The 57671-nt window shown below is 58.0% G+C and carries 50 protein-coding genes and 2 riboswitches (2 of these 52 cut by a window edge); of the genes, 20 read left to right on the plus strand and 30 right to left on the minus strand.

Annotated elements, in window-relative coordinates; all coding sequences use genetic code 11:
- Positions 1–100, minus strand: partial view of a LacI family DNA-binding transcriptional regulator gene (locus FB593_RS21525; RefSeq protein ID WP_145166934.1) — the start only. Its footprint begins 914 nt before the window's first position; only the first 100 of its 1014 coding nucleotides appear in the window; it begins with the start codon at positions 98–100; its stop codon lies beyond the left edge, outside the window.
- A 189-nt stretch (positions 101–289) separates the two neighbouring features.
- Here FB593_RS21525 and FB593_RS21530 point away from each other — a divergent pair, with 189 nt between their 5' ends.
- The 3 genes from FB593_RS21530 to FB593_RS21540 all read left to right on the plus strand — a co-directional run bounded on the left by FB593_RS21530 (position 290) and on the right by FB593_RS21540 (position 3361).
- A complete protein-coding gene (locus tag FB593_RS21530) occupies positions 290–1135 on the plus strand; it encodes a sugar phosphate isomerase/epimerase family protein (RefSeq protein WP_321186300.1) in 846 nt (281 codons plus the stop codon).
- 20 nt (positions 1136–1155) lie between these two features.
- Positions 1156–2328, plus strand: a complete 1173-nt coding sequence (locus FB593_RS21535; protein ID WP_145166936.1) for a Gfo/Idh/MocA family protein — start codon at positions 1156–1158, stop codon at positions 2326–2328.
- 133 nt (positions 2329–2461) lie between these two features.
- Positions 2462–3361 carry a sugar phosphate isomerase/epimerase family protein gene (locus FB593_RS21540; protein WP_145166937.1) on the plus strand — a complete coding sequence of 300 codons (900 nt, stop codon included), beginning with the start codon at positions 2462–2464 and terminating at the stop codon, positions 3359–3361.
- Positions 3362–3644: 283 nt separating this feature from the next.
- On the opposite strand, the gene FB593_RS21545 is transcribed toward FB593_RS21540, so the two are convergent.
- The 8 genes from FB593_RS21545 to FB593_RS21580 all read right to left on the minus strand — a co-directional run bounded on the left by FB593_RS21545 (position 3645) and on the right by FB593_RS21580 (position 14219).
- Complete coding sequence (locus tag FB593_RS21545) at positions 3645–3875, minus strand: BrnA antitoxin family protein (protein WP_013637508.1); 231 nt, start codon at positions 3873–3875, stop codon at positions 3645–3647.
- Positions 3876–4170: 295 nt separating this feature from the next.
- Positions 4171–5928 carry a gamma-glutamyltransferase gene (gene ggt, locus FB593_RS21550; protein ID WP_145166938.1) on the minus strand — a complete coding sequence of 586 codons (1758 nt, stop codon included), beginning with the start codon at positions 5926–5928 and terminating at the stop codon, positions 4171–4173.
- A gap of 522 nt (positions 5929–6450) precedes the next feature.
- Entirely contained in the window at positions 6451–7176 is a 726-nt protein-coding gene (locus FB593_RS21555; protein WP_111802827.1) for an ATP-binding cassette domain-containing protein, read from the minus strand.
- 112 nt (positions 7177–7288) lie between these two features.
- On the minus strand, positions 7289–9268 hold the full coding sequence (fhuB, locus tag FB593_RS21560; RefSeq protein WP_145166987.1) for a Fe(3+)-hydroxamate ABC transporter permease FhuB: 1980 nt from the start codon (positions 9266–9268) through the stop codon (positions 7289–7291).
- Positions 9265–10152 carry an ABC transporter substrate-binding protein gene (locus FB593_RS21565; RefSeq protein WP_321186293.1) on the minus strand — a complete coding sequence of 296 codons (888 nt, stop codon included), beginning with the start codon at positions 10150–10152 and terminating at the stop codon, positions 9265–9267. Before FB593_RS21565 ends, fhuB begins: the two co-directional genes overlap by 4 nt.
- A gap of 4 nt (positions 10153–10156) precedes the next feature.
- On the minus strand, positions 10157–12631 hold the full coding sequence (locus FB593_RS21570) for a TonB-dependent siderophore receptor (RefSeq protein ID WP_321186294.1): 2475 nt from the start codon (positions 12629–12631) through the stop codon (positions 10157–10159).
- Between the two features lie 101 nt (positions 12632–12732).
- The gene (locus FB593_RS21575; RefSeq protein ID WP_145166939.1) at positions 12733–13674 is read right to left on the minus strand and encodes a FecR family protein; all 942 of its coding nucleotides are present in this window, start codon (positions 13672–13674) and stop codon (positions 12733–12735) included.
- 32 nt (positions 13675–13706) lie between these two features.
- The gene (locus tag FB593_RS21580; protein ID WP_003517117.1) at positions 13707–14219 is read right to left on the minus strand and encodes an RNA polymerase sigma factor; all 513 of its coding nucleotides are present in this window, start codon (positions 14217–14219) and stop codon (positions 13707–13709) included.
- Positions 14220–14833: 614 nt separating this feature from the next.
- Here FB593_RS21580 and FB593_RS21585 point away from each other — a divergent pair.
- From FB593_RS21585 to FB593_RS21615, 6 genes are all read left to right on the plus strand, one after another.
- Complete coding sequence (locus FB593_RS21585; protein WP_145166940.1) at positions 14834–16288, plus strand: HlyD family secretion protein; 1455 nt, start codon at positions 14834–14836, stop codon at positions 16286–16288.
- A gap of 138 nt (positions 16289–16426) precedes the next feature.
- On the plus strand, positions 16427–18394 hold the full coding sequence (locus tag FB593_RS21590) for a glycosyltransferase family 2 protein (RefSeq protein ID WP_065662763.1): 1968 nt from the start codon (positions 16427–16429) through the stop codon (positions 18392–18394).
- A gap of 92 nt (positions 18395–18486) precedes the next feature.
- Positions 18487–19767 (plus strand): hypothetical protein, encoded by a 1281-nt coding sequence (locus FB593_RS21595; protein ID WP_145166941.1) that lies wholly within the window; start codon positions 18487–18489, stop codon positions 19765–19767.
- Between the two features lie 221 nt (positions 19768–19988).
- Positions 19989–20202, plus strand: a riboswitch (cobalamin riboswitch).
- A 102-nt stretch (positions 20203–20304) separates the two neighbouring features.
- Positions 20305–21282: a DUF1852 domain-containing protein gene (locus FB593_RS21600; RefSeq protein WP_003517106.1), complete on the plus strand. Its 978-nt coding sequence runs from the start codon at positions 20305–20307 to the stop codon at positions 21280–21282.
- 24 nt (positions 21283–21306) lie between these two features.
- Positions 21307–22335 carry a methionine synthase gene (locus FB593_RS21605; protein ID WP_145166942.1) on the plus strand — a complete coding sequence of 343 codons (1029 nt, stop codon included), beginning with the start codon at positions 21307–21309 and terminating at the stop codon, positions 22333–22335.
- A 663-nt stretch (positions 22336–22998) separates the two neighbouring features.
- The gene (locus FB593_RS21615; RefSeq protein WP_060642970.1) at positions 22999–23553 is read left to right on the plus strand and encodes a peroxiredoxin; all 555 of its coding nucleotides are present in this window, start codon (positions 22999–23001) and stop codon (positions 23551–23553) included.
- Here the strand turns inward: FB593_RS21615 and FB593_RS21620 are convergent.
- The 5 genes from FB593_RS21620 to FB593_RS21640 all read right to left on the minus strand — a co-directional run bounded on the left by FB593_RS21620 (position 23543) and on the right by FB593_RS21640 (position 28682).
- Positions 23543–24328 carry an SDR family oxidoreductase gene (locus FB593_RS21620; RefSeq protein WP_145166943.1) on the minus strand — a complete coding sequence of 262 codons (786 nt, stop codon included), beginning with the start codon at positions 24326–24328 and terminating at the stop codon, positions 23543–23545. The two genes, FB593_RS21615 and FB593_RS21620, sit on opposite strands and share 11 nt — an antisense overlap.
- Before the next feature lie 29 nt (positions 24329–24357).
- The gene (locus FB593_RS21625) at positions 24358–25311 is read right to left on the minus strand and encodes a sugar-binding transcriptional regulator (RefSeq protein ID WP_019565848.1); all 954 of its coding nucleotides are present in this window, start codon (positions 25309–25311) and stop codon (positions 24358–24360) included.
- 20 nt (positions 25312–25331) lie between these two features.
- Positions 25332–26801, minus strand: coding sequence for an FGGY family carbohydrate kinase (locus FB593_RS21630; RefSeq protein WP_145166944.1), 1470 nt, complete (start codon positions 26799–26801; stop codon positions 25332–25334).
- A gap of 115 nt (positions 26802–26916) precedes the next feature.
- A complete protein-coding gene (locus FB593_RS21635; protein WP_003517089.1) occupies positions 26917–27873 on the minus strand; it encodes a transketolase family protein in 957 nt (318 codons plus the stop codon).
- Entirely contained in the window at positions 27873–28682 is an 810-nt protein-coding gene (locus FB593_RS21640) for a transketolase (RefSeq protein WP_145166945.1), read from the minus strand. Before FB593_RS21640 ends, FB593_RS21635 begins: the two co-directional genes overlap by 1 nt.
- Before the next feature lie 437 nt (positions 28683–29119).
- On the opposite strand from FB593_RS21640, the gene FB593_RS21645 reads away from it, so the two are divergent.
- From FB593_RS21645 to FB593_RS21660, 4 genes are all read left to right on the plus strand, one after another.
- Positions 29120–30100 (plus strand): ABC transporter permease, encoded by a 981-nt coding sequence (locus tag FB593_RS21645; protein ID WP_003517084.1) that lies wholly within the window; start codon positions 29120–29122, stop codon positions 30098–30100.
- A 132-nt stretch (positions 30101–30232) separates the two neighbouring features.
- Positions 30233–31162 (plus strand): sugar ABC transporter substrate-binding protein, encoded by a 930-nt coding sequence (locus FB593_RS21650; RefSeq protein WP_003517083.1) that lies wholly within the window; start codon positions 30233–30235, stop codon positions 31160–31162.
- A 120-nt stretch (positions 31163–31282) separates the two neighbouring features.
- Positions 31283–32761, plus strand: coding sequence for a sugar ABC transporter ATP-binding protein (locus FB593_RS21655; protein ID WP_065704005.1), 1479 nt, complete (start codon positions 31283–31285; stop codon positions 32759–32761).
- A gap of 15 nt (positions 32762–32776) precedes the next feature.
- The gene (locus FB593_RS21660; RefSeq protein ID WP_145166946.1) at positions 32777–33565 is read left to right on the plus strand and encodes an SDR family oxidoreductase; all 789 of its coding nucleotides are present in this window, start codon (positions 32777–32779) and stop codon (positions 33563–33565) included.
- A gap of 121 nt (positions 33566–33686) precedes the next feature.
- Here the strand turns inward: FB593_RS21660 and ribB are convergent, their stop codons facing one another.
- The 5 genes from ribB to FB593_RS21685 form a co-directional block, all read right to left on the minus strand.
- Positions 33687–34328: a 3,4-dihydroxy-2-butanone-4-phosphate synthase gene (gene ribB / locus FB593_RS21665; protein WP_145166947.1), complete on the minus strand. Its 642-nt coding sequence runs from the start codon at positions 34326–34328 to the stop codon at positions 33687–33689.
- Between the two features lie 119 nt (positions 34329–34447).
- Positions 34448–34597, minus strand: a riboswitch (FMN riboswitch).
- A 148-nt stretch (positions 34598–34745) separates the two neighbouring features.
- The gene (locus FB593_RS21670) at positions 34746–36851 is read right to left on the minus strand and encodes a hybrid sensor histidine kinase/response regulator (protein WP_321186295.1); all 2106 of its coding nucleotides are present in this window, start codon (positions 36849–36851) and stop codon (positions 34746–34748) included.
- Positions 36793–38301, minus strand: coding sequence for an ATPase domain-containing protein (locus tag FB593_RS21675; protein ID WP_145166948.1), 1509 nt, complete (start codon positions 38299–38301; stop codon positions 36793–36795). The genes FB593_RS21670 and FB593_RS21675 overlap by 59 nt, the downstream gene beginning before the upstream one ends.
- A 589-nt stretch (positions 38302–38890) precedes the next feature.
- A complete protein-coding gene (locus tag FB593_RS21680) occupies positions 38891–39640 on the minus strand; it encodes a pirin family protein (protein ID WP_145166949.1) in 750 nt (249 codons plus the stop codon).
- A 67-nt stretch (positions 39641–39707) separates the two neighbouring features.
- A complete protein-coding gene (locus FB593_RS21685; RefSeq protein WP_003526149.1) occupies positions 39708–40283 on the minus strand; it encodes an isochorismatase family protein in 576 nt (191 codons plus the stop codon).
- A 138-nt stretch (positions 40284–40421) separates the two neighbouring features.
- On the opposite strand from FB593_RS21685, the gene FB593_RS21690 reads away from it, so the two are divergent.
- Entirely contained in the window at positions 40422–41303 is an 882-nt protein-coding gene (locus FB593_RS21690; protein ID WP_065662786.1) for a LysR family transcriptional regulator, read from the plus strand.
- A gap of 13 nt (positions 41304–41316) precedes the next feature.
- Here the strand turns inward: FB593_RS21690 and FB593_RS21695 are convergent, their stop codons facing one another.
- A complete protein-coding gene (locus FB593_RS21695) occupies positions 41317–41646 on the minus strand; it encodes a winged helix-turn-helix transcriptional regulator (RefSeq protein WP_003517048.1) in 330 nt (109 codons plus the stop codon).
- A 108-nt stretch (positions 41647–41754) separates the two neighbouring features.
- On the opposite strand from FB593_RS21695, the gene FB593_RS21700 reads away from it, so the two are divergent.
- Positions 41755–42741, plus strand: coding sequence for an NADPH:quinone reductase (locus FB593_RS21700; RefSeq protein ID WP_121557757.1), 987 nt, complete (start codon positions 41755–41757; stop codon positions 42739–42741).
- Between the two features lie 19 nt (positions 42742–42760).
- Here FB593_RS21700 and FB593_RS21705 read toward each other — a convergent pair whose 3' ends face one another.
- The 7 genes from FB593_RS21705 to FB593_RS21735 all read right to left on the minus strand — a co-directional run bounded on the left by FB593_RS21705 (position 42761) and on the right by FB593_RS21735 (position 49608).
- Complete coding sequence (locus FB593_RS21705; protein WP_003517041.1) at positions 42761–43651, minus strand: LysR family transcriptional regulator; 891 nt, start codon at positions 43649–43651, stop codon at positions 42761–42763.
- 77 nt (positions 43652–43728) lie between these two features.
- The gene (locus tag FB593_RS21710) at positions 43729–44004 is read right to left on the minus strand and encodes a hypothetical protein (RefSeq protein WP_003517039.1); all 276 of its coding nucleotides are present in this window, start codon (positions 44002–44004) and stop codon (positions 43729–43731) included.
- 61 nt (positions 44005–44065) lie between these two features.
- Entirely contained in the window at positions 44066–44530 is a 465-nt protein-coding gene (locus FB593_RS21715; protein ID WP_003517037.1) for a DUF1348 family protein, read from the minus strand.
- 68 nt (positions 44531–44598) lie between these two features.
- Positions 44599–45147 (minus strand): carboxymuconolactone decarboxylase family protein, encoded by a 549-nt coding sequence (locus FB593_RS21720; protein WP_003517035.1) that lies wholly within the window; start codon positions 45145–45147, stop codon positions 44599–44601.
- A 123-nt stretch (positions 45148–45270) separates the two neighbouring features.
- Positions 45271–47331, minus strand: a complete 2061-nt coding sequence (locus tag FB593_RS21725) for a pyridoxamine 5'-phosphate oxidase family protein (RefSeq protein WP_145166950.1) — start codon at positions 47329–47331, stop codon at positions 45271–45273.
- A gap of 54 nt (positions 47332–47385) precedes the next feature.
- Entirely contained in the window at positions 47386–47997 is a 612-nt protein-coding gene (locus tag FB593_RS21730) for a glutathione S-transferase family protein (protein WP_003517029.1), read from the minus strand.
- A gap of 195 nt (positions 47998–48192) precedes the next feature.
- Positions 48193–49608 carry an aldehyde dehydrogenase family protein gene (locus FB593_RS21735; protein ID WP_003517028.1) on the minus strand — a complete coding sequence of 472 codons (1416 nt, stop codon included), beginning with the start codon at positions 49606–49608 and terminating at the stop codon, positions 48193–48195.
- 98 nt (positions 49609–49706) lie between these two features.
- Between FB593_RS21735 and FB593_RS21740 the strand changes: the two genes are divergently transcribed.
- The 3 genes from FB593_RS21740 (at position 49707) to FB593_RS21750 (ending at position 53277) form a co-directional block, all read left to right on the plus strand.
- Complete coding sequence (locus tag FB593_RS21740; RefSeq protein ID WP_003517025.1) at positions 49707–50606, plus strand: LysR family transcriptional regulator; 900 nt, start codon at positions 49707–49709, stop codon at positions 50604–50606.
- Between the two features lie 349 nt (positions 50607–50955).
- On the plus strand, positions 50956–52335 hold the full coding sequence (locus FB593_RS21745) for an enoyl ACP reductase FabMG family protein (protein ID WP_145166951.1): 1380 nt from the start codon (positions 50956–50958) through the stop codon (positions 52333–52335).
- A 318-nt stretch (positions 52336–52653) separates the two neighbouring features.
- Positions 52654–53277 (plus strand): pyridoxamine 5'-phosphate oxidase family protein, encoded by a 624-nt coding sequence (locus FB593_RS21750; RefSeq protein WP_003517021.1) that lies wholly within the window; start codon positions 52654–52656, stop codon positions 53275–53277.
- Between the two features lie 394 nt (positions 53278–53671).
- Here the strand turns inward: FB593_RS21750 and FB593_RS21755 are convergent, their stop codons facing one another.
- The 3 genes from FB593_RS21755 to FB593_RS21765 form a co-directional block, all read right to left on the minus strand.
- Positions 53672–54031: a hypothetical protein gene (locus FB593_RS21755; protein WP_244420509.1), complete on the minus strand. Its 360-nt coding sequence runs from the start codon at positions 54029–54031 to the stop codon at positions 53672–53674.
- A gap of 94 nt (positions 54032–54125) precedes the next feature.
- Positions 54126–54749, minus strand: a complete 624-nt coding sequence (locus FB593_RS21760; RefSeq protein ID WP_003517017.1) for a hypothetical protein — start codon at positions 54747–54749, stop codon at positions 54126–54128.
- Positions 54750–55043: 294 nt separating this feature from the next.
- Positions 55044–55772 carry a DeoR/GlpR family DNA-binding transcription regulator gene (locus FB593_RS21765; protein WP_111801408.1) on the minus strand — a complete coding sequence of 243 codons (729 nt, stop codon included), beginning with the start codon at positions 55770–55772 and terminating at the stop codon, positions 55044–55046.
- Positions 55773–56109: 337 nt separating this feature from the next.
- Between FB593_RS21765 and FB593_RS21770 the strand changes: the two genes are divergently transcribed.
- Together FB593_RS21770 and FB593_RS21775 are read left to right on the plus strand one after the other, a co-directional pair.
- Complete coding sequence (locus tag FB593_RS21770; RefSeq protein WP_003517012.1) at positions 56110–57156, plus strand: autoinducer 2 ABC transporter substrate-binding protein; 1047 nt, start codon at positions 56110–56112, stop codon at positions 57154–57156.
- A gap of 71 nt (positions 57157–57227) precedes the next feature.
- Positions 57228–57671: the start of a sugar ABC transporter ATP-binding protein gene (locus FB593_RS21775; RefSeq protein ID WP_065662796.1), read on the plus strand. It continues 1056 nt past the right edge of the window; the window shows 444 of its 1500 coding nt (coding positions 1–444); it begins with the start codon at positions 57228–57230; its stop codon lies off the right edge, out of view.

Raw genomic sequence — 57671 nt, forward strand, 5'->3', positions numbered from 1 at the left:
TACGCACGCCGCCACGGTTGTTGAGAACCCGATCCACCGTCGCGGTCGAGACCCCGGCTGCCTTTGCAACATCCGAAATGCTTATCTTGCGTGCAGTCATTTACCTCTCCGCCCGGTTTTCTGATTGAATCCCATCAAATTCCAACTTTGTAAATCGGATATCTCCAGCTAGATCTCTGCGTCAGGGAGGGTCGCCCACCAAGTGAGCGACACCAGGGAAGGACCAACCACAGCACCGTGCTGCTGGGGCGTCGATGACGTGCGCAATCCAAACCTACCGCCGTGGGAAATGGTATTCGATGAAGTCAAGGCGGCCGGATATGGGGGAGTGGAGCTTGGCCCCTATGGTTATGTTCCGCTCAACATCGATATGGTCTCTCAGGCTCTGACAAGTCGAGGGCTCTATATCGTCGCCGGAACGATCTTCAATGATCTTGTCGCTGAGGAAAACCGCGATAGCCTGCTGCGCCAGACGGACGAGATTTGCGCTCTGATCACCCGTCTGCCGACGCCGCCGAAGGCGTCGGGCCAGCGATTTGCCGCACCTTATCTGACGGTGATGGATTGGGGACACGACGAACGCGATTATGCGGCGGGTCATTCCGACAGGGCACCGCGGCTCGATGACGCGGCATGGAACGGCATGATGGATAATATCAGGGCGATATCCGCTCTTGCCCGCGAGAAATATGGCGTTCGCGCCACCATTCATCCGCATGCCGGCGGTTACATCGAATTCGAGGACGAGATTGCCCGTCTCGCCATTGACATACCCCAGGAGGTCGCCGGTTTCTGCCTCGACACTGGCCATACCTGGTATGCCGGCATGGACCCTGTCCAAACCCTGCGCAAATACGCCGACCGTCTCGACTACATCCACTTCAAGGACATCGACAGGGCCGTCTTCGGACGCGTGATGGGTGAGCACATTCGCTTCTTTGAAGCCTGCGCGCAGGGGGTCATGTGTCCCATTGGCAAGGGTTGTATCGATTATCCCGTCATTCGCGCCCTTCTTGATGAGCTTGGTTATGAAGGCTTTATCACCGTTGAGCAGGAGCGTGATCCGCGCAACGCGGGCGGTAGCCTCGCCGACGTAAAACTCAGTTGTGACTATCTCAAGTCGGCTGGCTTCTAACAATCCGGGACAGAAACCTCATGATTTACGGAACGCGTCAGACAAAACGACCTCTTCGCTGGGCTATGGTGGGTGGTGGTCGCGGCAGTCAGATCGGTTATATTCACCGCAGCGCCGCCCTGCGTGATCGCTACTTCGATCTGGTCGCTGGCGCCTTCGACCTCGACGCCGAGCGCGGCCGCGCCTTCGGTGTTGAACTGGGGCTCGAGCCTTCGCGATGCTACGCCGACTGGCGTGCGCTTTTCGCAGAGGAGGCAAAGCGTCCGGAGGGGATCGAGGCAGTATCGATCGCAACGCCCAACAATACCCACTACGAGATCACCAAGGCTGCACTGGAAAGCGGGCTGCACGTTGTGTGTGAAAAGCCGCTGTGCTTCACGGTGGCCGAGGCCGAGGATCTTCAGCGTATCGCCGCAGAGCGTGGCCGTATTGTTAGCGTGACCTACGGCTATAGCGGCCACCAAGTCATCGAGCATGCCCGCGAGCTCGTTGCTGCCGGCGAGCTCGGAGAAATTCGTCTGGTCAACCTGCAATTCGCCCACGGGTTTCACAACGAGGCTGTCGAGCTTCAAAACCCGGCGACCCGCTGGCGCGTCGATCCGAAATTCGCAGGCCCAAGTTATGTGCTCGGTGATATCGGTACACATCCGCTTTATATTTCCGAGGTCATCCTGCCCGACCTCCGTATCAAACGGCTTCTGTGTACCCGGCAGAGCTTCGTTAAGACGCGTGCACCTCTCGAAGACAACGCCGTGACCCTGATGGAATATGACAATGGCGCGTTTGGCACCGTCTGGTCGAGCGCCATCAATGCGGGTTCCATGCATGGACAAAAGGTGCGCGTCGTCGGATCAAAGGCTTCGATCGAATGGTGGGACGAGCAGCCAAACCAGCTACGATTTGAGGTTCAGGGCGAGCCGGTACGCATTCTTGAGCGTGGCATGGGCTATCTGCACGCAAAGGCACTTGCCGACGATCGTATCGGTGCAGGCCATCCCGAGGGCCTCTTCGAGGCCTGGGCTAACCTCTACGACCGCTTTGCTATCGCTATGGAGGCGCGCAACGAAAACGATGGCGAACGCCTTGCGAGCCTCCGGTTTCCGGGGATTGCGGCAGGGGTTGAGGGCGTTCGCTGGGTTGAGAACTGCGTTCGTTCCGCCGATCTCGGCGGGGTCTGGGTCGATTATCGGTAGCGCGATGGAGAGAGCAGCACCATTGGCGCAGCTCCATAAATGATTGCCACCCACGCGACGTGGTCCAGCAAGCGATGCTTGTCCGCATCGACGCTCCCGTGAAGGGGCGAATTTATATTATCAGGAGGTTTTGATGAAACACGCACTCGATCCGCACATGATCCGTCATTTATCTCTGGAGGAAATTTGCCGAAAGACCGCCGAGCTGGGATACGACTATGTTGAGCTCTCACCCCGTCCGGACTTTCTCTCCTGGTGGACGCGTCCGAAGGTTTATCCCGAGAGGGTAAAGAGCTTCAAGAAGGCCCTCAAGGACCATGGGGTGGGCCTGGCAACGCTGCAGCCAATGTACCGCTGGGCCAGCCCATACCAAGACGAGTGGCAAACGGCGATAGAGAACTGGAAGCGTGCCATCGAAATTGCGGCAGAGATGGAATGCCCGATGTTGGTCTCGGAGTTCGGGCGAGGGGGATCCCCGGATCGAAGCCTGAATGATTGCAGTGGGTTGCATCGTCCGGAGACGTGTGAGGGGCAGTTTTTCCGTGCGATGGATATCCTCGTGCCAATTCTGGAGCGCGAAGGGCTGATCCTCTCGCTGGAAGCGCATCCAGAGGACTGGATTGAGGAAATCGCCCCTGCCATCGATATCATCAAGACGATCAATTCAAAGGCTGTAAAGGCATCGTTCATCGCGCCCCATACCTTCTTCTACGGTCCCGACATGGTTGCTAACCTACGAGCGACCGAGGGGCTTCTTGCACATGTGCGCCTCGCAGACACCTATGACCATAACAAGTCTTCGCAACTGCGCTACATTGTAAATCCGCCTGGAGCGAAGGTGCGCGTCCATCAACACACCGACTTCGGCCAAGGTGAGATCAACTGGGAAGTATTCTTCTCAACTCTTGCCGACATGAAATTCGACGGTGTCCTTTCAAATTGCGTTTTCGCTTGGGAGGACCGAGCCGAAGACAGTGCCCGTTTCATGCTTCGTGAGACACAGATGTATGTGAACAAGTACTGGCCAAAGTAACGCCTCCTCAATCGCGGAGTGGTCGAAAAGGCCCTGCGATATGACCAGGCTTTTGTGGCTCGACCAGATCAACCGGCCTTTCGATGCTATCCCACAGTCACGGGATAGTTCACTGGGCCACACCTGGTACGAGCGCCTTCAACGCGGAGGAGGCCTTCTCGATTCGACAGAGGTCCGGGCTGACTGTGAATGGCGCATGATTGCGCCACGCTTGCCCAACGAGCCGCGAGGCCGAGAAGCGGCAGCTATTGACGGGGCATGGGGTCGGTACGTTTCAAGAGCTTTAATTGGACGCATTCATTGCGGCTCGCAAGGTATCGTTGATGCGCTCTTGCCAGCCCGGACCGTCGGCTTGAAAATGCGCGAGCACATCGCTGTCGATTTTCAATGATACAAGCTCTTTGGTGTTAGGAATTGCAGGCCGTTCAACGGCTGGCGCTGCGACCTTCTTTGCCGGTTTGAACAGCGCCTCTGCTGCGTCTTTCGGATTGGACGGTCGTCGGGGTGTTGCCATGGTCATATATCCTCTTGTGTCGTGCGCTCGAACAGCGCAGCCTGTCAGTTTCTGTTTGCAGGCTGTATGTCAAACAAAGCGGTGGTCGCAACCCACGTGTAGTGGTTAGCCGGAAGAACGTAATTGCTGCCGATAAACCGTCAGCCTCACACGCGCAATCTGGAAGAGATTGTGCGCCGTTATCCACAATTGCATTCGGAGGCCGCAGGTTCTTGTCAAGGTGTTAGCGCCCCTTGGCGAGATACACACCCTTCGTGTTGACCTTTTCTCATGCCCTTTCCGCTGGCGGAGCGTTTCACTCCCCTGCCGCCACTCCCTCGCGTCGTGGATCCGCGCTGCCGATCAAACCTTCGGCGGTTATCTCGATGGCATGCAAACCGGAATTCATCTCGCCCGGTTTCACCTCGTAACCCAGCGCCTTCAGTGGCCCTGCAAGACCCTCCGCGCTTGTACCGGCCTCGATGTCGTAGGTGCCGAAGCGGTTGATGAGATGCGGCTGGGAGACGATCGCCTCTACAGGCATGCCCCAATCGATATAGGCGATCAGCGCCTGCGCTACATAGCCGATGATCTGGCTGCCGCCCGGCGAACCGATGGCGAGCAGCGGTTTGCCATCTTTCATCACGATCGTCGGGGCCATGGAGGAGCCCGGTCGTTTGCCTGGCTCAACGCGGTTGGCGATCGGCAGACCGCCATCATGGGTCTTGAAGGAAAAGTCCGTCAACTCATTATTGAGCAGGAAGCCGTTCGTCATCAGACGCGAGCCGAAGCCGCTTTCGATCGTTGTCGTCATCGAGACCACGTTGCCGTCCTTGTCGACGATGACAAAATGGCTTGTGGAGGGCAACTCGATCGCCGCATCCCGGCCGAAAAGCAGCGCGTGGTCCCATTCCGGCTGGCCGGCCTTGACGGCATCGTTGGTCAACGCCTTATCGCCGTCGAGCAGCTTTGCCCTCCCGCCCAAATAGGTCTTGTCCAACAGGCCCTTGATCGGTAGCGGCACGAAATCGGTGTCAGCGACGTAACGCTCGCGGTCGGCGAAGGCGAGACGCTGGGCGTCGCCGATAATGCGCCAACTGTCGACATTTTTTGGCCCAAGCGCCTTGAGATCAAAATTCTCCACCAGACCAAGAATCTGGCCGATGGCGATTCCGCCCGACGACGGCGGCCCCATGCCGCAAACGTCAAGAGCACGATAGACAAAGCAGACCGGCTCGCGCTCGACGACCCGATAGTTGGAAAGATCGGCCAGCGACAGCACGCCGGGATTGTCGGCCGCCTCGCGCACAGTCTTGACGATCGCCTCGGCAATTCGCCCTTTGTAAAAGGCATCGGCGCCGCCTTTGGCCAGCGCCGCAAGCGTCTCGGCATAGGCCGGGTTCTTCAAAGGAGCGCCGGCCTGCAGGGCGGCCCCGGAGGTGTCAAAGAAATAGGACCGGGGTTCTGTATATTTCTTCAACCGGTCTCCCTCGGATGCGATCAGGGAGGCAAGACGCGGCGACACCTTAAAGCCCTCGGTAGCCAGCGTTTCCGCCGGCTTCAGCAGGCTTGCCCATTCGGCCTTTCCATAGCGTTTGTGGGCTTCCTCCAGAAGTCGCACCGTTCCCGGCGTGCCAACAGAGCGGCCGCCGACCACTCCGTCCATGAATTTTAGCGGTTGACCTTTGTCATCCAGGAATAGCTTCGGTGTGGCTTCCATCGGCGCCGTCTCGCGGCCGTCAAACGTGGTCAACTTGCCGCTTTTTGCGTCGTAATAGACCAGGAAGGCACCCCCACCGAGACCGGAACTCTGCGGTTCAACGAGGCCCAGCATTGCCTGCACCGCCACCATTGCATCGATGGCGTTGCCGCCCCTGGCGATCACATCACGCCCTGCCTCAGTCGCCAGCGGATTGGCCGCCGCTACCATGAAGCTCTTTGACTCGATGCGTTTGGCAGTCGCAATATCGGTCGCTTTTTCGGGCGCCACCGTGTCGGACGCCTGCTGCGCGGAGGCGACTGCGGTGGAAAGCATCAAGGCGAAAAATGCCTCACCGAGAAATTTCATTTTCATCAGCCAAATCCTCCAGCGACGTACAACTCGTTAATGTAGCAGGGCATTCAACTGAGCCAGCAGGCAGGCCGAACCTTTATCGATCACGGCACGGCCACTTTTAGAACTCTTCCTTCACTGCTGCAAAGCTTCGGCCTTCACCGGTATTTCAGCCCCGTCCGTTGGCACGCACCGCTGTTAAGCGTCTGTCTGGCGCGCCGCTCTTTTTCGGCACTATGGTGGCTGTCTCGCCGCATGTCCATCATGTCGAAGGGTCGACCTATCGTTGGAAAATGGAAATCTGCTCATTTCCCATCCGACAAGCCTTTCGAGTTGGTATATGGCGGCGGACTTCTCTGCCTTCTTCAGGAAACCGGAAGGCAGGCTCGTATTATTTTTCCGACAAAATAGATGGGCAGTTTGGTGTTCATCCAGGCCACGAGCTGGAGCTAATGACATAGGACGGAACGCAAGGGCAGTAAATGCAGGCGCTGTTGTCTCCACGCATCTGCCTTAATAACGGCGTCGCCGGTTCTGATCCTTTCAACTGCGTGGATATGCTAGCGGTAGACCGCTATCAGGATGGCGCATAACGCCCATTCGGGTCTCGTAGATTGCTTGCAGTTGATCCGGGGCCACGATGTCCTCTGGTCCTCCACGTGCAATGAGTTTTCCGCAATGAAGTGCCAGGATTTCGTCACAAAAGCGAGCCGCCATGTTCACGTCGTGGAGCACGACGATGGCCCCAAGTCCACGCTCGTCAACGAGCCGGCGAACAAGCGTGAGGATGTCGATCTGGTGGGCGATATCAAGGGCCGAGGTCGGCTCATCAAGGAGGAGACAATCGGGGTTTTGCGCAACGAGCATCGCGAGCCAGACCCGCTGCCGCTCCCCACCTGAAAGCGTATCGATGAAGCGCGCGCGATAACGCGCCACGTCTGTCAGCCTCATCGCTTCCTCCACCCTCGTCTTGTCCTCAAGGCCAAACCGGCCAAGAGCGCCGTGCCATGGATATCGTCCGAGCGCGACTAGCTCGCTGACAAGCATACCTGCAGTATCGGGCGCCTGCTGGGGCAAATAGGCCACCTTACGAGCGAACGGCCTGCTGCCCCATTCATGCAAGTCTTTTCCATCAAAGGAAATCTTGCCAGCACTGAGTGGATTTTGGCGGGCCAGGAGCTTGATCAATGTCGACTTGCCAGAGCCATTGTGCCCGATCAGGCCGATAATTCGCCGTGCTGGCAAACTTATTGTCAGTGGTTCGAGCAAAACCCGAGTTCCGACGGAGAAACTGGCCCGCTCCAACTCAAAAAGGGGTATCCTCGAGATGGTTCTCGTTCTGCTGTCTTCGGATATCTGAACCAAGGCTGTTACCTCATTTTTAGAACCTGGGGCTTTGTCTGCCCCGCGAGCGGATCACCCACAGAAAGTATGGCCCCCCGATAAAGGCGGCGATGACGCCTGCCGGAATCTCATAGGGAAAGTCGGCAGCCCGTCCCAACCAGTCGGCTGAGATCATCAGCGTTGCGCCGACCGCGCTCGCCGTGAGAAGCGTCAGGATTTGGCCGCGTGCCCCGGCCGCTCGGGCGATGTGCGGTGCCATCATGCCGACGAAGCTTAACGGGCCAACAATCACGGTCGCAGCTCCCGTCAGGACAGCAATGAACAGCAAAAGCACGAGGCGGGATCGCGCCGGATTGAGTCCAAGAGAGCGTGCAGTGCTGTCCCCAAGCGCCAAGACCTCTAGCGGGCGGCGCAAGAGTGGCGAGATGGCCAGCCCGATCAAAACCAAGGCTGCAGCGATGCTCGCGACGAAGCCGGTTGCACGAAAGGTAGGGCCCATGGTCCACGCCAGAATGTAACTTGCGCGCGGATCGCCACTGGCAACAATGAGCGAAATTATCGCAGTCGCGAGCGCACTGATGGCTATGCCAGACAGAAGAACAGGTCCAGGCGCATAGCTTTTCCCTTTTGCCACAAGCAGAATGATCGCAAACGCGGCGACTGCACCGGTTATGCCGCCGGCAAGCGGCAAAATAGGCGACGCCATTCCTCCGGCGAAGAAAGCTGCGATAATCCCCAGTCCGGCTCCGGCACTGATGCCGAGCCCTTCCGGGCTCGCTATGGGATTACGCGTGATCGTTTGTGTGAGGGAACCCGCAATGGCCAGCATTGCGCCAGCACTTGCCGAGGTCAGGACCCTTGGCCATCGACCGGCAAACAACACGGATGTTTCCACCCCGCCAGCTATGAAGCTCTCGGTCAGCGAGAACAATGCGATAACGGCAGCAATGGCAAGAGAACCTGGCAGCAAAAAGCAGCCTGCCAGAGGGTTCTCTCTTTGGTTCAGGGCATTGCTGTTAAGCTGGTCAATGGAATGGGGTACATGTTTGATGAGCACCAACATCACTATGGCGCCGATGATTGCGGTGGCGGTACCCGTTGGCACCTCACCGACGACGGGCGCTCCAGCAAGCACGAGACTGTCAGCGAACAGCAGGAGGCCGGCACCAAGCAGTCCTCCCCACAGCAGTCGTTGGCGGAGCGTTCGAGCGCCAACTATTCGGGCGAGGTTGGTGGCTGCAAGGCCGACGAACGCGATGACGCCGACGCGGGCTACAACAACAGCCGACAGTACGGTTGCGATAAACAGTACCGCCGCGCGCAACCCGCCCGGGGACAGTCCGAGGCTGCGGGCACGGCTTTCATCAAGACCGATAACTGAAAGCGGTCGAAAGAACAGCAACAGCAGCGGTATCAGCACGATCATGCGCAAGGCCAATGCGGTCGCGTTGGAATAGTCATTCTGGATGAGTGAACCACTTCCCCAGATGAACACCCCGCGCAGATATTCGTGGTGAAACAAGGCTAGTATGACGGAGGCCGAGCCGGCGGAAAAGCTGATCACCATCCCGCAGAGAAGGAGTGTCATCGGTGCGAAGTTTGAAGCTTTTCCCAGTCCCGCGACGAGTGTTACGGCGACAAGGCCGCCTACAAGCCCGGCTATCTCGCGCTCGCCTGCCGTAACTGCAGCTGCAGAAAGGGAAAGAAGGGTGATCGCCAACTGAGCGCCAGAAAGTATCCCGAGCGTCGAGGGTTCTGCCAGAGGGTTTTTCAGGAGCTGCTGGAATATTACACCCGTGAAAGCAAGCGCACCACCAGCCAGCAGAGCGACGAGGAACCGTGGGACAATCGAGAAATAGACATAGATCTGGCCGAACGAAGCTGGATCCGGCTGCCATAAGGCCGCTGGAATGTCGGAGATCGCCACATAGTGACCAACGGCAAAGGCGTGGAGCGCGATCGCTGCCAGTGTGATGGTAAAGGCGAGGCGCGGTGGGGTGATGAAACGGTTTCTCATGCGATGCCGAGACTCTGCCGTAGGACTTCGGCAAACCGCATCGCTGATGGAAACGCGCCAAATACCCACGTGGGTGGAATCATCGATACACGACCATTCCGTACGGCCGGCAAGGCGTTCCATAGTGCGCTTTGCAAAAAAAGGCCCGGTGGACCCGGCTCGATGATGACCAGTCTTGCTTCAGGATAGCGCGCGATCGCCTCCAATCCCGCCGTTGCGAAGCCCCAGTTATTGGTCTTGCCATCCCATGCGTTGGCAATGCCGATCCGTTTCAGGACATCATCGAACAAGCCACCTGCGCCGTAGATATCGATAAGCCTGTCATCCGTAAACTTGATGATCAAAAGGGCGCGCCCGTCGTAGTCTTTTGCGTTGTGAGCTATCGCGTTCAGTCTCGAATAGGACAGTTCCAAATAGTCTGTCGCACGCTCTTCCCTGCTAATGCGACGTGCAATCTCCTTGAGGGCGTGTTCTGCGGCAAGCAATGGTTGCCGGGCGGGGCCGTAAAGCGGTAGCGCAAGGGTTGGAGCAATCGCGCCGAGACGTTCAGCAGAGATACCATATCCGGCTTGAGACACGATCAGCTCGGGTTTCAGGGCTCTTAGCAGTTCAACGTTCGGCCATGATCTCAGGCCAAGGTCGATCGTGTCTGTCGAAAGTGCAGGTGTTACAACGCGGTCACCGTAAAGAGGGGCTTCGGCAACAGCAAATGGCTTGAAGTCCAGAGCGAGAAGGCTTTCTGCCCATCCCCAGTCCAACACGGCGAGCCGACGCGTTTCCGTGCTTGCTGTTGCCACTGCTGGAAGGAAAACGGAAGCCAACCCGGCGGTGAATTGCCGCCGCGTCAGCCTGTAATCACGATTTGGGTAACGAGCGTCAGACACAATCCTACCAGCTATACTTGAGAGTAGCGTAGACGGTGCGACCCTCGCCCCAATAGCATCCCGTCGCAGCAATGCAGGTCGAGACATACTTGCGGTCGAATATGTTGCTGACATTCAGCGACGCCTTCAAACCTTCCAGCTTCGGGTCTGCCTTGCCGAAATCGTAGCGAACGGCAGCATCAAATACGGTGTATGAAGGGATGTCGAATTTGTTGGCATTGTCGCCAAAAGTCTGACCGGTGTAACGGGCGCCACCGCCAAAGCTCAGACCATCCCAGATGGTCGATGTCTGCAGTGTGTAGTCCAGCCAAAGCGATGCCTGCTGGCGTGGGACAAAGGCAAAGCGATTGCCCTCGTTGCTGATACCGGCAGCATTTGGATTGGCTCTGGTGATCTCGCTGTCGGTGTATGCATAAGATGCCAAGACAGAGAACGCGTCTGTGATTTCCGCCTTGCCCTCAAGTTCGACACCGCGCATCCTGACTTGACCCGTCTGCACACTGTAGTTCGTGAATCCGGGGGTCGTATCTGGCGACAGGACATTGTCCTGCGTGAGGTGATAGGCAGAAAGGGTGACGAAGCTGTTGCTACCGTTGGGCTGGTACTTGACCCCAACCTCGAACTGTTCACCGGTAGTAGGCTCGAAGGCGTTACCCAAACGGTCGGTGCCGCTGGCCGGATTGAAGGAGGTTGAGTAGCCGGCGTATGGCGACAAACCGTTGTCAAAATTATAGACGAGGCCGGCCCTCCAGGTAAACTTGCCGTCTCTCTGATCGACCTGATTGTCAGCGGCGCTCGTCCGGGTCCTCGTATCTGTATTTGCCCAGTCGTAGCGGCCACCGAGCGAGAACACGAAATTGTTCCACTCCATCTGATCCTGAGCGTAGAGCCCGATCTGGCTGCGGTCCTGATCGATCCGTGTTGCGATCGGCGGGCGCGTGATCGCCGTTGCGCCGTAGACGGGGTCAAGTCCATTGAAAGGAGTGAAAATTGGGGAAAGCGCGGACTCTTCGTAGCGGCTGCTTTCGTAGGAATAGTCGAGGCCAAACAATGCGGTATGAGCGACGTCCCCCGTTTGGAAATTTCCGATCGCTTGATTGTCCACGGTGACGGCGCGGGCACTTTCGGGAAACGCCCAGGCATATCGGTAGAAGGCCGTGGGATTGCAGGCTGCCGGGCAATAGGGCTGAACGCGCTGAGTGTCTGTTCCGATATAGGAGTAGCGAAGGTTCTGTCTGATGGTCCAGGTGTCATCGACTTCGTGTTCGAACTCGTAACCGACAGATGCCTGGTCGCTCTTGTAGTGGTCGTAACCCGGTTCGCCTGGGAATGCACTGCGGGGCAATTCCGGATACAGGCGGGTATAGAGTGTGCCGTTCGCGGGAAGCGCCGGCGCTCCGCCGCCGCCGGGAGAGTCGATGTGCTGATAGCTACCGTAAACCGTCAGTGATGTTCCCTCATCCGGCTTGAAAGTGAATGAAGGCGCAATATACCCCTTCTTCTCGCGGACATAGTCATACTGGGTATCGGTCAACCGGCCGACGCCGACGATGCGGTAGAGGAAACTGTCATCGTCACCAGCGCCACCGCCGAGATCGAATGCTGTCTGTATACGCTTATCGGTGCCGAACTGCATCTCCACTTCATTGAGAGCAGTTGCGCTCGGCCGTTTTGATACCATGTTGATCAGGCCGCCAGGATCGCCCTGGCCATAGAGGACCGATGCTGGACCCTTGAGGACTTCGGCGCGCTCGAGGCTGAACGGTTCGACACGTGGCTGGGCGTAGCCGCGCGATCCAAACGGTAGGCGCAGGCCATCCAGATATCGACTTGGTCGAAATCCACGTATCGTAAACCAGTCATATCGCGAATCGTCGCCATATTGGCTGATGACGCCTGGCGTATAGCGAAGAGCCTGGGTCAGCGTGGTCGAACCTTGAGCAGCAATCTGGTCTTTCGTTACAACATTGATGGCCTGTGGAGTGTCTTTGAGTGAGGTGCCCGTCTTCGTCGCTGTGGCGCTCTGTGTGGCGACAAACCCCTCTACAGGCCCACGAGCGTTCTCTCCCTGCACGACGATGGGCTCAAGGATTGTCGCGCCAACCGCACTGGCGCTTGACGAGGAGTTTTGCGGGTTGATCAGAAGGACCGTATTTGCGGTCGTAAATCGGAAGGTCAGGCCTGTGCCCGCGAGAAGGCGTCTAAGCGCGCCCTCAGCCGAGAGATTTCCGGCTGTACCGACGCTGCGCAGGTTTGCCGGCAGAGGACCGTCAAAAGCGACATCGATACCGGTTACCGATGAGAAGCGCACCAGCGCAGCCGACAGGGGCTGACCGGAGATCGCGAATTCGTAGCTCTTGGCGGTCTGAGCAACTGCTCCTGTTGACAAGACGACGGTGGTAAAACTGGCGCAGGCCGCCAACAACATTATACGGTACAGTCTCATGCGAAAGCCGCCGGCTTGGTTTTTCTGTGTCACTCGTTTTGCCCCCTGCAAACGGACCAATACCCGAGCATTTTCGGGCTTCTGAACAGGGGACGTTTCAGCTTGGAAAAAACCTCGGTCGATTTTCTGATTTTTTATTGCGGATAGATCAACGTCAGCAAAGGCGAGTAGCTCGCAATACGGATAGGCAGGCCGTGCTCCAGACTTTCCAGTATCCGACCCGCCCTGCGCACGTCCACGATGATGCTGATCGGCCGGCGGGCCAGGGCTCTGTCCATGACAATCATCTTGCCGTAGCGCCATTTTGACAGGGCAGCAACGACATCCTCGAACGGAGCCGAGATGAAAACGAGCCTTCCGCTTCGCCACGAAAGTCTCGTCTCAATATCCGTCTGTGATGGCACCGACAGTTTGTCATTGGCGAAAAGCACGGACTGCCCCTCCTTGACGATCCGCTCTTGGCTCAACGATGAGACCTTTACCGTGTGTTCTGCAACCGCGACGACGATACCTTCCTCATGCATCCCAACGGAAAACTGAGTGCCAAGCGCTAAAGCTCTAAGGTCCCTACAATCAACAGAGAACGGTCGAGCAGCGTCCCGAGCGACCGTGAAAAACGCTTCGCCTTGTTGTAAAATGACGTGTCGCTGGCCCGCCGTGAAATTTAACGATATGGCGCTCGCCGTCGACAGTTCGGCAACTGATCCGTCGGGCAAGGAAAAGCGCGCGGTCTCTCCGACACCCGTCCGGTAATCTGTTTGCTGCCTTAAATATGCGTGCGTCCCAAGCCCGGCGGCGGTCAGGATAGCAAGTGCACCGCCGGATTTGAGGATTTTTCGCCGTCTGACAGATGCAGGGCTTGATACCTCTGGCAGGGCCGAGGCTCCAAGCCACAAACGCTCCAGTTCGGCATAGGCTCTCGCATGGGCCGGGCTTTGTTCGAGCCAAACCCTGAAATTGGCACGGTCGAGTGGTGTCGCGCTGTCATCGAGAAGCAGCGCGAACCATTCGGCTGCACGGCGTGATATGTCTGGATCATTGTCAGGACAGTGCTCCTGAAGGGAAAAATCCTGCATCCGCCGCCTCATTCTTAGCCGCCATGCGACTTTTAGCGCTCGTAGTTGACCTCTGCACGCAACCGCTCAAGCGCCACGACCATGTGACCAAAGACCGTTTTGGGCGATATTCCCAGTCGTTCGCCAATCTCGACATATGTCAGGCCGTCAATACGAGCGAGGATAAAAACCTGCTGGGCGCGTGCAGGCATGTGTTCCAGTGCGGCCTGAACGCGAAGCAGTTCCTGACGGCTGATGGTAGCTGCTTCCGCAGATGGTGCGGGATCACGAATGGATTCAAGGCCTTCGATCCCGTCGACAAAGGGGGCGATCTTGCGGCGGCGTTCGTGATCAAGCGCAAGATTGCGGCCGGTAATCATGAAATAGGCTGCCAGGTCGACAACATCACGTAACAGGCCCGGCCGTTCCCAAAAGCGAAGAAAAGTATCCTGAAGGAGATCGGCAGTTGTCGCCGGGCAATGGACCCGACGGTAGATGACGCGCATCAGACGAGAGCGTACGCCCATAAAGGTCTCGAGGATTTCAGGGTGTTTTGCGCTTTCCATGAAAACGCTGCTACCATTGGCTCGGGATCAAATCAAGATAAGATGAAATTTGCAATCAAGTTTTTACGCCGCCAAACGCTTGCGTATTGCAGCTGATTTGATCGGCTCGCCATTGATGCTCGTGATGCCCAGCAGCAATCTGCTCTTCGCAGAGCCTTCTCCGTACCCGGCGAAGGCGGAACCGACGCCATGCCGAATGTCACAGCTTGGCGTGTTGCCAGGACCTGATCTTGTTCCGACCCCTTTTTGGTTACCACGAATACTGACCTGTGGACGCCGGCCTATCGAAAGTTGGATATAGGAAACCAGACTCGTGCCGCTGCCTTGGGCAAGCGGATGCTTCTATAGGTTGCAACCTGGGCGGCCAGGTAAGAGCCCGCATAATAACCAGATGCCATTTAAAAGGCACAGCTGATACGAAACGATTGAAATTTAGGTCTGTAGTTTTTCGTGGACGAGTTTTTGCGATTTCAACGCTAGCAGATGCCTATGATTTAGGCGATATCGAAAAATTTATTAATGCAATCTTAACGATGTTGCGTCGCAAAAAAACTTGGTGAACTATTTTAATACTGCGGGAGGAAAGGCTGTTCAACAAAACAGGAGTTGATATCATGCTGTTCCGCAATAGAGACAAAGAAGTGCGCCAAAGTGCGTCGGTGAAGCTGGCCTCCTATACTGTCCTTGGCGTTGTCGCCACGGTGTTTTCATCTTCTGTGTTTCCGCCGGTCTTCACATCCCAGACGAACCGCGCCCTCATCAATGCACCAGTCATTCCGCTGACGACACCGATCAGCGGTGTGGTAAAGATATCCGACAAGAACGGTAAGGCTGCTATTGAAAACGACAAGGTCGACAATACCACGCTCATCGGCCTGAAGGTGCAATTGGCAGCACTCGATAATGAACTTCGCCAGAAGAACGGAATTATTGGCGACTATGCCAGCCGCATCGATGATTTGAACAGGGATCTTGCCAGTCAGCAAACGGCGTTACTGCAAAGAACCGAGTCTGACCTACAGGCAGCCAATGCAGCCTTGCAGATGGTGACCTATTCGACCCGAATTGCAAAAGCGGAAGCCACGCGAAAACAGAAGCTGATGGCGAAGGGGATGTATTCTGGAATTGGAGAGGATATAGCGGACACGATACAACTTGAAGATACAAAGCTGCAAGCTGCCAGAGTCGCCGTTGACAAACTTACCAAGGAAATGAACTTCGCGCGTCAAGGCATCTATATCGGCTCCGATTTGCAATCGCTGCAAAATCTTCAGCAGGAAATTCGCACACGGTCCGCAGATCTGCTGCAGATCCGGATGCAGATGACCACCATGCAGACGCGCAAAAGCGAGCTCGAAACGCTGGCATCGGCGGAGAGCGCACGTATTGAAAGACTGACCCGCGCCGATCTTTCCATTCCACCGGGCACGACGCTCTACAAGCCCGTGGCTGCGACCGGCCGTGAAGTGGTTGCAGGCGACACGCTGGCGGAGGCGCTTGACTGCCGCAACGCTTTCGTCGTGGCGATTTTTTCAGAGCGTCAGGCACAGGCGCTTTCCGTCGGTTCTCGGGTGAAGGTGAGTTCCGATGCCTGGGCGGAAGAATCCGATGGGGTGGTGGAGCGCCTGGTGCCACGTACTACCGAACGTGTCGACCTCGATTATGCCGTGCCCTTTCCACCAACAGAGCGGCGAGAGCTCTACGCCTATATTCGCATGGACAGCAGGGCACAGGAAAAATTGACCGAGAACGGCGCCTGTTCGGTCGGCACATGGGTGAGTGTGAGCCTGCCGCGCGAGTGGCTCGGCAAAACCCGGAACTATGTGCATGAAGCATCAGCCAGCCTGTTCCAGTTTGCAAAGACCTCCGTCAGCGAATTGCCGGATGTCAGGCAGGCCGCATGGGCACTGATCGAAACGTCGCGTGATACGCTATCCGCACACACTGGTATCGAGTGGCCACAACAGCGGCCGGACGTGCCTGGCCGGGCACATCAGCCCGAGATCATCACCCAGCACCCTTTCGGCAATACGGATGCCACCGGAAAGGCACCGCGCACCCAATCCTGACACCCGCATGGATTGGACGGGCCCCTGCGGGAGTGCGATGCAAACCCGCAGGGCGACCCACCACCTGTTTAAGACACTCGAAGCAACCTCATTCACGCGCGGCGTGCCGCGCGCCCGACCAACCATGAGGATAAGTCGATGTATTTCAGCCCTGATGGCGATGTTCAGTCGGTACTCTACGTCAATCTTGTCATCGCCCTTTGCGCGATCCTGTTTACCATACTGGCCGACCCGCGCAGGGTCCTGGACCGGTTGGCCTTCAGTGCGATTATGCTGCTGTCTCTTGGCCTTTACATATTTTGGCGCGCCACCGATACGCTGCCACCCTTCGAGCTTTCTCTGGAGACTGCCTGGAACTACATTTATTTCACCTTCGAGCTGATCTCCGTTCTTTACGCCATCGGCTCGATCCTGATCCTGACGAGGCGGACGGACTGGTCTTTTCTGGCTGATAGAGGGGAAGCCGCGATTGCAACTAATCCCGATGCGCCACTCGTTGACGTCTTTATCTGCACCTACAACGAACCTTTGAACGTCCTTGAGAAGTCGGTTATCGCGGCCCAGGCCATGCAATATCCGCAGCTGCGTGTTTTTGTCTGCGACGACACGCGCAGGCCGGAAGTACGGGACTATTGCGAAACGGTCGGCGTCAATTATGTGACGCGCCCGGACAATAGACATGCCAAGGCGGGAAATCTGAACAATGCACTTGAACACACCAATGCGCTGCCACAGGTTTCCGATTTCATCATGGTACTGGATGCGGACTTCGCGCCACAGGCCAACTTCCTTCGTCGCGTAACCGGTCTTTTCGCCGATCCCAAGGTAGCGGTTGTGCAGACACCGCAATTTTACTTTAATTGCGACCCAATCCAGCACAACCTCGGCATCCGCAATTCCTTCGTCGATGATCAACGTGTATTCTTTGATGTATTCCAGCCGGCCAAGGACGCGGTCGGTTGCGCTTTCTGCGTCGGGACGAGTTTTGTCGTGCGGCGTGCGGCGGTCAACGAGCTCGGCGGGTTTCCGCATGATGCACTTTCCGAAGATATGCTGCTGACCTACCGCCTGATGGAGCGAGGTTACGTCACACGCTGGCTCAACGAAAAACTCAGTGTCGGTCTATCGGCTGAGGGCCTGCCAGAATATATCACGCAACGCACGCGGTGGTGCCTGGGCACCATTCAGATCGGCCTTCTGCGGACGGGACCATTGTGGCGTGGCAAGTTCACGCTGACACAAAGGCTGCATTATCTGCACGGGCTGTTTTGCTGGCTGTCGAAGCCTTTCATTCTCTGCCTGTTGCTGGCACCATCGATCTACTGGCTGACAGGCGTTTCCGCCCTCCAGGCCGACGAGCTGATGTTCATGAAATTTGGACTGTCGTCACTGGCTTTGTTTTGGGCCTACTCCACCTGGATATCGGGAAAACGCACCCTACCGCTGTTCACCGAAGTGACGCATGCGCTGACCGCTGTTCCCATCACCATCACCTTGTTTCAGGCTATGCGCAAACCCTTCGGACGTCCCTTTAAAGTCACGGAGAAAGGTGGTGACCGGTCACAGGTGCGCATTCATGGGCCTACAGCGCTATTTTTCGCAATCGTCACCGTCACCTCCGCGGTTTCAGTTCTGCTCGCCGTTTACGCATGGGACGCCCCTGTAGAATTTTCGGCGCGAGATTGTCTCAACCTCATCTGGTCGGCGGTCGCTATGGTGATTGCCTTCACCAGCCTCATCTGCTGCATTGAATTACCACGTGTCGACAAGGAAGAGCCGATCGGCGTGGATCTCGAAGGCCGTTTGCAGTGCGCAAGCGAGGTGAAGGCGGTACGGATCGTGGCGCTTTCGACCGAAACCGCGACCCTGGCGGATTTCAACCGGTCTTACGCCGAGGCAGAGTCCCTGTACGTGCCCGATGTGGGCTGGGTGCAGATCGATGCAACGAAGGTGTCGCAAACGCCCGGCAAATTCACTCTCACCCCCACTGCCGACCAGCATCGTGCAATCTTGAGGCTGCTTTTCCGCAATGCGCCCGAAAATGTCGCGGAACAGGGCGACCTCTTGAAGTCCATGCAGATGTTACTCGCAAGGGCCTTCAGCTAAGACAATTCGCGCCAAACCCGGGACCGTGCTCGACGTAAACTGCAAGCTAGAGGCGGGCTTGTTTGGAAAAGCGCCTACCAAACGGAAAACTCATGTCTGTCAAATCGATCGTCGCGACAGTTCTCATGACCTGCTTCACAACAGGAGTGGTCGCTGGTGGCGATGGGCGCACCGGTTCCGGATCAGTTCGCGACCGCCTTGCTGTTAGCTTGTGTGCGGGTCTCGTTGGGAAGATGGACAAATCCACCACCCCCTTCGTATTTCGGAGCTTTGAACCTGCACCCGGCGGCAAAGCGCTTGATCCCGCTCTTTCAAATGCGGGTTTCACCTATGACAATGCCCTGGCGACGATTGCCCTTTTTTCCTGTGGCAACGATACCGAGGCAAAAAGGGTTGCCGATGCGCTGCTGCTCGCCGTCAACAACGATCGCTATTACAGCGATGGCCGCCTGCGCAACGCCTACCGTTCCGGCCCCGTTGCGAACGAAAATGATGCTATGCTTTTGCCCGGTTTCTGGAGTGAGGCCAGCAAGACGTGGGTCGAGGATGACTATCAGGTCGGCAGCGCAACGGGCAACCTGGCCTGGGCGGCACTTGCGCTTCTCACTGCCAGTGAACGATTAAGCAATCCGTCCTATGTGCAGGCAGCGACCAAACTCATGCGCTGGATCGATGCGCATACGGCGGGCGTCCGCGATATCGGCTACACAGGTGGCACATTCGGTCATGAGCCTGCACCGGCAAAACTCGAGTGGAAATCGACGGAACATAATCTCGATGTATATGCCGTTGCGGGTTGGCTCGCCGAAATTGAGGGAGCGCGCGCCTGGCAGGCGATGCGGGATAATACACGCAAATTTCTTGATGCGATGTGGAATGAGCAGCAGGGACGGTTTTACGTCGGCAGCCTACCCGGAAGCGACACACCCAACTCGAGCCAGTCCGGAATAGATTCCGAACTCTGGCCCATTCTCGCCGTGCCAGAGTTTCGGGGCCGCAGTGGACGTGTTCTGCATTGGGTTGATCGGCATTATGCGGTTGCGGGAGGTTTTGATTTTAACGACGATCGGGATGGTGTGTGGCTGGAAGGTACGGCCCAGGCCGCGCTGGCGTTTCAGCAGGTCGGCGATGCCGACCGGGCCGAGGCGCTGCTTGCCACCATTGCCGCACAAATATCTCCCGATAACCTGATCTACGCGACAGTCGGGGACGAACTGACGACCGGGCTGATGATCGGGCCGACCTCGACCTTTGCCGACTTCAAATATTTCAGGTTGCCGCATGTCGGGGCCACTGCCTGGGCAATCCTTGCAGCGAAAGGCTGGAACCCTTTTCTTAGAAAAAGCGGTTGTATTCGTCTTTGTGAGGGATAATCGTTCGTCTCGGCGGCAGCAGAAGGATATTGCTCCAGGCCGTTGCGCCGGAGATTGAAAACTGGGACGCATGACGCTGCTGAAAGCGGCGAAAAGCGTAAAACCGCAACGTTGACTGCCGCGCCGAATGCAATCTGTTCGGTCGGAACCGGCGATGGAAATGCAAACTTAAAGACATAAAGATATCGTTATATGATGTTGACCGATGACGTGGCTTACAATATGGTCGTCACGCCTAAGGTTCCCCAGTCGTTGCACGCAACGTGCCGGGGCTAAGAGGGAAGTCGGTGCTCCGTGTCATGCGGCAAAGCCGACGCTGCCCCCGCAACTGTAAGCGGCGAGCTGAAGTCCAATATGTCACTGGTTTACCCCGGGAAGACGGACGGAAGTGATGATCCGTGAGCCAGGAGACCTGCCTTTGGTGAAATAACGTCCACGGGCGGGGTGTCCCAGTGTGCCGTAGCAAAGGCTGCATTGTCGCGGCCTCTCTTGCTATGCGTCCGCAGACCCATGCCCCCAACTTTATAGGGGCACAACATGTCTCAGACCTGCATTTTTACGATCACGAGCGTACCCTTCGATGAGGACTATCGTCCTTCAGAAAATACGCGCATCACCACCAATTTCGCCAATCTGGCAAGGGGCGAAAAGCGGCAGGAAAACCTGCGCAATGTCATGCGCATGATCGACAGCCGCTTCAACGCCCTCGCGCACTGGGATAATCCCAAATCGGACCGATACTCGGTAGAGTTGGAGATCATTTCGGTCGACATGAGCTTCGATGTCGCAGGTGAAAAATTTCCCCTCATCGAGATACTGAAGACGACGATCATCGATCACAAAACCAGTGAACGTATCGACGGCATTGTGGGGAATAACTTCTCCTCCTATGTGCGAGACTACGACTTCAGCATTGTGCTGCCGGAGCATAACAAGAGCGTTCCTGCCTTCAGCATTCCGGCCGACTTCGGCGACCTGCATGGAAACCTGTTCAAGTCTTTTCTGCGGTCGGATGCCTACCGCTCGTACTTTCGCAAGCCGCCGGTCATTTGCATCAGCGCCTCGACCAGCAAGACCTATTACCGGACCGAAAATCATCACCCCGTCATGGGCGTCGAATACCGGCAGAATGGGTTCTCGTCCACCGACCAGTATTTCGGGAAAATGGGATTGCAGGTTCGCTACTTCATGCCAGCAGGCAGCGTTGCGCCGTTGGCCTTCTACTTTGTTGGGGACTTGCTGGGCGACTACTCCAATATTGAGCTAATCGGCGTCATCAGCACGATGGAAACGTTTCAGAGAATTTATCGCCCCGAAATCTACAATGCGAACGCAGCAGCCGGGACATTTTACCAGCCCAACCTGAAGCACCAGGACTATTCGCTGACCCGGGTCATTTACGATCGCGACGAACGAAATCGCTTGGCGGTGGATCAGGGTAAGTTCACCGAAAAACACTTCATCAAGCCATACCGCGCCGTCCTTGAGCAATTGTTTGCTCACCGCCCCGCCTGAGCATCACTTAGAAGAGGTCCCATCGTGAAGAAACTTCTCCCCACATCGACCGCTGGCAGCCTGCCGAAACCCTCCTGGCTTGCGCAGCCCGAAAAACTGTGGTCGCCCTGGAAGCTGGAGGGCGAGGAATTACTGGAAGGCAAGAGAGATGCCCTGCGCCTTTCACTCGACGATCAGCAACAGGCCGGCATCGACATCGTCAGTGATGGCGAGCAAACACGCCAACATTTCGTCACGACTTTCATCGAGCACCTCGACGGGGTCGATTTTGCAAAACGCGAGACAGTCAGAATTCGCGATCGCTACGATGCGAGTGTCCCGACAGTCGTCGGCGCCGTGTCTCGCCAGAAGTCCGTGTTCGTCGAAGACGCCAAGTTTTTGCGCCAGCAGACCAAACAACCCATCAAATGGGCTTTGCCGGGTCCGATGACGATGATCGATACTCTCTTTGACGGCCATTATAAGAGCCGTGAAAAGCTTGCCTGGGAATTTGCCGGGATACTCAACGAGGAAGCAAAGGAATTGGAGGCTGCCGGCGTCGATATCATCCAGTTCGACGAACCTGCCTTCAACGTTTTCTTTGACGATGTGAATGACTGGGGTGTTGCCACTTTGGACAAGGCAATTGAAGGGCTGAAGTGCGAGACCGCCGTCCATATCTGCTACGGTTACGGCATAAAGGCCAATACGGATTGGAAAAAGACACTCGGGTCAGAATGGCGGCAGTATGAGGAAACTCTCCCCAAGCTGCAGAAATCCGGCATCGGTATGATCTCCCTCGAATGCCACAATTCTCATGTCCCAATGGATCTTCTGGAACTTGTTCGAGGTAAGAAAGTCATGGTCGGGGCCATCGATGTGGCAAGCAATACCATCGAAACCCCGGAGGAAGTCGCTGCAACGCTGCGCAAGGCGCTTAAGTTTGTCGACGCAGATAAACTTTGCCCCTGCACCAATTGCGGCATGGCCCCCCTGTCTCGTCGTGTGGCAAGAGACAAGCTGAATTCCTTGAGCGCAGGAGCTGAGATCGTCCGAAGAGAGCTCACTGTTTAGTTTTTTGATAGTCTGAACCTGCGGATGGCAGCCGTTCGCCGCCACCGCGCCCATCGCGACAAACGCTGGGAGACTTACGAATGGCTATAAGGTCACGGCGCGGATCATCCTGACAGCTTCGACGGATGTCCGCCTCTTGGCGCAAAGCTGCCAAGACGGCCTGTTCTCTAAAAATCGGCCCTGTTTCTGATGAGTGTCTGCGCCAAACGTCTCGGTTGGAAGACATTTATTACAACGCCACCGACGTCTTCGTGACTTTTACCAAACAGAACAACTTCCCAGACGCCGAAAATCTCGGGAGCACGACGGCCGCTAAGATCGCCAAAAAAAGTGGGTCTCAGTCAGCAGGACGTATTTGCCGAGAGCAGCAATTGCCTTGTGGAAATGGGGACAGTGGTGGCCACCCGGTAGCAGCGATCCCAAGACAAAGAAGCCGTTGCCCCAGAACATCGCTTCAGCGAAAATTCCAAAACGATACTATCGGCCAGAGACTTGCCAATCAGTGACTTTGTCAAATCGAATGAAGGTGTGGCGTTCGTATTCCATCGAGGCTGAAGGCGCGAATCGCGACGGCAGCTTTGCACCTGCGCACATGACATTGCGGTAGTATGAAAATCGGCTAACGTCGCAACGTCGACAGACAGGAAGAGCAACGAGGTGGCAATGATTGAACCCGGCGGGGATGAGCAATTAGTTACCCCACGTGACGACGGAGCAGCCAGGCATTTACCCGGGATGGAGTTGCCTGGCATTGGTTTGGTTGCGACGGATGGCACGACCGTCGATCTGCGTGAGCCGGGGTTAACCGTAGTCTATGCTTACCCCCGGACAAGCCCGCCCGGAGGAAAGGCGATTGACGGATGGGACGCAATACCCGGCGCGAGGGGATGTACACCACAGTCCTGTGCCTTCCGTGATCATTTCGCTGAACTGAAGGCATTGGGAGCAACGCGTCTGTTTGGCCTTTCTACGCAGACCACGGAGTATCAGCGAGAGGCAGCAGAGCGGCTTCACCTGCCGTTTCCTCTGCTTTCCGATCATTCACTCCTTCTGGTGTCAGCCCTTCGCCTTCCAACTTTCCAGGCTGGAGGCCTGACACTGCTCAAGAGGCTCACGATGATTATCGAAACGGGCGTTATCAAGCATGTCTTTTACCCGGTCCATCCGCCAGAGAAGAACGCAGATGCCGTCATCGATTGGTTGAGTGCTACGACATGATCAGCCCGCCATCGACATTAATTGTCTGGCCGGTGATGTAGGCCGCATCCTCGGAGGCGAGAAACGCCACCAAGGCTGCCACTTCGGCTGGTGTTCCTGCGCGGCGCATTGGAATGTTGCGCACCCATTCGGCCATGAGTTCGCCGGGCTTGTAGTCACCGAGCATCTGGCCCCAGACTCGGTCGTTATAATCCCACATTTCGGTGTGGATGATGCCGGGGCAAATGGCGTTGACGGTGATGCCTTCGGGCGCCAGTTCCTTGGCCAGACTTTGCGTCAGGCCGACGACGCCGAATTTTGAAGCGGCGTAGTGGGGGGTATAGATAAAACCCTGGCGGGCCTGGCCGGAGGCGGTGTTAACCAGGCGGCCCTTGGTGCCACTTGCGCGGAAGCGGCGGATCGCTTCCTGGCAGCACAGGAACGCGCCCTTGGTGTTGACATCGAGGTTGAAATCCCACTGTTCCTGCGTCAGCTCCTCGATCTTGGAGATGGTGATGACGCCGGCGTTCTGGACGGAGATGGAAAGCGGACCGATTGCCTCTTCGGCTGCGCCATAGGCCTCGCGCACCGCCGCCGCATCCCGCACATCGAGGATCACGCCATGGGTGACTGAGCCGGTTTCGTCCGCCAGCTTTTTGGCGGCGTCATTGGTTTCCTTGTCGACAGAGGCGATGGCGACTTTCGCACCTTCCTCGGCAAAACGGCGGGCGATGCCGTAACCGATGCCCTTGTTGCCTCCAGTCACGAATACGGATTGACCTTCAAAGCGCCTCATGTCTCCTCCTTATGGGATAAAGGCTGTGTTTATGTGCCGACCAGTCGTTCGGCGGTGAATTTGTCGGTGACGAGGACATCGATCACGCCGGTTCTGAGCGCGCCGGCGATCGCCTCGGTCTTTTTCGAGCCGCCGGCGAGCGCAATGACGCGGTCGACATTGGAGAGGTTCTCCAGCGGAAGGCCAATGACCCGGTCATCGAGCGGCGTCTTGACGGGCTTGCCGTCCTTGTCGAAAAACCTGAGCGAAATATCGCCCACGGCGCCCGCCTGTGCGAGATCGGCAAGCTCCTTGGCGGAAAAAATATTGCCGGAACGTGCAAGAAGCTCCGATGGCTCGACGGCGCCGACACCGACGATTGCGAGCGTGATCGAACCGAAAAGATCGATGGTTTCGCGAACGAAGGGATCGGCCAGCATCAAAAGCTTGGCCTCGCGAGAGGTGGCGACGCCGGGGACCGGCAGCAATTTCGGTTCGGCCTCCGTCAGCCGCGCTAGCCGGGTGGTGATCTGGGTCGCGTGCGTCTGCACGGAAGGATCGCCCATGCCGCCTAGCGTCTGGACGATGTAACGCGCTTTGGCGCCCTTCAGCGGATGGATGTTTTCCACCATCTTGAAGATCGTCTGGCTCCAGCTGGAAACGCCGATGATCTCGTTTTGCGACAGCGTCACCTCGAGAAAATGCGCGGCAGCCTCGCCGATGCGGGCCATGATCGCGCCGTCGCGATCCTCGCTGCAATCGACGACAATGGCTTCCGGCAGATCGAAGCGTTCGCGAAGCTGTGCTTCAAGATCGCTATAGGTACCGGGCGGCGGAATGATGCTGGTGCGCACGATACCTTCCGTTTCGGCACGCTTCAGCATGCGCGACACGGTGGCCTGCGAAAGATTGAGATGTTCGGCAATCTCCGCCTGCCGCCTGTGCTCGCTGAAATACATCTGCGCCACGCGGGATATCATCCGAAGTTCGTTGATCCTGCCCATAAGCCCTCCAGGGTGAATTTTTATTCACCCTTACCCGACGTCACAGGTAACGTCGAGCGCGCAATCGCGTCGCGCCAGACGGCAAGCCGTTGCCTGCCGTCACCGGACGAAGGCGCGATGGCGTTGCCGTGACTGTTGAGCGCGGCGATGGCGTCGAGATCGCTCCATAGACCGAGGGCGAGGCCGGCAAGATAGGCCGCGCCGAGCGCGGAGGCTTCCGGCGCGTCACGCTGGATGACGGGGTGGTCCAGCATGTCGGCGACGCATTGCATGAGGAAACGGTTCTGGCTCGGCCCGCCATCCACGAACAGCTGTCCGAAGCCGGAGGGCGACTGCGCGCGCATGGTCGAGAAGACGTCATAAACCTGAAAGGCGATGGAATCGGTAACGGCGCGGGCCATCTGCGCGCGACTTGTGCTGAAATTGATCTGCGAAAATAGCGCGCGGCAATTGGAATCCCAATAGGGCGCGCCGAGGCCGACAAAGGCCGGGACGAAACCGGGGCCATCTGGTTCAGCGGTCGCGGCGAGCTCCACAAGAGATGCGACATCTGGCAGGCCGAGAATGTCCGTCATCCACGGCAGGGAGGCGGCAGACACAAGAATATTGCCCTCGAAGGCGAAAGTCGGCTTGCCGTGAATCCTCCAGGCAACTGTCGTGGTGATGCCGCGCTCTGGCGCGATGAAATGCGGCAGCGTCGTCATCACCGATGAGCCGGTGCCGAACGTCACCTTGCCGTCACCGGGATTGAAGGCGCCGTGGCCGAAGAGGGCGGCGTGGCTGTCGCCGACGGCAGCCAGAATAGGCGTGCCGTCCGCGATGCCGGGAACACCTGATGTCACGCCGAAGTCGCCGCTGCTGTCGCGCGGGTCGGGCAGGGCGTTGATGTCGATGCCAAAAAGGTCACAAAGCTCTTCGCTCCACACCTGCCGGTTGAGATCGAGCACCTGGCTTCGGGCCGCGTTGGAGGCGTCGCAGGCATGCACCTTGCCGCCGGTCAGGCAGTGGATCAGCCAACTATCGATGGTGCCGAGGCGAAGGCTGCGGCCCTTCGGCGCACGCTCCAACAGCCAGCGCATCTTGGCGCCGGGAAACATCGGGTCAATAGGCAGGCCGGTCAGCGCCATGACACGTTCGGAATGGCCCTTGCCGATGAGATCGGTGCATTCCTGCGCAGTGCGACGGCATTGCCAGCTCAAGACCGGGCCGAGCGGCTCGCCTGTTTCGCCGTCCCAGATCGTCACCGATTCGCGCTGGTTGGAAATGGCGATGGCTTCAATGCTGACGGCGGAGAGTGCCGAAGACAGGCAGGCGGAAATCGCTTCGCGCACCGAGGCCCAGATACGGTTCGGATCCTGCTCCACCCAGCCGGGCTGCGGATATGTGATGCCGACCGGCGATGAACCGCGCGCCAGCAATTCTCCTGTTTCAGAAACGAGAATGGCCTTAGAATTGGTGGTGCCCTGATCGATGGACAGAATGGCGCGCATCACTTGAGTTCTTTCGTCGGCAGTTTTTTCGTTTCAGCCTTGCGGTGATTGAACGACGATATTGCAAAGGGTGTCGCCGCGCATCCGAAGACACGCGACGACCCTGGGAGGAGACTTACTTTCTCTTGAGCAGCGCTGCTGCAGCCTCCGCGATGGCCGCGGGTGCCATGCCAAACTCATCGAGCAGCCATTCTGCCGAGCCGGTATGGGCAAAGACGCCCGGAACGCCGAGGCGCTTCATCGGCACGGGGGCATGATCGACAACAACTTCGGCGATGGCAGAGCCGAGACCGCCGAAGATCGAATGTTCTTCAGCCGTCAGGATTGCGCCGGTTTCCTTCGCTGCGGCAATGATGGCCGCCTCGTCGATCGGGCGCACGGTCGCCATGTTAAGCACACGCGCCTTGATGCCACGACCGGCCAGAATATCGGCGGCCTTGACGATGCGGTGTGTCAGCGTGCCATTGGCGATCAGCGTTATGTCGGAACCTTCGCGCAGCAGGTTGGCGCGGCCGAGTTCAAAGACGTGGCCGTCAGGCAGAAGGTCCGGCACGCCGACGCGCGACAGGCGCAGGAAGCAGGGGCCGGCATAGTCCGCAGCCCATTTGACGGCGGCGGCCGTTTCGATGCGGTCGCAGGGGGCAATGACCGGCAGGTTCGGCAGAACGCGGGTCCAGGCGAAATCCTCGATCGAGTGATGTGTCGGCCCCAGTTCGCCATAGGCCATGCCCGAGGAGATGCCGATGAGCTTCACATTGGCGTTGGAATAGGCGAGGTCTGCCTTGATCTGTTCCAGCGCGCGACCGGTCAGAAAACAAGATGCGCCGCAGACGAAGGGAAGCTGGCCGCCATTGGCAAGGCCGGCGCCGACGCCCACCATGTTCTGTTCGGCAATACCGACATTGACGAGGCGCTCGGGGAATTTCGACTTGAAGCCGCCGAGCTTCGAGGAGCCGACTGAATCGTTGCATACGGCCACGACCCTGTCGTTTGCAGCGGCCAGCGCTTCCAGCGTTTCGGCGAAGGCGTCGCGGCAATCATAGAGTTTGGCGGCGGTTACGGGCGCGTTCATTACAATGCCTCCGAAAGTTCTTTGACGGCAATTTCGTATTGTTCCTTGCTCGGAACCTTATGATGCCAGTCGACGCGGTCCTGCATGAAGGAAATGCCGTGACCCTTATTGGTGTGGGCGACGATGCAATGCGGGCGCTCGCCGCGATGTTCGAGCGCAGGGACGATCTCTTCCATTGCGTTGCCGTTGATTTCACTCACCTCCCAGCCGAATGCTTCAAGCTTCGGGCGAAGCGGCGCGACGTCGTTGGTGTCTGCAATGGCGGCGCCCTGCTGGAAACGGTTGTGGTCGATGATCAGAGTCAGATTGTTCAGCTTGAACTGCGCTGCGGACATGATGGCTTCCCAGTTGGAGCCCTCCTGCATCTCGCCATCACCGGTCATGACATAGGTATGGTAATCCGCTCCCGAAAGCTTGGCCGCCTTGGCCATTCCGACGGCAACTGGAAGCCCGTGGCCAAGCGGGCCGGTATTGGTCTCGACCCCCGGTACCTTGTTACAGTTGGGGTGGCCATTGAGGCGGGAATTGGGTTGCAGGAAGGTCGAGATTTCCTCTTCCGGGATAAAGCCACGTTTGGCGAGCGTCACATAAAGCGCGCAGGCGGTGTGGCCTTTCGACAGCACGAAACGGTCGCGGGCAGGGTTCTTCGGTTCTTCCGGCCAGATGCGCAATACGCGGAAATAAAGGGCGGTCATGATGTCGATCGCCGACATTTCTCCGCCGATATGGCCGGCACCCGCTTCGAAAACAGCCTGGACGTCGCGAAGGCGAATCTGGCGCGCAATGCGCTCTAGCTCTGTGGGCTGCATGGGATCCTCTTCAAAACATGCGTGTGAATATTTATACAGCTGTTTATATAATTGCAGACGTGGCGTTTCTGTCAAGCCGGAATTGTGAATTGTCCTGTTTCAATCCGTGCCGATTATTTCTGCCGCTTCATTTTCACCAATGATGAAGCGCGCCTCCCCGCCTCATTCCTGGGTCCGTCAAAGGAACCTGCTCAACCTAAGTCCTTTGGCTGAAAGGGCTCTCCTTGCCACGCAGGCGCGCTTGCGCTGGATTCCCGCGATGCGCACCGGAACGGGATGAGAGGCGCAGGTGTGAAGCCATCCCATCACCCGCAAGGCCCGTCCCGCCCTCCAAGCCTATTGACAAGTTTCTCTCAACTGGCTTATGCATGTTTCACCGAGCATGAATAATTATTCTAATCGGTTTAAAAAATGCAAGATAGCCACTTGGAGGAGCCATGTCCGTGCTTGAACGCAATGAGGGGGTTACGCACACCAGAAGCCCGCTTGCCTGGCTAAGCGGTGCGACCGGACCTCTTTTGGGCCTGCTGCTGCTGTGTGTCTTCCTGACCTTCACCAGCGAAAATTTTCTGTCGCTTCGAAACGGTCTCAACATCCTCGACCAGATCACCGTGCTCGGCATCATGGCCGTTGGCATGACCTTCGTCATTCTGCTCGGCGGTATCGATCTGTCCGTCGGTTCGGTGCTGGCGCTGTCTATGATGATCATGGGCTGGACAGCCAATGTCGCGGGCATGCCCATGGGCATGGCCATCATGCTGGCGCTCATCGCATCCGCAGCCTGCGGCCTTGTCGTCGGCGTTCTCGTCACCGCCTTCCGGGTTCCGGCCTTCATCGCGACGCTTGCAATGATGTCGGTGGCGCGCGGCCTTGCCAATATGATCACGGACGGTCAGCAGATCGTCGGTTTTCCTGACTGGTTCATGATGCTGGCCATCGACCGCCATTTCGGCGTGCTAACGGCGACCGTGCTGCTGATGCTCGTCGTTGTTCTGGTATCGTTTCTTTTCCTGCGCTTCCGCTCCGAAGGCCGCACCGTCTATGCCGTTGGCGGCAACCCGGAAGTGGCGCGACTTGCCGGCATAAACGTCGCCCTGGTGACGATCTGCGTCTATGTTGCCTGTGCGGTTCTTGCCGGTCTTGCGGGTATCGTTCTTGCAGCCCGTCTCGACTCGGTGCAGCCCTCCAGCGGTTTTGGCTACGAGCTGGATACGATTGCGGCTGTCGTTATCGGCGGGACCTCGCTTTCGGGCGGTGCCGGCGGCATCGGCGGAACGCTGATCGGCGTGCTCATCATCGGTGTGCTGCGCAACGGCCTCAACCTGCTCAATGTTTCACCCTTTCTGCAACAGGTCATCATCGGTGTGGTTATCGTGCTGGCCGTGGGCGCTGAAACATTGCGTCGGCGCAGAAGCTGAATTTGCCTGCGGAGGGCGATGAGCCGTCCGCGCAATAGACGACCCTCCCGGTATGGGAGGCGTGAAAAGCGGCCGAAGGGGAGGAGGTTTGATCTGCCCGAAGGTCAAAAATCAACAAATGGAGGAATAATCATGAAATTTTCACGCATTCTGCTGACATCCGCTGCCCTTCTCGCCCTGTCGCTCGGTTCGGCCAACGCCGCCGAAGTCAAGAAGATCGGCCTTGCCGTTGCCAATCTTCAGGCGAACTTCTTCAACCAGATCAAGCAGGCCGTCGAAGCCGAAGCCAAGACGCGCGGCATCACCGTCGTCACCGTCGACGCCAAGGGCGACGGTCCGACGCAGGTCAACCAGATCCAGGATCTCCTGACGCAGAACATCGACGCGCTGATCTATATTCCCGCTGGTGCCGCTGCGGCGACCGTTCCGGTCAAGCTTGCCAAGGCGGCCGGCGTGCCCGTCATCAACATCGACCGCAATGCCGACGGCGCACCGGGCGATACCTTCCTCGCCACCGATTCCGTCGCTTCCGCCAAGTCGGTCTGCGACTACATCATCAAGCAGGCAGGCGGCTCGGGCAAGATGGTCATCATTCATGGCCAGAAAGGCACGACACCGGAAGTCGACCGCACCAAGGGCTGCATGGAATCGGTCAAGGCCAATTCCGGCGTGAAGATCGTTGCCGAACAGTGGTCCAACATGTGGAGCCAGGATGAAGGCTTCCAGATCATGCAGAACATGTTGCAGGCCAATCCTGATGTTTCCATCGTCTTTGCCCAGGCAGACGGTCTGGCGCTCGGCGCGGCACAGGCGATCAAGGTCGCCAACCCCTCGCAGAAGATCGTCGTTGGCGGCTTCGATGGCGACACGGCAGCGCTTGAGGCGCTGAAGAACGGCGTCTTTGACGTGACAGCGACGCAGCAGACCCAGAAGATGGGCCGCACGGCTGTCGAGATGGCCGTCAAGATCGTCGGCGGCGAGAAGGTTCCGGCCGTGCAACTCTCCGAGGCGACGCTGACGACGAAGGAAAACGTCGACGGCTTCATTGCCAATCACCCCTGATGCATCCGCCCCCGCGCACTCCAGCCGGATGCGCGGGGGCGTCATCTGTTCGTTTTCAGGCAATTCGGACGCTAAGCCGTGGCGCATCGCTGCCACGCGTGTTTCCCAGGAGGTCCCGTCATGCGCGAGCCGGTTCTTTCGCTCCGTGGCATCAGCAAACGTTACGGCCCGCTCGAGGTTCTGAAAAGCGTCGATCTCGACGTCTATCCGGGTGAAGTCGTGGCGTTGCTGGGTGAAAACGGGGCGGGCAAGTCCACCCTGTCAGGCATCATCGCCGGTTCCCGCGAGCCGTCAGAAGGAAAGATGACCTGGCTTGGCCAGCCCTATACACCCGCTTCGCCGCGTGAGGCGATAGACAAGGGCATTGTACTCATCCATCAGGAGCTGAAACTTCTGCCGGAGCTTTCCATCGCCGAAAACGTCTTTATCGGCCGCTGGCCGATGAAGAACGGCATCGTCGACCGCGCCGAAATGGTGCGAAGGGCGCAGCAGCAGCTGGCGCGTCTCAATCTGCATATTCCCGCAACCCGCAAGGTTTCGGGCCTTTCGACCGCGAACCAGCAGCTGATCGAAATCGCCAAGGCGCTGGCGCTCGATGCCAAGCTGCTGATCCTCGACGAGCCGACGGCGGCCCTTGGCGGTGCGGAAACCCAGGCCCTGTTCGAGCAGGTTCGCAAGCTGCGCGCAGAGGGCGTAGGCATCATCTATATTTCCCACCGCATGGAAGAGATCAGGCAGATCACCGACCGCATCGTCGTGCTGCGCGACGGTGAGCGGGTGCATGAATTTGAAGACAGCGCGACACCGGTGCGCACCATCGTCGAAAGCATGGTTGGCCGGTCGTTGGAACGCCTGTTCCCGGCGCTGCCCGAACCGCAGGAAAAAACGGTGCTGGAGGTCAAGGGGCTGACTGGCACGGGCAATTCTTTCCGCGACATCAGTTTCGGCGTCCGTGCAGGCGAAATTCTTGGAATTGCCGGGCTGATCGGCGCGGGGCGTACCGAACTGGTGCGTGCCATTTCCGGGGCCGATCCGACCAGTGCGGGCGAGGTTTTGCTCGATGGACAGGTACTGACGCTGAAAAGCCCGGCGGATGCGATTGCGAAGGGCATCGTCATGGTGCCGGAAGACCGCAAGCTTCAAGGGCTGGTTGTCGAGCATGAGATCGGTGAGAACCTGATCTACGCCAATCTCGACCGTGTCGGCACCGGCTGGATAACGCCTAGCATCAAGCGTGCTTTTACGAAGGAGGCAATTGCCAAATTCGGCGTGAAGGGCCGTAGCGAACAGCCTGCCTCGGATCTCTCCGGCGGCAACCAGCAGAAGGTCGTCATCGCCAAATGGCTTGCACGTAACCCGCGCGTGGTTGTGCTGGACGAGCCGACGCGCGGCATCGATGTCGGCGCGCGGGCTGGCATTTACGATATTATCGTCGGTCTGGCCAAAAGCGGCGTTGCCGTCATCGTCGTCAGTTCCGATCTCGAAGAGGTGCTGGGCGTTTCAAACCGTATCCTCGTTCTTGCGCAGGGAAAACAGGCAGGAATCCTCAATCGCGACGAGGCCAACGACGTCTCGGTCATGGAACTGGCAACCATCTGAAGAAGGAAATAGAGAATGTCCACCATCACGCTCAACGCGCCGAAACTCTTCGATCTTTCCGGCCAGGTGGCGTTCGTCACCGGTGCCGGTTCCGGCATCGGCCAGCGGATCGCCATGGGGCTTGCCCAGTCCGGTGCCGATGTCGCGCTGCTTGACCGCCGCACAGATGACGGCCTGGCGCAGACGGCCGATTTCATTGCCAGGGCTGGTCGCAAGTCGATCCAGATCGCCGCCGATGTTACCAGCAAGCAGGCGCTGAGCGAAGCGGTAGCACGCACGCAGGCCGAACTCGGTGCTCTCTCGCTTGCCGTCAATGCCGCCGGCATCGCGAACGCCAATCCTGCCGAGGAGATGGAGGAAAGCCAGTTCCAGACCATGATGGACATCAACCTGAAGGGTGTGTTCCTCTCCTGCCAGGCGCAGGCCCATGCCATGCTGAAGAACGGTCGCGGCGCAATCGTCAACATTGCCTCCATGTCCGGCGTCATCGTCAATCGCGGCCTGATGCAGTGCCACTACAATGCATCGAAGGCTGGCGTCATCCACATGTCCAAATCCATGGCGATGGAATGGGTGGGGCGCGGCATCCGCGTCAACACCATCTCGCCGGGTTACACCGCGACGCCGATGAACACGCGGCCGGAAATGGTGCACCAGACGAAACTGTTCGAAGAGCAGACCCCGATGCAGCGCATGGCGGGCGTCGATGAAATGGTCGGCCCAGCGATCTTCCTGCTGTCAGATGCGGCGAGCTTCGTGACGGGCGTGGACCTTTTGGTAGATGGCGGGTTCTGCTGCTGGTAGGGTTTGCGCGGCAGCGCCGCCCGAATTGATGACCACGTGCAAGAGGTAAGGTGGTCTGCCTTTTGATTTTACGCCCGGCTTTCGCCGGGCGTTTTTTATTCACCGCACAGGCGCGTGAAGACTAGGCAACCTGCTTTTGCGCCACTTCCTCGACAACCTCGCCCTTCAGATAGGCAACGAGGTCCTTGATCGTCACGACGAGCAGACCGTGGCGTTCGGCGAAGATTTCGAGCTGGGGCAGGCGGGCCATGGTGCCGTCGTCATTGGCGACTTCGCAGATGGTGCCGCAGGGGTACTTGCCTGCCAGGCGGCACAGATCGACGGCGGCTTCCGTGTGGCCGGTGCGGCCGAGCACGCCTGTAGGGTTGGCGCGTAGCGGGAAGATATGGCCGGGGCGGGCGAAGTCTTCGGGACGCGAGCCTTCCGACACCAGCGCACGCACGGTTTTTGCCCGGTCTGCAGCGGAAATGCCTGTCGTGGTGCCGGGAATATAGTCCACGGAGACGGTGAAGGCTGTCTTGAGGGATTCGGTATTGCGCGACACCATCAGCGGAATGTCGAGCGCGTCGAGGCGCTCTCCCGGCATGGCGACGCAGATCAGCCCGCGCGCATGGTTCATCATGAATGCGATCTGCTGCGGGGTTATGCTGTCGGACGCGGCGATGATATCGCCTTCGTTTTCGCGGTCTTCGTCGTCAACGACAATTACCATCTCGCCACGGGATATGGCTTCGATTGCGTCTTCAATTTTAGCAATGGTCATTTTCTTTCAAGCCTTTCAAGGGTTATGCCGTTTTGCGGCATTTTCGCGCTTCAAGAAGCGCCAAATATCCCTTGGGCGAACAATGCAATGCGAAGCCCGCTGCACGCGGACGTCTTTTGCCTTGTCCTCTTCCATCCGGACTGTACCGTCGGCTCCGGCCTCTCACCGGATCTGCTGACCTTCCGGCTTTGGAGACCGGAAGCGCTCGCGGGCTCCGGGAAAATCCCGATACCGCCGGTGGGGAATTGCACCCCGCCCTGAGAACATTGCCAACATAAGTTATCAAATGGGGAGGACGCAAGCGGCAATATTTTGCCAGGCTCCGCGCGCGCGAAACGGATATCCCGATTATATTCGAGACCGGGTATTTCATTTCGGAATTAGAATTGTCTGGGGTAAGAGACCAGAAGGCGGCGTTTACGTCGGATCGTGAAACAGCTTATGAAGCTCCCGCTCCAACTGATCTTGCGTATAAGGCTTGCCGAGCCGTGCAACGTCAAGATCAACTCCAGGCGGCAGTTCTGCATAGCCCGAGGCGATGAGTATCGGAAGCTTTGGGACAATATGGCGCACTGCAATTGCCAGATCTCCGCCGGTCATGCCGGGCATTGAATAGTCGGTGATCAGGATGTCAAAGCCGCTTCCGTCTCCCAGATGTTCCAGTGCCTCTTTCCCCGAATGCGCTTCAACGACATCGTGACCGAGGTCCATCAGCATATCGGCTGAGCTCATCGCTATGAGAGGGTCGTCATCCACCAGCAGTATTCGTTTCGGTCCTGAGGCGCTCGCGGTCGGGCCAGCCGAGACCTCAATCGCTGCGGAGTCATTTGTGATTTCGGATGTCGAGATTGGGATCCACAGTTCCGCCCTTGTGCCCTTACCCAGTTCGCTTGTCAGCTTGAGGTCGCCTTTCAACTGGGACGCCAGGCCATGGATCATGGAAAGTCCAAGACCGGTGCCTTTTCCAAGTTCCTTGGTCGAAAAAAACGGCTCGATAGCCTTTAGCAGCGTATCACGATCCATTCCGTGGCCCTGGTCGACGACCGATAGGACGACGTAATTGCCTGCCGCAAGCTCACCGGCCTGGACGTTCTGATGGACATCGTGCAGCCCGATAACGATCTCGCCTCCGTCAGGCATGGCATCACGGGCATTGACAACGAGATTGAGGAGCGCGAGCTCGACCTGGTTGGCGTCGGCCGAGACCAGAGGAAGGTGATCTGGCACGTCAGTTTTGATCACCACGGTCGAGCCGACGGATCTTTTCAGAAGGTCTTCCATTCCGGTAACCAGCGCTCGCATATCGACCGGGTCAATGCGTAGGTCCTGCCTGCGCGAGAAAGCGAGAAGCCGCTGGGTGAGGGAAGCGCCACGTTTTGCGCCCTGTTGGGCACCCTCGATGAGGCGGATTGCCCTTGCGTCATTGCCAACGCACTTTCGCAGCAACTCAAGATTACCGAGGACGGCCATCAGGAGGTTGTTGAAATCGTGCGCCACGCCGCCGGTGAGTTGGCCGATCGCTTCCATCTTCTGGGACTGGCGCAACTGTTGCTCAGCTCGTTCTCGTTGGCTTACCTCTTCCATGACAGTAGCATATGCTTCTTCCAGTTCACGCGTTCGCTCCGCGACGCGCTCTTCCAGAACCTCATTCAACTGCCGTTGATGCTCTTCCGCTTTCAGACGTGAGGTTATGTCGGCCGATACGCCAACAAGCTTGATGGCCTTGCCAGTGCGGTCCCTGTAGAGCTGGGCACGGATCTCCACCCAGTGGGTAGACCCGTCATTCCAGACCGTTCGGTATTCTATCGCGTAGTCGGCGCCCGTTTCTATCGTTGCACGAACAGCCAACTGCATGCGCTCGAAGTCATCAGGATGGACCGATTCCACGAGGTCCGCATAGGAAAACTCTTCGTCGGGACCGCGGCCAAAAATTAATCGACATGTTGCCGAAGTGGTCAGTTCATTGGTTGCAAGATCGAGCTCCCACGTGCCAAGTCGGCCGGCGGCAAGGGCCGTCTGGAGGCGACGCTCGCCTTCATCGAGCGCTTCCATTCTGGCCCGGGCATCGAACTGCCGCCGGCGACCGCGCATGGCCGACCGGGCAACGCTTATGAAAGTCGTCGCATGAAAAGGTCGCTCGACAAAGCTCACATTTCCCAGAACCTCAGAGAGCCTCGCCGCAGTCGGGTTGCGTTCAGGTCCTCCGCCGCGGTTTGTTAGGATAATGAATGGCAGGTCAGACCAACTGGGCTGCGCTGCGATCCAAGCAAAAATCCCTTTCAGGTCCGCTGAACGAAATGCCTCCTCGGTCACCACAGCGAAGGCGGTGTTGTCCCCCAGACCGGCGACAAACGACGCAATATCAGCCACGGTGGTGGAAGATACACCAGCTTCCTTCAGGAGTGACGCTGCAATCGGCGCATCGCGGCCGATCGGAGCATAGACAAGTGCGCGTGTGTCGCCGTTAGGAATTCTTGCTACCCTCCCCGTTGAGAGGAAGAAGCGGGTGTTGATCGCCGACAAAGTTTGGAACGCCGCGAAGGATGCCCTGGAATTCGGAAAGTGGTTCTCCGAGGGTCAGTCCGTCGCCGGATATTCTGAACTCACGGATCGTGTCTTCGTGAGGGCCTGTGCGCTTCTTGATCACTGATACGGCGCGACGCACTTTTCCGAGCGCCTCGAAATATCTCAGAAGGATGACGCTATCTGCCAGATAAGTGACATCGACGGGCGATTTCATGTCCCCGACGAGGCCATGCTGGGCGACCGTCAGGAATGTATTGGCTCCCTGCCTGTTGAGGTACTGTAGCAGTTCGTGCATGTGCAAGATGAGAGCATTCTCTTCCGGCATAGAAGCCTGGTAGCCATTGATGCTGTCGATCACCACTGTCTTGGCATCGAAAGTTGATACCCGGTCGCGCACACGCTGTGCAAATTCCCCCGGTGATAGTTCGGCGGCATCGAGTTGCTCGATGTGGACGTGCCCATCTGCCTGCAGCTTCTCCAAGTCGATACCCATTGATCTGGTGCGTGCGTAAAGGAGACCAAGTTCCTCATCGAAAATGAAGACCGCAGCCCTTTCCCCACGCTCGACTGCGGCGTTGACGAACTGCAGAGCAAACAGGCTCTTTCCGGTTCCAGCAGGGCCGATGAGGAGAGTGCTTGATCCACGCTCCACGCCCCCACCGAGCAGGCCGTCGAATTCGGAAAGACCGCTCGAGAGGGTTGTTCGTTCGAATTCGGTTCTGTGCTCAATCGCGCGAAGACGCGGAAAAACCGCAACGCCACCAGTCTTGATAGTGAAATCATGATAGCCGCCGCGAAACGACTGACCGCGATACTTGATCACTCTCAACCGACGCCGCTCGGAGCCGTAATCGGGAGCAAGCTGTTCGAGATGAATGACACCGTGGACTACGCTATGGACCGTCTTGTCAAAATTTTCCGACGTCATGTCATCAAGCAGCAGCACCGTTGCATCGGAGCGAGCGAAGAAGTGTTTCAATGCGAGGATTTGTCTGCGGTATCGCAACGAACTCTGCGCTAGAAGGCGAATTTCAGAGAGGCTATCAATTACGACGCGCTGGGGTTTGATCCGCTCAAAGGCTTGGAAAATCAGTTTTGTCGTTTCACCCAACTCGAGATCTGAGGAGTAGAGCAGGCTTTGCTGTTGCTCGGCGTCGAGAAGGCTTTCCGGGGGGACGAGTTCAAATATCTCGATCCCGCTACCAATCTCCATGCCATGCGATCTGGCGCAATCGCGCAATTCTTCGTCCGTTTCCGACAGGCTGACGTAAAGGCAGCGCTCGCCGCGTATTTCTCCTTCAATAAGGAACTGCAAAGCAATCGTTGTTTTGCCCGTCCCTGGAGAGCCCTCAAGTAAAAAGACATGCCTGCGCGTAAAGCCACCGGAAAGAACATCATCCAGTCCCTTGACGCCAGTTTCTGCTTTTTGACTTAAAACCTGATGCATGTTTCCTCCGGACTTTCTAAAACATCTAGGGCGCGACCTCAGGAGAATCAAGGGCGTAGCGGCGGGAGTGTCTGAGCCCGGACTGCCAATGGCGCCCGCCTCAGCGCCGCAGCGCGCAGCGTTTGGCGACGGTTGGCACCGTAATTTGCACAGGCCGGAAGCTGACTTCGCAGGGTACGCGTGGCTCTTTCGGGAGTAATCTGCGGAGGTCAGGTCACAAACAGCATGATCTCGATTGCGTCCCCGGGGAAGAAGGTTCTTCTTCCGAAGAATGGATCAACCTTAAGCACTGAAGCAAACCCTCCTCAGTTGCGTGTTTTCAATGGCACGCGCTTTGTGTCCACTCGGACGCCACGGTCTTCGTGATCCGCACCAGCGATCGCTATGAAGATTGGGATGGTAGCGACGATTAGCCAGAACTGCTCTTCCGTTCATCGAGGGTGGCCACGGAAGGCGCTGGCGATGGTGCCGACCTAGTGGTGCCCTTTGCTATGCATAAAAACACCATCGGTGGGTGACACCGAAACGTTGAAAGAGACTTGGCGCGAGAAAGCCCCTGGTTCACGTTTGCGCCGCTCGAGCAACGACTTCAGCGGCCCCGTTTCTGGTTGCCGCTGAACATTCCGCCACGAAATACCTGGACGTTGGGATCGAACGAGAACAAGACGATATCGGTGTCGGTCAATGCCGTTGGATGTTGTTCGAACGAGGTCACGAACACGCTCTCTCCGTCGGAGACCGTCTCGTTTCCAAATCGAATTTTCCCCTTGAAGACAAAGAGCAGGCAAGCCAACCCTGAGTTATCAGCGGTTGGCAATCTCAGCGTCGTGCCTGCGCTGAGGCGCACATCAAAGACCCAGACATCGGATCTTACCGTCAATGGCGCTTTTCGTGGCCCTGCAATCAGTCTCCAGCTATCGTCACTGAATTCATCAACGAAATTATGAAACTGCACCATTGGCTCAAGATTTTGAGCGTTAGGACGCAGGAAAATCTGTAGGGCCCGGACGGGTGTTTCCCCAAGCATAAGCTCTTCATGCTGGAAGTGATGGCCGGCGTTCATCATCATGAAACGTGTCTTGTCGAGCTTTTTCTCGTTTCCGACGGTGTCTCGGTGGAGCATCTCGCCGCCGCGCATGTAGGTCAGTATTTCGTCGTCCTTGTGCGGATGCATTCCTATGAGATGACCCGGCTGAACCTGGGCGCGGTCAATCCTGCCGATGGGACCGATCCCGCTGTCGTCGGTTGTCAGTGACAGCCCCGGATACATGATCTCGACGCCGAAGCCCTGGCCGATATTGCCGCGCATAAGTCCTGCAGGGATTTTGGTGATGGTCATTGGACTGTTTCCTTCGATCTCGGGCGCGGGCGACAGTCGCCCGCGCCGAACACAGCGACTTGCGTTGTCAGTGGTAGTTCAGGATGCCGACGAGCTTCTGGCCGAGCGGGCTCGTCCAGTCGACGGCGAGTTCCGAGATGATCTGGTCGACAGTGGTGATAATTGCGCCTGCCTTTTCCATGCGCCTCAGGGCGATATCGTCGCCGTATTTGGTGTAAGAGGCGGATGCGTCCGCCGAGACCTGCACCTCGTAACCTTCGTCAAGCATCTGGAGGACCGGAAAGGTGACGCAGATTTCCGTGGTCACGCCTGCGACGAACAGCTTCTTGCGGCCGATCGCCTTGACGGCCTGGTTGAAGCCGTCGTGGTGCATGGCGTTGACGATACCCGGGCGCTTGATGCGGGCTTCGAACGCCTCGGGCAGGATTTCCTTGAGTTCCGGAATCAGCGGCCCCTGGATTTGTTCTTCCATGCTGGACGTCAGGATGGTCGGGATGTTGGCGGCTTTGGCGATCCGGGCAAGCTTGAGTGCGTTCTGCTTGACCAGGTTGATGTCGTGTGAGTGGGTCCAGGCCATCGTGCCGATCTGATGGTCGATCAGCAGCATGGCGGAATTCTCGGGAGTAAAGACGTCCTTATGCATTGTCGTATTCCTTTTTGCGTTGTCGGCGGCTGTCGGGTTGGATTTAGGTCCGCTCGATGAGTGGAATTTAGCGTTGCGATAGACGGCACGGTAGCTCTAGGATGAGCCACTCTGTGGAACGGAAAATGGAACGCAATAATGGTCAGCTTCGAAGATATGCAGACTTTCGTTGAGGTTGCCGATGGCGGCGGGATCACGGTTGCGGCGCGACGTCTCGGATTGCCGAAATCCATCGTCAGCCGTCGCCTCGTTCGTCTCGAGAGCGAGCTGGGCGTCCAGCTCCTCGCCCGGACCACACGAGGTGCGTCGCTGACGGAGGCTGGAGCGTCGTTTCGCGAGCATGCCGCGCGCATGTGCCTGGAAATGGAGGTTGCGCGCGAGGAGATGGCGCCGACCGGGGAGCTTCGGGGACGGCTGCGCGTCGCCGTTCCGTCATCCTTCGGTCCGCGGCATTTTGCGCCAGCGCTCGCCGAACTGGCCCGCCAGCATCCGCTCTTGCAGCTCCATGCGCACTACAGCGACCGTTACGTCGATCTGGTGGCGGAAGGCTTTGATTGCGGGATACGTGTCGGTTATCTGCAGGACTCGAACCTGACGGCAAGGAAGATCGGTGCATTCGCGGCTGGATTGTTTGCCAACCCCGAATACCTCCGGAACCATGGCGTCCCGCGAAAGCCTTCCGATCTGCTTGAACATCAGGCGATCCTGCAGGGCACCGAGAGCTGGAAGGTTTCCGATGGCAGCCGAACCATCGTCATCAATGCGCAGGGAAGGTTCAAGGCGGATAGTGCCCTTGGCATTGCCGAAGGGACGGCAGCCGGACTGGGCATCGCTGCACTGCCGGTTGTGATCGCGGAAAGCTATGTTGCCGCAGGGACGCTTGTGCCGATTATGTCGGACTACGGCCTGCCGGAGATCGGCGTTTACATCGTGCGTCCGCCAGGATCGCACGTGTCCCGGAAGGTCAGAGTGCTAATCGACTTCTTCGTGCAGCGCTTCGCGGCGAAGCCCGGTCCCTGACGAGGTCGACCGGTCATGCCTTCGTGGATTGACAGCGACCCTGGAAGGAAACTCCCCAGTCGCGCATCGCCATCAGCACGGGGGCCAGCGTTTTTCCGAATTCGGTGAGGGAATATTCGACGCGCGGAGGGACCTCGGCAAAGACCTCGCGGCTCACGATCCCGTCGGCCTCTAGTTCGCGGAGCTGCATCGTGAGCGAGCGCTGGCTTGGATCGCCGACCAGGCGGCGCAGCTCTCCAAACCGGTACGGACCGTCGAGTAGACGATAGATGATCATCGGCTTCCACTTGCCGCCCGTGACATCGACGGTAACTTCTACCGGGCATTTTGGGCCAACAGCCATTCAGTTCTCCATTAGTGTACTTTTTATTCCTATAGGCAAAACTGTTGCCTACTTGCAAGTTTGCCTGTGTCACGCCCAGATGGAAGCCACATTTAGGAGAGGTGTGTTATGCGAGCTGCGTTCTACGAACGGCAAGGAACTGCGAGAGAAGTATTGACCGTTGGCGAGCTTCCCGATCCCCAGCCCGGGGCGGGGGAAGTCCGGGTCAGGATCGTGGTCTCGGGCATCAATCCTTCGGACATCAAGACGCGTGTCGGCTTCGGCGGTAAGGCCATGCCATTTCCCAGAATCGTTCCGCATCAGGACGGGTCGGGCGTCATCGACAGTGTCGGCCCCGGCGTGTCGCAGGAACGTATAGGCGAGCGGGTGTGGGTTTACATGGCCCAGACGGGGAGGGCGTTCGGGACGGCTGCGGAATTCGTCGTGGTGCCGTCGAGGCAGGCAGTCAGGCTGGCCGACAACGTGCCCTTCGGGGTCGGTGCGTCGTTCGGCGTCCCCGCGATGACGGCGCATCGATGCCTGTTTGCCGATACAGACCTGCGAGGTAAGCGGGTTCTCGTGCAGGGTGGCGCCGGTGCGGTCGGCAACGCCGCCATTCTTCTTGCAAAGTGGGCAGGGGCGTGGGTGGCGGCAACGGTGAGCCGCGACGAACAGGCAGACGTTGCCCGCGCAGCCGGAGCCGATCTCGTCGTCAACAGGCATGCCGGTGATGTTGCTGTGAAAATAAGGTCGGCGACCGATGGTCACGGCGTCGACCGTATCGTCGACGTGGACATCTCCGCCAACATCGATACGGCAATCGCCTGCCTTGCGCGTGACGGGGGCGTGTCGGCTTACTCCACGGGATCGCCGCAAGCCAGGCTCTCGATCCCGTTCTTTCCGGCGCTCGTTGGTGGCTTTTCTTTCCGTTTCGTCTACGTCTATACGATGCCGGAAACAGCGATGCGCGATGCTGTCGAGGAAGTCTCGGCCTGCGCGGCTTCGGGAGCCTACGTTCCCAAGATCGCCGTAACGCTCGGGCTTGATCAGATTGCCGAGGCCCATGAACTGCAGGAAAGCGGCAAGGCCATTGGCAAGATTCTGATTGGTTTTTGATCTGCCCGCTGCGCCCGGATCAGTTCAGGAGACGGTTCTCACGCAGGCGGGCAACTGCCATGTCAACGAAAGCCCGCACCTTTGCGGGTGCATTCCGACCCTCTGGATGCATGATGTGGATAGGCAGGGGCGGCTCTTCAAACTCGCTGAGCACGATCTGAAGGTCGCCCGCCATAAGGTCAGGGCCTATCTGGTAGTTCAGCACGCGCGTCAGTCCCCAGCCCTCGCGTGCGGAGGTTATGGCCGCTTCGTTGGTGTTGCACTGAAGAGCAGCGTCTATCGTCACGCGGAAATCGTCGGAAAAGCGCCATTCAGGGGAGGCCCAGGCGCTGGTGGACGCCGCGATGCGATGATCCCTGAGGTCGGATGGCGTTGTCGGAATGCCATGTCGGTCAAAGTATGCCGGTGAACCACACACGACACGCCTGACGCTCCCGACCTTTATGGCGGAGAGGCCGGAGTCGGGGAGGTGACCAATGCGGACAGCGACATCGATGCCTTCATCGACAATATTGACAGGCCGGTCGATAAACAGGGTTCGCGCCTTCATGGTTGGAAATGCGTCCAGAAAGCCCGTCACGACGGGCAGCACATACATCTGCCCGAACATGACCGAAGCAGTTACGGATAGGGTGCCTGTCGGTGTAGCGTAGGAGCCTCCCGCTGCCGCCTCTGCTTCAGCAATGTCTGACAAAATCTTGCGGCAGTCCTCGAAATACCGGGCACCCGCCTCGGTCATTTTTACCGAACGGGTCGTTCGCACGAACAGGCGTGCTCCGATGATATCTTCCAGGGCTGCAACAGACCGTGTGACGGCAGGAGCACTCATGTGCATCTGGCGGGCGGTATCTGCGAAACTTTCGGTCTCCGCTACTTTCACGAAAATCCGCATTGCCTGCCAACGATCCATCCGGTCCCCCATGCCCTCGATACGGTGTCCATAGTAGAATCCTGGACGACAAGACCGCAAGCCGTCCGCGGCATGGATTAGCTGCCAGCGACCTGTCGGTTGGCAGCAGCAAGGTGCTCGATTTCGACGCAGCTTCGCTCACAAAGGCCAGCGGCGCTTGCACGTGCACGTGTGTGCTCATTGACCGCGAGCGCAAACGCTATGGCCCGCGCTATTTTCAGATCGAAGCTCAGGCCACGGCGTGCCAGATCGATTTCCGCACCCGTCAGCCCAAGCGCACGGCTATCGTCTTCCTGCTTGCGCTTCCGCGACAGGTCGCCGCTCGATGCGGTAAGAGCGAGTTCAACGGACACTCGAACTCGCTCGTTGAGTTTGAACGACGGCATTGACGAGGCCAACGGACCGACGCCCGGCTCAAAAGCCGAAGTCGCTGAGACCGGGATGGTCGTCAGGCCTTCGGCCGAGCGGCCAGTGAAACCTGCGGTCGGCTTCAGCGATCGGGTGTTCGTTGATGCTGGCGTGACGCGCCCGCATCAGGCCGTCTTCGGCAAACTCCCAATTCTCGTTCCCGTAGGCCCGGAACCACTGGCCGCTGTCATCATGATATTCGTAGGCGTAGCGCACCGCGATCCTGTTGCCCGTGAATGCCCAGAGTTCCTTGATCAGGCGGTAGTCGAGTTCCCTGTTCCACTTGCGGCCCAGAAAGGCCTCGGCTTCATCGCGGCTCGTTACGAATTCGGCACGGTTGCGCCAGCGAGTATCCACCGTGTAGGCGAGCGCTACCCTCGCAGGATCGCGGCTGTTCCAGCCATCTTCCGCAAGGCGGACCTTTTCGATGGCGCTCTGTTCAGTGAAAGGGGGAAGCGGGGGACGGGACATTGTGATGGCTCCAGGTTTCGTAAGGGGGAGGGAAGGATGACGGCTCTCGTGTCACCCCGTCCTGAATGTCATGCCGCAAGACGATCGATACGCGGGAAATCGATCTCGGTATCGAGGGCTTCGTTGACGTAGTTTGTAAAGGTATTGAGCGCGACATGCGCAATGATCTCGACGATTTCCGCGTCGCTGTAGCCGGCGTCCCGAACTTTTACGATTTCCCCTGGTGCCACCGAGCCACGCGCGGTCGTCAGGGCGCGGGCGAATTCGACGGCTGCCGCAGCCTTGGCGTCGTTCGATGTTCCGCGGCGGTTCGAAGCGATCTCCGCTTCATCGAGCTTGGCGAACTTCGCTCCGGTGAAGGTGTGCGCCGAAAGGCAGTAGTCACAACCGTTGGCTTCGGCCATAGCCAGGGCGATCCTTTCCCGAGTGGCGGGTGCAAGCTTGCCCTTGCCGAGCGCACCCTGCAACGAGGCGAGGCCGCTGAGGGCCGCTGGGCTGTTGGAGACGAGGCGGAAGATATTCGGCACCGAGCCGATCTGCTTCTGGATGGTCTCCAGGATCGGCCGTGAGGCTTCGGGCGCCTCCTCAATCGTGGCGGGGGTAGGAATGCGTGACATGGTATTCTCCTTTAATGGTTTTGAGAGACGTCGCTCTCTGATCCTCAAGATGATTGGTAACCGGTTGTTGTTGAACGTCGAAAAGCAGGAAGGGACTGTTGCGTCAGGCGTAGTAATGTTGGTTTAGACGGCGATCTGGATGCCGCCTTCCTGGCTCGCTGGAACGGCACAGCAAAGGAGGATCTCGTCATCGTCAACCTTCGCTGTCGGCTCCTTCAGGTACGTCACAGCGCCTTTGACGAGTTTTGTTTTGCACGTACCGCAATTGCCTTCACGGCAACTGAACTCGGGCTGAAGACCGCGTGCTTCTGCAAGTTCCAGCAGCGTTCCGGAGCCGGGTGCCCAGCGGGCCTCCTTCAGCGAGTTCGTGAATATGACAGGCACCGGCTTGTCGGACGGCAGCGCACGCGAAGGGGTGGCCCTGGCATCTTTGGCGCCTACAGACCGAACCAGCGACGAGGGCCCGAACGCTTCCGCGTGGATACGATCGTCTGCGATGTTGTAGCCGCGTAAACCGTCATAGAGCGCCTGCGTAAACTGCGGCGGACCACACAGATAGAAGTCGTAGTCGTTGAACGGCAGATGCTTGGTGAGCATAGCCATGTCGATACGGCCTGCAGTATCGTAGTCGGAGCCCTCTGTGGCATCGCCGATGTCGCTGAGAACTCGCACTAACCGGACCACGCCCTTGGCCGCAGCCACGAGTTCGGCGATCTCCTTGTCGAAAGGTCGCTCGGCTTTCGTGCGGGCAGCGTGGAACAACGTGATCGGCCGGATTCGCTGTTTGCGAATTCCCTCGTAGACGACATGACGGAGCATGGCGAGCAGCGGCGTGATGCCGACACCACCGGCAAGGAGCACTGCAGGGCGCGTGGCACGGGCGTCAACACCGAACTCCCCTGCGGGGGGCCGCGCCTCAATCACGTCGCCAACGGAGATGCTGTCGTGCAGAAACTGCGACACGAGCCCATCGCGTTTGACACTGATGCGGTAGATGCCATCGGACGGTGCGACAGACAGGGTGTAGGTCCTGACAACAGGCCGCTCGCTTCCCGGCAGCACCAGCCGGATCGGGAGGTGCTGCCCGGCAGCATGCGGCAGCAACCCCGCGCCGTCGCTTGGCTGGAGATGGATCGAGCGGATCGTCGTGCTTTCCTCGACGATCCTGGTGACCGTCATCGACCGCCATGTGTCTGAAAGTCCGGTGGCACGCATCCGGTCTGCTGCCTGCGCCCAGTTCCCGGTCATCAGAGAATTCGGCGACCATCCATCCTTCTGGAATGCCCAGCGGATTGCGAGTGCATTCGGTCTCCGGACGATCCGGGTTGGCCTGAACGTCCAGAGCCGTTCCGCGCCCTGGAAGGCCGCAATCTCGGGTGATTCCAGGATGACGTCGGCTTCGCCTGTCATCTGCAGCACATCGCCCGTCGCGAAGTCTACGAAGAGCAGACCTGCTTTCTTGTTCAGCAGAATATTCCCCAGTGTCGAGAAGAAAAGGTTTCCGTCGAAATCGGGAATTGTGAGAACGTCATCATCGCCAACGCGGACGAAGCCGGCATTCCCGCCGCGATGCGAAACGTCAACCTGGCGCCTGTCTTCGCGGTCGACATAGGAGGCAACGAAGAACGCGTCCGCAGTCTTGATCGTGGAGCGAGCAAGGTCGTCAAGCTCGGACAGGTCTTCACGCTGGTTCTGGCTTGGTTGGCCGGGTGCCCTCTCGAATTGGAAATCCCGCAATTGTATGTAGCGCGGGCAGTTGCCGAAGCTCTGATCCACATCGATCCGATAACCGTTCGCTGCGGTGGAGACAAAGCCGTTCATGCGATTGCGGCGACGCGTGTGCATCTCGATGCCGAGCAGGCCGATCGGTTTGCCGTCCGCCATTCCTTCGCTGGCGGGGTCGCTTGGCTCCAAGGTAGAGCGGATATCGAGCGTGGTCGGCGTAGGAGAGGACATGAAGCCGGGTCGGCCCTCGACAAAAGTGGCCCATGCGTCATCGTGGCCATCCACACTGCCAAGGACGATGAACGGGAGCTGGGCATAGAAGTCCCGATGCTGATCCGGCATGAAATCGCGAACGACCCGCTGGCCGACGACCTCCATACGCTCGGCGACACCGACTTTTTCCTGGATGAACTTCTCGCCTTCGTGCCATGTCGGCAGTTTTGTCAAAGTGTCGGTCATGTCAGCTCTCCTAAGAAGGGATCGGGCACGCTTCGGCGCGCACCCGAATGCGGATCAGGCGGCAAGGCCAACCGGAGTCCCGATAAAGTCCACGAAGCCCGGAAGCGCTTCGATACGACGAAGCAGCCTGTTGACCGCAGGATAAGTGGAGAGATCCACGTTGCCTTCAGGGGCGCGGGCCACGTAGCTGTAGATTGCGACGTCAGCGATCGTCGGGCGTTCGCCAACCAGCCATTCTCGGTCGGAAAGCTGAGTTTCGAGTTTTCCAAGGACCGCATGGGCGCGACCAATGACTTCGTCCGGATTGAACTTGGCACCAAAGACGGTGACCAGGCGGGCCGCCGCCGGACCATAAGCGATCTCGCCGGCAGCTACCGACAGCCAGCGTTGGACCGCTGCGGCGCTCTTCAGGTCATCGGGCAGCCAGTCCGTGCGTCCGGCTTTCTTGGCAAGGTAGACCAGGATCGCGTTAGAATCCGATACGTATTCGCCGTCGTCGTCGAGAACCGGAACCTGGCCAAACGGGTTCATCTTGAGGAAATCGGGCGTCTTGTGCGCGCCGGACATGAGGTCCACCTCAACCAGCTCATGCGGCAGGTTGATCAGTGAAAGGAACAGACGGGCCCGATGCGAGTGGCCCGACAAAGGATGGTGATAGAGTTTCATTGTGCGCTCCTGCGAGTATCGTTCGGGTCAATTCCCGATCCGCACCTGCAGATTGCTATTATTACGTGGTGATGAGAACGATCGCGCTTCACACTTCATCATTACGCCAGGTGCAACAATGGCCGCCCAACAGGGTTCGCTCGACGGTATGTGGCATCAGGCCACGCAGCTAAAAAGTTGCGTGGCCTTTAAATGTCACGACAGTACGGCACGGGGTTCGAGAAAGGCCTCGAGCCCAAAGACGCCGAATTCCCGCCCGAAGCCGGATTGCTTGAATCCGCCGAATGGTACCATTGGGTCATGCGGCGCATCGTTGATGAACACGCGGCCTGCCTCGATCTGGTTTGCGACGCGTTTTGCCCGCGCGACGTCGGAAGAAAAGACGTGCGCCTGCAGGCCGTAATCGGTGTCGTTCGCGATCGTGATGGCGTCTTCCTCGTCGCGGTAGGAGATCAGCGATAGCACGGGGCCGAATATCTCCTCGCGCGCGATGCGCATGTCGTTGCGGACGCCGGTAAAGATGGTGGGCTTGACGAACCAGCCGCGCTGCAGCCCTTCCGGACGACCTTCGCCGCCTGCCAGCAGTCTGGCGCCTTCCTCCTGTCCCAGGCGAATATAGCTTTGCACGCGATCCCACTGCTTCTGGCTGACCATCGGACCAACCTGAACCTGTTCGTCGGCCGGTTCTCCCGACCTGAAGTCTTTGATGGTGTGGCTTAGCCGTTCCTCGATTTCACCGAACCTGCTTTCTGGAGCAAGAATGCGGGTTCCGGCAATGCAGGCCTGACCGCTGTTGCGGAACCCTGCCACCAGCACCTGCGGGATGGCGACCTCAAGATCGGCATCGTCCAGAATGATGCTGGGGCTTTTGCCGCCAAGTTCCATTGTGACGCGCTTCATAGTGGCCGCGGCCGCCTGAACAATGCCGCGACCTGTGGCAGTGGAACCGGTGAAGGTGATCTTGGACACGTCGCGGTGAGCCGTCAGTGCCGCACCAACGACGCCTCCATACCCGGTGACGATATTGAAAATGCCATCGGGAAGACCGGCCGCGTGCAGACATTCAGTGATCACCTGCGTCTGCAGGGCGCTCATCTCCGAAGGTTTGATCACCATCGTTGCTCCGGCTGCAATGGCGGCGGAGAGCTTGCCGCAGATAAAACTGTAATTGCTGTTCCAGGGCGTGATCGCCACGGCAACACCCGACGGTCGCATCTCGACATCGGCGCTGCCCATGCGGCGTTGGAACTCGTAGTCCTTCAGCGTTCTTGCCATGTCGAGAAAGACGCTACCTGCGCGTGACGCTGAAAAGCCGATGAAGCCCGATGGCGCACCGTATTCTTCACGCATGGCGGACGCCAGATCGTCGGTTCGGGCGGACACCGCGGCATGCAGCCGGTTCAGCATGTCGATCCGCTCTTTTCTGGTCGTATTCGAAAAGGCTGGGAAAGCGCGTTTGGCGGCAGCAACTGCGCGGTCGGCGTCCCGCTCATCTGCGAGCCGCACGCTGCCGATCTGGTCCTCGGTTGCCGGATTGAAAAGCGGCGCCCATTGATCGCCGTGCGGCGTGACAAACGCCCCGTTGATATAGATCCGATCGATGATGTGCATGTTTCTTCTCCTGTGATGGCTTCACAGCAAAAATGGCATGCGGTAAGTGTTGCGTGTAGTAGGACAAAATCGGACAGCCTGATGAACTGGATTGCGCAATGAGGGCAAGCCTGATCGAGCTTGAAGCGGTTGCCGGCGTCGCGCGTCACGGTGGATTCCGGGCTGCCGCGCGCGAACTCGGTATGTCGTCATCGGCTTTGAGCCATGCGATCGCCGCACTTGAGGAGCGCCTTGCCGTCAGGCTTTTCAACCGCACCACGCGTAGCGTGTCCTTGTCTGCAGCCGGTGAGCAATTCCTATCTGAAATCGCACCTGCCCTGCAGACGCTCGAGAAGGCGATCGAAAATGTCGGTGAACATTCAGATCGGCCCTCCGGGAGACTCCGGCTGAATATGGCGCCGGGCGCGGCGCGCATTCTGCTGCAGCCGCTCATCCTCGAGTACAGCCGTCGATACCCGGATGTCGACATCGAGATCGTGACCGAAAATGCGCTCGTGGATGTGATCGGCAAAGGTTTCGATGCGGGCATTCGTCTCGCCGAGGCTATCTCGCCCGACATGGTGGCCGTACCGATCATTCCGAAAATGCGGTCTTTCGTCGTCGGCTCGCCGCGCTACTTCGACGGCCGTTCAAAGCTTGTCGTCCCAGCCGATCTCGCCCGGCACGTCTGTATCCAGATGCGCATGACAAGCGGGAGACTCTATCGCTGGGAGTTTGAGAAGCACGGGGAAACACACTTGATCGATGTCAGCGGCCATCTGACATTTGATGGGTCTGACCTTATTCTGGAGGCCGCTCTTGCCGGATTTGGGCTCGCCTATCTGGGTGAACATGCACTTGCGCCCCATATTGCCTCAGGCGATCTCATTCCTGTTTTGGAAGACTGGTCTCCCGAATATCCGGGACTTAGCCTTTATTTCTCGCAACGGCGACACATGCCAGCCAAACTGCGTGCCTTCATCGAGCTGATCCGAGAGCGTTCGACTGGCGACAATTGATAACGAGGATGCCTATCTTCGTCGTAAGCCTGGTCGTTGGTGCATATTTTGTCGATACCGGTCTTCTTGCAAACTTGCGAGAAGGCAGTCTGAACAGTCTTCGACGCGACAAGATTCGGCGTGGTGCGCCACTGGAGAGGCGCGATGTTTCCAGCGAGCTCTTTTTGGTATCGGCGCGCCGATCCCCCGGCCTCGGCATCCCCTGTATTGTAGGGCGAACAGAGACCGACTTCACGTTTTGAAATGAACGGTCACCGAAAATGAGTTCCCATTCCGTGCCAATGCGGTCATGTCTTTGCAAAACTTGTACGAGCCAGTGTTCGATGACAAACTTTAAAGAGTTGACAGCATGGAAAATCCGGTTGCATTGAATCGCCTTTCTGAAAACACGGTCTTCCGTAAAGGCGACGTTTTCGTACTCTTCGGCGAACTGTTCGGCCGCGGATACGCCACCGGCTTGCTCGACGAAGCGAGACGGGCTGGAATGGAGATTGTGGGAATCACCGTCGGGCGGCGTGACGAGAACAACACGCTGCGGCCGCTCGACGCCGATGAACTGTCTTCGGCGGAGGCCCAGCTGGGCGGCAGGATCATCAACATACCTCTTATGGCGGGTTTCGATCGCGATGCGCCCGCAGACGGGCCGACTCCCACCGATCTCCTGGCAAAAATGACACTTGAGAGCTGGGAGCACGACAAGCTCGACTGGGACTATGTCAGGCAATGCCGCGACATTGCCAATGCGCGTTTTACGGAATCGCTTTCGAAAGTCATGACCGTTCTCGATGGTATGATCGCCGATGGCCGCAATGTTTTCTTCGCCCACACAATGGCAGGCGGCATCCCGAAGGCGAAGGTGTTCCTGGTCATCGCCAATCGGATCTACAAGGGAACCGGAACCCGCCACATGTCCTCGCAGACCCTGCTCGACAGTGACATGGGAAAACTCATCCTGCAGAATTTTGACGACGTCTCCGCAAACACCTTTCGCCATCTCATCGATTTCAGTGCGGCGATCCGCGAGCGCGTTGAAGCTTCAGGCGGTCAAGTGCGATATACGGCCTATGGTTATCACGGATCGGCGGTCCTCATCGACGGAAGTTATCGTTGGCAGACCTACACCAATTACACCCAGGGTTACGCGAAGATGCGGCTCGAAGGCATTGCAGAGGAAGCCTGGGCTAAAGGGATCAAGGCAACAGTTTATAATTGCCCCGAAATCCGGACCAATTCGTCCGACGTGTTCACCGGTATCGAGCTGCCCCTGATACCGCTGCTGCTTGCGTTGAAGAAAGAAAACGGCGGCCAATGGGCAGATGACCAGTGGCAGGCCTGCCAGCAGCTGCTGGTAGATGGCCTAACTATGGAAGACGTCTTCGGCAAGATCGCCGCCATGCAGGCCAGCGATGTCATGCGTCCGTTCTATGACTTTTTGGCATGGCCCATGGCAAACAGCCAGGCGCAGGCTGATCTCACCATCGGCACGTCCAACGAAATCACCCAGATGCATCGGGATAGCAAGATGATGATCAGCGATCTGTTGAGCAGTCTCGTTGTGACGGCAACAGGGCAGCTAATCTTCGGTGAATCTTCCGAACCCTCCGGTCCAGTTCTGTGGCTCAACCATGACATTGTGGCTCGGCGACTTAATGCTTCCCACCCGCATTCAAAGTCTTCCGCGCCGCTTATCGCGCCGGGAATGGGATCCGCGCAGCCTGAGATGGCGTGAAGGCTTCCCAGCCTGGCCTGGAGACCGGGTGCTTTAGCCATGAACGATCCAGAACCACATGGGTGGACTGGTCCCTGGTGGTAAGAAACAACTACCCCGATGCCGAGCTTTATGTTGATCGTCTCTCCCGGGCCTTGGTCGGATCGTCGCTGATCGCGGCGAGATGCGTTGGCAGGTTGCAGGCTAGGGCTGGCAGGACTAACGTCTACGCCAGATCTGAAGGATATAGCATCGCAAAAAAATCGGGCTTGCTATAAGACAACTCAGGCTCACACCGGGAGACAGCGGTGCGAGCCTGCGTTAACAGGGGATTGAGACATGCCATATCATTTCCTTGAAGTCGCCGTGACGCCAAGCGTCAGAGCCGCTCAGTCTGCCATGGGCGTGGACCAGATCTGGTTGGGTAATGATAGCCGTCCCTCCGATACCCTCACAGAAGACGAGATCGCTTTCATCGCCGCACGTGACAGCTTCTATATGGCATCGGTCTCTGAAACGGGCTGGCCCTACGTTCAACATCGTGGAGGCAATGCCGGTTTTCTCAAAGTCGTTGATCAACGAACTCTGGCCTTTGCCGATTATCGCGGCAACCGACAGTACATCAGCACCGGCAATCTGGCTGCCAACGACAGGGCCTGTCTTTTTCTGATGGATTACGCGCGAAGAGCGAGGCTCAAAATCTATGTCCATGTAGATCGGCTGACACTTGATGCCGACCCGACGCTCAACGATCTGGTATCCGACCCCACATATAAAGGCCGTGCGGAGGGGATTTTCAGGCTTCGGCTTGAAGCGTACGACTGGAACTGTCCCCAGCATATTACTCCGCGCTACACCCAACAGCAGGTTGAACAGGCAGTCGCTCCTCTTCGTGAAAAACTGCTGCAATTAGAAACCGAAAACGCAGCCTTGCGAGCACAGTTGGGAGGACTTCAAACATGAATGAAGTTCTAAGACCACCATGTCCCCCGTTCAGCGCGGTGGAGAAAGTCCTGCTTGCCGTCTGTCAGGATATCTGGCAGGCGCGTTCTTGGCCGCTTCTTTGAGCGCGCGCAACACCTGCAGTGATCAGCCTCATGGGGTACTCACGGTCTACCGGAAATAATTGTCAGCTTTCGGGCGTCGAGTTTGCGGTGAGGCCGTGACAACGCTTCCCACCGCCTTGTGTCGATTGCGGTAATTGTGGAAGAACGGCCAAGAATGTTGGCCGAGCCGCTGCTTTGAGGTTTGTGCCAATGCGTATCGGAGCAAGCCATCAGGCAAGCACAAAAAGTGAGAGAAAATGTGCCGTTTTTCATTGATAGTGGCTGCGTGCTTGAGTATCAGCGGATGCGGACTAACCAAGGTACCTGATTTTGTGCATGATCGCGACGTGAGCAAGCTGGATGCAGTAGGTGTCAGCCTGGAAGCCGCAAGAGCGATGGCGACGCGAAACGGCTTCCGATGCAACCAAAGCCTTGATCGAAACCGCACAGTCGTGACCAAAGACAACGTCCAACGCAAGACAGATATCCTTGAATGCCATAAAACCTCCTTTGACCTGGTCTGCCCGCAGCGAAGATACGTGGTTTTCAATGCCGATCCGCAGAGCGGCATAGTTTACAGCGTAGGCCGTCGTATAACCCAACATTCCTGTTTCTAAACCGATGAACTTAAAATGCTCCGGCGTTGAACCTGCCGACGAATGTTCTTTCACGGCAAAGATCACCGCTGCAACATTGACCCTGTCGATGAAATGTCAGGCCAAGTGCTGTGATCGCGCGTGATACCAAGAGTGTTGGCATAAGTGCTTAACGAAGCAGTCCGTCCACGTCGAACTCCTCCCAGCCGCCGAGCTTCGAGGCCGGATCATCGGGAGACGTCGTTGGTCGCTTCGCAACCTTCTTCTTGAGCGACCGCGTCAGCTTCGCCTGATATGCCGCGCGCCGCCTCTTTTCGGCTTTCGCCTCTGCATCCTCCACCCGCCATTCGTCGACAACGCCACGGTCGAGAAGGTCTTCGACCACCTTGGGGTCAAAGACATGGAACGTGATCTGACGGGCGCGGCCGTTCAGTCTGACCGTTCGCGTCCCCGCGCTCGGCAGGCGACCGTCGGCAAGCCAACGATGCCGCTCGCTCGTCTTGATAGTCAGGATGTCCTCGATTTCGCGCGGGATTACCGGCAGTGCAGCGGCCTCCGTCACCACTTTTGTGACGATGGTCGCTGCTGCATTGAACGCGGTCTTTTCACTGGCCGTCATCGCCAGGGTGAGGTCGACTCCTTCGAGCGAGATCAACTTTTTTGCATGAGCGGGCAGCCTTGCCTGTATTTCTTGAAGGACGCCTTTGGCGCGAACGGCCGACCCCATTGTCACGGTAGCCGGCAGGGTCCATGTTCTGATCAGTTCGATGTGATGTTTTTCATGCTTCGGCATGTCGCACAGATGGTGTTTGAGCGCGTTCAAGTCAAACAGCTAATTGATGGCACTAGTTCACTCGGCCAACTTGCTACGAGGCATGAAAGACAAGTCTGATGAACATCAGCCGATCTTTCTTCTCCCTTCGTATTGCTGAAATCTTCCATCAAGATACGCAGGAATGGTGTAGTAGCAGGGGCGTTCTGCCGGCTTTCTAGCCGGACTGCGGTGATGTTCGCCCTGGTGGGGCGAAAGATATCGCTGAGCTCTCTCTGCCGAGGCTTATTTGGGAGCCCTCGTTGTCGGTTTGTCTCAAGCCCAGGGTGAAGGCTGATCTGCAATAACTGAGTTGAAGTCGCCTATGGCAGCGTAGCGTGCGGCTCGCACCTTTCTGAATTTGCTGCTGTCCACCACCAGATGCTTTTGAACCGAGCGTTGCATAACCATCTGCTTGATCGGCACTTCATGAAAATGTGAGCAGGTGACGCCATGCTGTTCGTCCACGCCACCGGCAGACAAAAATGCCTTGTTGATATTGATGCGCTTCAGCACCTCGATACCCTCATCACCCGAAAACGAAGCCGCTTCCGAATGATAAACTCCCCCGAGCATGATCAGGCGGACATCGTTTCTGCTCGCCAGCTCCTCTGCAACATTGAGGGAATAGCAGATGACCGTGACATGGGCGTTTGCCGGAATTTGCCGCGCCAGATGCGGCATCGTCGTTCCGCAATCGATGAATATAGTGTCATATGGTTCGATTAGAGCTGCCGCCTGCGTGCAGGCGCGCGCCTTGGCAGTTGCATGGCTGTCCTTCTCCTGCTCGAGCACATAGTCGCTGCTGATGGCGCCATCCTGAACCGGAATGATGTAGCCGCCAAGGCAGCTAAGCCGCTGACCGTCGGCGGCAATGTCGCGGCGAATGGTAATTTCGGATACGCCAAGCCGGGACGCTGCGTCCCGCAGCCTCAGGACACCCGTTTCCTGAACCAGCCCGGCCAATGCGTCCAACCTGGCATTGTGTGCACTTATTCTGCTCACCTTATCTCCGCTTTCGGTTTGTTCCAGCGCTTCATATTTCGGTGTTAGTTTCCTTGCAATCGCCCTCTCTACGCTTGACAGAAGAACAACAAACATGAAACGATCGAAACATAATGATCGGATTGTATCATAATAGTTCGCATTATCGGGAGAGGAAGACAACAGGTTTCTGGGTCACATCGTGGTCCATCTACCGGGGCGTGGGAAGCCTTTTCCCGGAGAATGAGGAGGCGTCGGACGCGTGAGGAGCGGATACCGGCGTTAGGGATCGACCATTGTCGGGTGCTGCGACTGGAATGGGTCCGGCACAGTGCAGTTTCAAAGGGAGGAGTTATCCGTGAACAAGATTTTCGCAACCATCGCGCTTGCTGCCACGCTTTCGGCGTCGGCTGTCTTTGCGCAGAGCGCCGTCGATACATCGAAGGTCAACAAGGAATTGATAACCGCGGCGAGTGGCAAGAAATACACCATTGCGACCGTCGTGAAGGTGGATGGCATCGCGTGGTTTGACCGGATGCGCGATGGCGTCGAGCAGTTCAAGGGCGATACCGGAAACGATGTCTGGATGGTTGGCCCAAGTCAGGCCGATGCCGCCGCCCAGGTACAGATTGTTGAAAATCTCATCGCGCAGGGCGTTGACGCCATCGCCATCGTGCCGTTCTCGGTGGAAGCGGTGGAACCGGTGCTCAAGAAAGCCCGCGATCGCGGCATTGTCGTTATCAGCCATGAGGCTTCCAATATCCAGAACGTCGATTTCGACATCGAAGCCTTCGACAACAAGGCCTATGGCGCGAACCTGATGAAGGAGCTCGGCAAATCCATGGGCGGCAAGGGCAAATATGTCGCCACCGTTGGCAGTCTGACGTCCAAGTCGCAGATGGAATGGATCGATGGCGCCGTCGAGTACCAGAAGGCCAACTTCCCGGAAATGTCGCAGGCGACCGAGCGGCTGGAAACCTATGACGACGCCAATACCGACTATACCAAACTCAAGGAAGCGATGACCGCCTATCCTGATATCACCGGGATTCTCGGCGCGCCGATGCCGACATCGGCAGGCGCGGGTCGCCTGATCGCCGAAGGCGGTCTGTCGGGCAAGGTCTTCTTCTCGGGCACGGGCCTGGTTTCCGTTGCCGGCGAATACATCAAGAACGATAACATCCAGTACATTCAGTTCTGGGATCCGGCCGTTGCCGGTTATGCCATGAACATGTTGGCTGTCGCGGTTCTCGAGAAGAAGAACGAGCAGATCAAGGCCGGCCTGAATATGGGCCTGCCCGGTTACGAAAGCCTGCTGGTTCCTGACGCCTCCAAGCCACATCTGCTCTATGGCGCAGGTTGGGTCGGCGTGACCAAAGAAAACATGGACAAGTACGACTTCTGATCCGCACCACGGAGGGAGGGGCAACCCTCTCTCCTTACACCCCGTGTTTTCCAGCCTTGCACGAGGCCATTATGACTGAAAATCTGATCGAGCTGCGCCATATCGGCAAGCGGTTTGGCGGCGTGAAGGCGCTCGACGACGTGTCGCTGAGCATTCGCCCGGGAGAAATCCATTGCCTTGCCGGTGAAAACGGTTCCGGTAAATCCACCGTCATCAAAATCATGTCCGGGGTTTACACGCCCGAGGACGGCGAGATTCTGATCGACGGGAAGCCTGTTGGCAAACTCGATCCGGTAAAATCCGTTCACCACGGTATTCAGGTGATCTACCAGGATTTTTCGCTGTTCGGTAACCTGACGGTCGCCGAAAACCTGGCGATCAATACCTTCCTGATGGAAGGCCGCAAGACGGTCGACTGGCGACAGGTTCGTCAGCTGGCTCAAAAGGCGTTGGACCGCCTCGGCGTGAGCATCGATCTTGATGCGGATGTCGAAAGCCTGCCCACGTCGGGCAAG

The organism is Rhizobium sp. SJZ105 (genome assembly GCF_007828365.1).
Lineage (GTDB): Bacteria > Pseudomonadota > Alphaproteobacteria > Rhizobiales > Rhizobiaceae > Agrobacterium > Agrobacterium tumefaciens.

Coding starts and splice junctions, on each gene's coding strand:
- FB593_RS21530 (WP_321186300.1), top strand. CDS start 290: ATGGTATTCGATGAAGTCAAGGCGGCCGGATATGGGGGAGTGGAGCTT.
- FB593_RS21535 (WP_145166936.1), top strand. CDS start 1,156: ATGATTTACGGAACGCGTCAGACAAAACGACCTCTTCGCTGGGCTATG.
- FB593_RS21540 (WP_145166937.1), top strand. CDS start 2,462: ATGAAACACGCACTCGATCCGCACATGATCCGTCATTTATCTCTGGAG.
- FB593_RS21545 (WP_013637508.1), bottom strand. CDS start 3,875: ATGGCAACACCCCGACGACCGTCCAATCCGAAAGACGCAGCAGAGGCG.
- ggt (WP_145166938.1), bottom strand. CDS start 5,928: ATGAAAATGAAATTTCTCGGTGAGGCATTTTTCGCCTTGATGCTTTCC.
- fhuB (WP_145166987.1), bottom strand. CDS start 9,268: ATGAGAAACCGTTTCATCACCCCACCGCGCCTCGCCTTTACCATCACA.
- FB593_RS21575 (WP_145166939.1), bottom strand. CDS start 13,674: ATGCAGGATTTTTCCCTTCAGGAGCACTGTCCTGACAATGATCCAGAC.
- FB593_RS21580 (WP_003517117.1), bottom strand. CDS start 14,219: ATGGAAAGCGCAAAACACCCTGAAATCCTCGAGACCTTTATGGGCGTA.
- FB593_RS21585 (WP_145166940.1), top strand. CDS start 14,834: ATGCTGTTCCGCAATAGAGACAAAGAAGTGCGCCAAAGTGCGTCGGTG.
- FB593_RS21590 (WP_065662763.1), top strand. CDS start 16,427: ATGTATTTCAGCCCTGATGGCGATGTTCAGTCGGTACTCTACGTCAAT.
- FB593_RS21595 (WP_145166941.1), top strand. CDS start 18,487: ATGTCTGTCAAATCGATCGTCGCGACAGTTCTCATGACCTGCTTCACA.
- FB593_RS21600 (WP_003517106.1), top strand. CDS start 20,305: ATGTCTCAGACCTGCATTTTTACGATCACGAGCGTACCCTTCGATGAG.
- FB593_RS21615 (WP_060642970.1), top strand. CDS start 22,999: ATGATTGAACCCGGCGGGGATGAGCAATTAGTTACCCCACGTGACGAC.
- FB593_RS21620 (WP_145166943.1), bottom strand. CDS start 24,328: ATGAGGCGCTTTGAAGGTCAATCCGTATTCGTGACTGGAGGCAACAAG.
- FB593_RS21625 (WP_019565848.1), bottom strand. CDS start 25,311: ATGGGCAGGATCAACGAACTTCGGATGATATCCCGCGTGGCGCAGATG.
- FB593_RS21630 (WP_145166944.1), bottom strand. CDS start 26,801: ATGCGCGCCATTCTGTCCATCGATCAGGGCACCACCAATTCTAAGGCC.
- FB593_RS21635 (WP_003517089.1), bottom strand. CDS start 27,873: ATGAACGCGCCCGTAACCGCCGCCAAACTCTATGATTGCCGCGACGCC.
- FB593_RS21640 (WP_145166945.1), bottom strand. CDS start 28,682: ATGCAGCCCACAGAGCTAGAGCGCATTGCGCGCCAGATTCGCCTTCGC.
- FB593_RS21645 (WP_003517084.1), top strand. CDS start 29,120: ATGTCCGTGCTTGAACGCAATGAGGGGGTTACGCACACCAGAAGCCCG.
- FB593_RS21650 (WP_003517083.1), top strand. CDS start 30,233: ATGAAATTTTCACGCATTCTGCTGACATCCGCTGCCCTTCTCGCCCTG.
- FB593_RS21655 (WP_065704005.1), top strand. CDS start 31,283: ATGCGCGAGCCGGTTCTTTCGCTCCGTGGCATCAGCAAACGTTACGGC.
- FB593_RS21660 (WP_145166946.1), top strand. CDS start 32,777: ATGTCCACCATCACGCTCAACGCGCCGAAACTCTTCGATCTTTCCGGC.
- ribB (WP_145166947.1), bottom strand. CDS start 34,328: ATGACCATTGCTAAAATTGAAGACGCAATCGAAGCCATATCCCGTGGC.
- FB593_RS21675 (WP_145166948.1), bottom strand. CDS start 38,301: ATGCATCAGGTTTTAAGTCAAAAAGCAGAAACTGGCGTCAAGGGACTG.
- FB593_RS21680 (WP_145166949.1), bottom strand. CDS start 39,640: ATGACCATCACCAAAATCCCTGCAGGACTTATGCGCGGCAATATCGGC.
- FB593_RS21685 (WP_003526149.1), bottom strand. CDS start 40,283: ATGCATAAGGACGTCTTTACTCCCGAGAATTCCGCCATGCTGCTGATC.
- FB593_RS21690 (WP_065662786.1), top strand. CDS start 40,422: ATGGTCAGCTTCGAAGATATGCAGACTTTCGTTGAGGTTGCCGATGGC.
- FB593_RS21695 (WP_003517048.1), bottom strand. CDS start 41,646: ATGGCTGTTGGCCCAAAATGCCCGGTAGAAGTTACCGTCGATGTCACG.
- FB593_RS21700 (WP_121557757.1), top strand. CDS start 41,755: ATGCGAGCTGCGTTCTACGAACGGCAAGGAACTGCGAGAGAAGTATTG.
- FB593_RS21705 (WP_003517041.1), bottom strand. CDS start 43,651: ATGGATCGTTGGCAGGCAATGCGGATTTTCGTGAAAGTAGCGGAGACC.
- FB593_RS21715 (WP_003517037.1), bottom strand. CDS start 44,530: ATGTCCCGTCCCCCGCTTCCCCCTTTCACTGAACAGAGCGCCATCGAA.
- FB593_RS21720 (WP_003517035.1), bottom strand. CDS start 45,147: ATGTCACGCATTCCTACCCCCGCCACGATTGAGGAGGCGCCCGAAGCC.
- FB593_RS21725 (WP_145166950.1), bottom strand. CDS start 47,331: ATGACCGACACTTTGACAAAACTGCCGACATGGCACGAAGGCGAGAAG.
- FB593_RS21730 (WP_003517029.1), bottom strand. CDS start 47,997: ATGAAACTCTATCACCATCCTTTGTCGGGCCACTCGCATCGGGCCCGT.
- FB593_RS21735 (WP_003517028.1), bottom strand. CDS start 49,608: ATGCACATCATCGATCGGATCTATATCAACGGGGCGTTTGTCACGCCG.
- FB593_RS21740 (WP_003517025.1), top strand. CDS start 49,707: ATGAGGGCAAGCCTGATCGAGCTTGAAGCGGTTGCCGGCGTCGCGCGT.
- FB593_RS21745 (WP_145166951.1), top strand. CDS start 50,956: ATGGAAAATCCGGTTGCATTGAATCGCCTTTCTGAAAACACGGTCTTC.
- FB593_RS21750 (WP_003517021.1), top strand. CDS start 52,654: ATGCCATATCATTTCCTTGAAGTCGCCGTGACGCCAAGCGTCAGAGCC.
- FB593_RS21760 (WP_003517017.1), bottom strand. CDS start 54,749: ATGCCGAAGCATGAAAAACATCACATCGAACTGATCAGAACATGGACC.